Source organism: Cupriavidus sp. 8B, from assembly GCF_054589115.1.
In genome coordinates this window covers 66,398-119,081 of record NZ_BAAILO010000266.1, presented here as the reverse complement: position 1 = coordinate 119,081, position 52,684 = coordinate 66,398, and the positions used below count along the sequence as shown (strand labels likewise).

Sequence of the window (52,684 nt, the reverse complement as noted above, 5' to 3'; positions counted from 1 at the left end):
CGATCAGCTGCGAGGCGTTGAAGGTCGAGTCGATCTTGACCGCGCTGAACACGGGCAGGAAGGGCACGAAGCCGCCGCGCACGGCGCGCATGGCGCCGGCGTCGAGTTCTTCGGTGACGGACAGGTCCTTGATGGTGAGGGTGGTAGTCATGGCAGTTCTCCTTGGGAGAGATTGGGACTTGGGTTCGGTTGGTTTGAGCATTGTTTCTGCGCTCGGGAGGTACAAACGCATGGAGTGTGCCAAGGCGGGCCGTGTCATCGCGAATCGCCCGCAAACCTAGGCGGGGCTTGGGAGAGATTTCCTTCGAGTGCGAAAAATGGCGTCAAAACCAAGCGCGCGCCGTCCTGGATCTGGCGGGCGTAAACCAACACAACAACACCGAGTGTTTGCTATTACGCGACAAGCTGGGCCCATATATCGGAGAGCGGGGCGCCGAGATCAAGACGGTCATTCGAGACGACAAAATGCACTATTATAAGCATCAAACGATGCTATAATCGGTGCCTGTCCTGACGGAGGTTCCCATGCGTACGACAATTGCGCTTGATGACGACTTGATCGCCAAGGCCCAAGCCTATACGGGGCTGGAGGAGAAAACGGCACTCGTGCGCGAAGCGCTAAAGGCCTTGATCCAGCGTGAAGCCGCGAAACGACTCGCGAATCTTGGCGGTAGCCAACCGGGCATCAAGGGGGCACCGCGTCGCCGGCAGGACGTCGAATGAAGGACGTCGAATGATTCTTGTCGACACGTCGGTCTGGATTGACCACATCAACGCTTCTGATCCTATGCTGATTAGCCTGCTAGCCGAGGGGCGTGTACTGGCTCATCCATATGTGATAGGCGAGATTTCGCTCGGTAGTCTGCGTGACCGTGATGTCGTGCTTGGCGCGTTGCTTGATCTGCCGCGCGCGCCAGTTGCAACGCCGGAGGAGACGTTCTATTTGATCGAGCGCGAAGGTTTGTTCAATCGTGGAATTGGATATGTCGACACGTCACTGTTGGCGTCCGCGCGTCTACAACCAGGCATCACTATCTGGACGCGCGACAAGCGATTGAAGAAAGTTGCCGATGAACTCAATCTCGGGGCGGTCCTCGCGCACTAGATAACAGAAAAGCGATGACAACGTGGAGATCGCAACGCCAACGGAAGGGCTTGCCCCGATAGTCGATGCGAATTGCACGCACCTGATTCTTGGCACCATCCCCGGAGACGAATCACTCCGGCTTCAGCGTTACTACGCGCATGGCGCCAATCAGTTGTGGCAGATTCTGGGGAAGGTCTACTCGGAGGAAGTCCAGGACGAATATGAAGATCGAGTCGCCTTCCTTCTGCGTCACGGTATCGCGGTCTGGGATGTGCTGCGCAGCGCGGATCGAAAAGGGAGCTTGGACTCAGCGATCAAGAATGAGATCGCGAGCGATTTTGCGGGTCTGTTTGGGCAATTTCCGCAATTGAGGGCCGTTGGATTCAACGGGACAATGGCGCGGACGTTGTTCGGGCGCCATGTTGCTTCCCAGCCTGGGGTACCAATGGAAGAGCTTAGATGTATCGTTCTTCCGTCGACAAGCTGGACTCCCGGCCGGCACGTTAAGTCGCCGGCGGAGAAACAGGCCATTGCAGAACTGACTGCACAGCTGCCCGGAGTGGATCAAGTCAGCGCCAAACGGGAAGCGTTGCGCTACGGGGCAGAGAAGGAACAAATTCGGCAAAAGGCGGAGGCGCAAGAGCGAGCGGCCAAGGACGCGGACGAGGCAAGTGAGAAGGCCGTGCACCATCACCATCGCTGGGCGCAGGCCGTGGTTGCAGTTCAGGTTTCAATTGCACTGGCGGCAATTACGCTGCTCACACGGCGCCGATGGCTGCAGGTGGCTTCGTATGGGGTTGGCGCGATTGGTGGCACTCTGGCGGCCGTGCTTTCAATGCTCCACATCTAGGAAAAGAGGTTCACGAGGAACAAGAAAACGGAACCGGGAAAGGAGACCGCGCTAAATCGGGGATGACGACGATGTTCGCTACCTAGAGGCTAATGAGCCACCTACAATGCGCGCATGGCTTCCGATCCTGGGCCGGCAACCTCCGTCCTTCAACTTGGGGTCATGGTACTTTGAGGTCCCTTTGATTTCACTGCAATTTACCGGGATAGGCACCCCTAGCATGCATGCGGGTTCCCGCGCAGCGCCACAAATGCGTGCACTGTGGCAGGCGGCCGTCGCTAGGCTCGCTCGCGCCAGCTGGTGACTGTCGTCTTCCCCTAGTTGACCCAGTGCTTCACCAATTGGCACGGTAACTCCAAGCCGTGCGGCCAGGCCACGTGCATCGCCTCGCATAGTGCCGCCTGTACCAACCAACTGGCCGGCATCTTGGCCGTGTGCTTCGTGAATGTTGTCATCCATGGGCTCCCTATCCGTTGGTCCATTGGAGCAGGGTGCTGTCACGACTTCCTCTTGTGGGATTTCCGCAGGTGCTGTCCTTCGCAGACCGTCGGCACCGCATCGCCGACTCCGTGGACCAGGCAATGCCGACCGGGCGGCCGATCTGGCTGAGCTCCAGCAGGCCAATGCCGACTTGGCCCGCGAGAGCGAGCGCCAGGCGGTGAGCCTGGAACTACGGCTTGATGCGGCGCACGAAAACACTATGCTTGGGATAGAGAACCTCGGTGGTGACACCGCCCGCGGCGACCCGACGCTCGCTCCTTCCTACCCGCACCGCCACGACCAGGCGGTGGACGCCGCGCTCCCGCCATGCTGTTGTCTCAGGAGAAGCCCATGAAACAAGTTGCCCGCCGTTTCGCACTGCTCGCCGCCCTAGCCAGCGCCGTCGGCCTGGCGTGGCTGTCGGCCACGCCTGCCCACGCCTGCCCGAGCCAGGATGGCGGCGGCCGCCACGCGTCGCTACCCCACGACCCAACCCCGGATGGCGGCGGTAGGTAGCGGCACCCCTAGGGACGGATGGGTTAGGAGCAAACCATGACCAACTGGATGCGCAGGTTCGCGCGGCTCGCGGCCTTGGTGAGCGCGCTCGGCCTGACGTGGCTGTCGGCCACCCCGGCCCACGCCACGCCGTGCAGCGACTGCAAGTCGTCGGACGGCGGCGCTGGCGGCGCCCCCTGACAGTCTGGGCCGACTGGCTTGGCGAGGCCGCCATTACTCTTGATAAAAAGTGTTGAACCAAACCGCTGACGCGGTAGGGGTGGTCGGCCGGCGCCGGCAGCTCCGACATCACGCTGGAGACCGGTTTCCCCCTCTTTGTGCCGAGTCCTCGAAGTCGCCGCCGTCAAAGCCCGGCACGACGCACTCAATGTCGCCATGTTCACCACGGATGCGATCGAGAACCGCTATGACGTCGCTAATCGTCATGCACTTATCTGTGAATACTTCTGCGACCTGGTCTTCCCGCCTCATGCGTGCTTCCTCTTCTTTCGGTGCGTTGTCGTTTGCTACGACTTCCGCAATTTCCAGTTATCGGCGTGATGGCGAGTGACAAAAATGCCGCCACATGGGCGGCTGCTTACCTACTGTTGCCTTACCGGGGTGACCGCGGCAATGGCATTGGCGACGTCATCAAATGGCGAGCCGTTCGGCCCTACCGTGCTGAATCCATAGTTAGGGTCACCACGGAAGTCGCCTAATCCGGGCGGACCTGCTGGCAGTGCGCCCAAGCTCGTACGCTGGCGATCCCATGTGTTGACGCCTCCGGCCGCATTGGCTCAACCATGGAATATACCGTCCACCTCGGCGCCGTCTCTTTGCCAATGGACCCCTTCGGTCACCAGGCCATTGCACATCCGGAAAAGATACTGCGCGCCCAGTTCGGGTGGCTTGCTTCTTTAAAATGCAGTTGATAGTCCATCTACTTGGTGTGGATGTATCGGTGAGAGGGACTTTTCCAGTCTTCCTCCGCGTTGTCAAACTGGCTGGCCTTGAGGGCGGATTCTCCTAAGGCTGGCCCCTTTCCGCACGAAATACTGTCTGGACAGTCCCGACGAGCGTGTGATGCTGCACCAGCACAAAGCCCTGGTGCCGCGCGAATGCCGGCGTTACGTGTCCTGACTAAGTTGAAGCGAAAAGCGGGCATGCGCTTGCGGCAGTTTAGAATTTGTGACGGATGCCAACGACCGCGCCGAACTGGTTCTCCGAGCCGCTAACCGTGCCGAAGCCGCTGCCTTGGATCGCGCCGGAACCGCCCGCGGTCAGACCCAGGTTCGAACCATCCTTGTTCTTCGCGTAACCCACGTTCAGGTAGGCATCGGTGCGCTTGGATAGGATGTAATCAACCGAAGCCACGAAGCTCCACGGATCAGCCTTGGTACCGCGGAAGTCTTGGTAGTAGGCAACGCCGGTCAGCGAGAGTGCCGGAATTAGCTGATAGCCCAGGCCCAGCCAGTACAGGTTCGAGACGTTGTTGGCACCGAGGTTGCCCGGCAGCGTGGCGCCGTCCAGAGCCTTAGCCCAACGATAACCAGCGTACACCTTGGCCGGGCCGAAGGCATACGTACCAGCCAGGGTGGCGCGACGGATCTTGGCACCCGTCAGGGCGCCGGTCGCGGCCAGGCCGAGGTTGGTTTCGTCGTAGACACCTCCGATGGCTAACGGGCCGGCTGCGTAGGTCAGGCCAGCGCTGTACTCTTGGCCAATCTTGGGGCTGCCCGGGACTTCACCAAACGAGCCGGCACCGGTGTTCGAGCCGAAGCTGTACAGGGCCCTGGCAGTCAGGCTGTGGAAGGTGCCGACGTACTTGACCGAGTTGTCAGCTCGGCTGGTGAAGCCTGCGTCCTGGCCGATGATCGAGTAGTTCGTGGCGATGGCCATCGGGTCGAACTGCAAACCGAAGTCATAGAGCGGGGTCTGTTGACGACCCAGGGTCAGGGCGCCCCACTGGCTTTGCAAACCGACGTAAGCGTTACGCCCGAACAGACGGCCGCCTTGGGCCGAGGTGCCGGTGTCGAGGTTGAAACCGCTTTCAAGCACGAAGATGCCCTTCAGGCCACCGCCCAGATCTTCCACGCCACGCAGGCCCCAACGGCTGCCCGACAGGTTGCCCGAGGTCAGGCGGGTCACGCTGTGGCCGCCCCCAGGTTGGTTGTTTTGATATTCGATGCCGGCGTCAACGATCCCGTACAGAGTCACGCTCGACTGGGCATACGCACCACCAGCGGCTAGTGCAGCGACGGTGGCAATCCATGTCATCTTCATAGCACTTTCCTTGTTAGCTGATGATTGGAAACTCTGGGCTATCGCGACTGCTTGGCCGACGCTCTCCGTTCACGTCTATTTTGTATTATGTGCCAGCGTTCGGTTAACGATACTTGGGAACAGTTTTTTTTGTTGTGATGAAACAACCAAGAGGGCGGAAAGCAACCAAAATCGTTCCGTGCTGGAGTAACGAACATTCGTGCTTTTTTTGGGTTGGGCTCCTTGTGCCGGGTGAGTGATGCACTAATACCATTCCAGCCTAAAGAAATGAAGAAAAGACGAAGAGAAGAAGAGGCACATGACTGCCTTGATGGACGAAGGTATCAAGCGCTGGCCAGCCAAGCGCAATGCGACCCTGGTGATGAAAATCATCCAGGGGAAGACGACTTTGCGCAGTGCAAAGGAAGAGCAGATCATGTGCTGGCTTGCGGTGGATGATCATCCGAACCTGGCGATTGCGGCCGGAAAAGAATTGCGCCTCATCCCACGGCTACGCCGTGGCAGCATTGCCCCACTCAGAGGCCGGCACGCTCTGTCCGGCCCGATCGTGCAAAGCCGAAGCGGCCTTCTCCATCAGGCATAGCATGCGTTGCAGTTCTCGATGCCTGAGCGCCCCCTCTAGGACATGAGTGCCTCGGCAATGAGCCTTACTGCGTCCAGTCCAGACGGATTGCGCGTAGCGTGCGCCCGAGGGGGATAGCCTCGGCCCCGTGCGCGGCGTGGTCCAGATTGCGCATGGTATGGGTGAGCATATCGGGCGGTATGTCGGCGTGATCGAAGCTCTGGTATCTGCCGGCTTCGAGGGCGCGGTGAGGCTGTATCCGCGGTGATCGTTTCCGTAGACTATGACTTGCTGGTGGACATGATTCGAAGGCGGATGCGGCGGACCGGTCGAGCGGCCCGGGCGTGCCATAGTCACGAATGCTCGTCATTACGGCCGCATGCAAGCCGCTTATGCCGGCCATTAGCCATTGCGCCTGTCGCACGCCCCCCCGCACATTGTCTAATGCTTCCACATACAGGCACGGCACGCCGTTCAACGCCGCAGCCGAAAACGATGATGGAGACAATGTCCTATGAAGCGTCCCGCCTTGCTGCTGGTGTCCGCCTGCGCGCTGCTCGCGTGCGGCGCGGCGCTTGGCACCCCGCCCGATACCGGGCGCTTTCCCACCCATGCGATCCGGCTCGTGGTGCCGTTCACCAGCGGCGGGATCGCCGATGTGATGAGCCGCGTCCTGGCCGAAAAACTCAAGGATTCGCTCGGCCAGGCGGTGGTGGTGGAGAACCGGCCGGGTGCCGGCACCATGCTTGCCTCCGAGTACGTGGCGCGCGCCGATGCCGATGGCTACACGCTGCTGATGGCGGCGGCGTCCCTCACCATTGCGCCCGCGGTCTATCCCAAGGGCCGGGTCAAGTACGATCCCGTGCGCGATTTCGCGCCAGTCACGCTGGTGGCGGAGGTGCCACAGGTGCTGGTGGCATCGCCTGGCCTGCCGGTGAAGAGTGTCGGCGAGCTGATCGCCTATGCGCGGCGCCATCCCGACCAGGTCAACTACGCTTCGTCCGGGGCCGGCACCTCCAACCACCTGGGGGCTGAGCACTTCAACCAGATGGCGCATATCCACATGAAGCACGTGCCCTATAAAGGCACCATGCAGGGATTGAACGATGTGGTGGCCGGGCATGCCCAGGTCATGTTCGCCGACCTGGCTGCCGCGGACGCGTTTATCAAGGCGGGCAAGCTGACCGCGCTGGGACTGACCAGCGCCAGGCCTTCGCCGTCTCGCCCGCAACTGCAAACCATCGCGCAGGCGGGCCTGCCGGGCTACGCCAGCACGTCTTGGCTTGGCCTGCTGGCGCCGGCCAATACACCGCCCCAGGTCATCGGCCGGTTGAACGAGGCGGTGCTCAAGGCCTTGCGATCCAGCGAGGTCAAGGCGCGCTTCGCAGCGCTCAACGTCGACCTGGCGCCGACCAGCCCCGAGGAATTCAAGCGCTTTATCGCCAGCGATACGGCCAGGTGGTCGGACATCGCACACTCGACAGGAGCCTCGGTGGAGTGAGGCTCGCGCGCAAGCAGTGACGTCCTGGCCTGCTTCCTGATCCTCTGGCGCGGTCCGGCCCGCCGCTAACCCGTCATTCACGACAAATCGGATTGCCGCCAAGGGGCAGCGTTTGCCTGTGCTCTCTGCCGTCCAATGACGGCGCGTGACCGGTTGCGCGCTGCCTTTCGTTGTCGCGTTCGCGTTCGAGTTGCATCACCACAACAGCAAAGACTGGAGGAGAACTATGAGAACCACCGGGCTCACGGCAGCCGCCCTGATGGCGTTGCCAGGCCTCGCCGCCGCGCAAGCGGTCACCCTGTACGGCGTGGTCGATACAGGCGTGGAGTACGTTAACCATATCGGCGCCGCGCGCGACAGTGTGACGCGCATGCCGGGCCTGACGGGCACCGTGCCGTCGCGTTGGGGCCTGCGCGGCAGCGAGGACCTCGGGCAAGGCATGAAGGCGGTGTTCGTGCTGGAGTCAGGCTTCGGCACCGACAATGGCGCTTCGAACCAGGGCGGCCGCTTGTTCGGCCGCCAAGCGTATGTCGGCCTGGCAGGCAAGTGGGGCCAGATCGGGCTGGGCCGCCAGTACGCCATGACCTTCTGGGCCAACCTGGAAGCCGACATGCTAGGCCCTAACACCTTCGGCTCAGCCTCGCTGGACAGCTATATGGCGAACTCCCGCGCCGATAACGCCATTGCATACAAGGGCACCTTTGGCGGCTTTACGCTGGGCGCCACCTACAGCTTCGGCCGCGACGGTACCAATGCCGGTCCCAGCCCGGCCGGCACCAACTGCGCCGGCGAGAACCCGGCCGACGCGCGAGCCTGCCGTGAATGGTCGGCGCTGCTCCAGTACGACGCCAAGCGCTGGGCGGTGAACGCCGCCTATGACTCGCTGCGCGGAGGGCCGGGTGCGTTCGCCGGGCTGACCAGCAGCGGCCTGCGCGACGACCGGCTCTCGCTCAATGGCTATGCGCTGGTGGGCAACGCCAAGATTGGCCTTGGCCTGGTGCGGCGCGACAACCGGGGCAGCCCCACGCCGCGCAGCGACCTCTGGTATGGCGGCGTGTCCTACGCAGTGACGCCGGCCTTCAGTGTGGACGCTGAAGTCTTCAACCTGCGCTATCACGACAGCAGGAACAAGGCCTGGTTGTACGCGGCGCGGGCCACCTATGCCTTCTCCAAACGCAGCTCGGTGTACGCCACTGCCGGCTTTATCGACAACGGCGGCCAGCTCGGCTTGTCGGTCAGCAATGGCCAGGCCGGCGCGAACCCGGCACCGCGAGCGAACCAGTTCGGCGCGATGGTGGGTATCAAGCACGTCTTCTGATGCCATGCGGCACGACCGCGCCGGCGAGATCGGGATCCCACCGGCGCGCTGTCGTTCGCACCGCAAGCTGCACCGGGTTCAGTGCGGCTCGACGCCCGCGAACGCGTTTTCCAGCAAGCGCAGGATGCCATCGCGCGTCAGCGGCGCCGGATTGGGGGGGGCGCTCGCAGGGCCTGGTCGGCCACGCGTGCCAGGTCGCCATGCCGCACGCCCAGTTGCTCCAGCGCAAGAGGTACTTGCAGCCGGCGTGCCAGTCACGCGCCGTACAGGCACGCACTGCGCGCGGCCATGTCGTGCGGGTGCGCCACCACATCGGGCAGCCCGCTGGCCAGGGCGCGAATGCCATCCTCGGCAATCAGCGTGGTGACGGGATTGGCGTCGGCGGCATACATCGCTTCGACGCAATAGGCCATGGCGTTCAGGCCGCTGGTGGCGCTGATCGCCGGCGGCAGGGTAAGCGTCAGCTCGGGATCGTAGACCACGCTGCGCGGCAGCACCTGCGCCGAGCGGCCGGTTTTCTTCTCGCCGTTCTCAGTGATGCGTGCCGCCGCTTGCGTCCGGCGCCGGCTGGTAGCGCGCCGCGCCTCAGGCGATGGCGTCGGCGCGGCGGATTGAAGCAATCATCGAGCTGTCGAGCAAAAACTCGCGCGATCTGTCAGGATCGAGCGAGATGGCGTGCATCGCCTGCTGGTTCCGGCGGCGTACTTGCGGGTCGCATTCTTCCATGGCTTTCTTGTTGCGGATGCTGTTCTTCTGCACCACCTCCACGGCAACGGTGCGGCGCTGGCGCGAGTACAGGTCGAGCAGTTCGGCGCCGGCGCGGCCGTGCCAGACTTCGGCCAGCTTGGTGCCGAGGTTGAACGCATCGTGCACGCCGCCGTTCAGGCCGAAGCCGCCGATCGGGTTGTTGATATGGGCCGCGTCGCCTGCCAGCAGGATGCGGCCCCTGACGAAGGTGTCCGCCACGCGCTGGTGCACCCTGTAGGTGCCCGAGTAGGCGAGCGGGAATGCCATGTCCACGCCCAGCGTCTCGCGCAGACGGGCTTGTACGTTGGCCGGCGCCAACAGCACCGCGTCGTCGACATCGGGATCTGCCGGCATGGCAACGCGCCAGAGGTCGGGGCGGGCATCGTCGTACAGCTTGAGCACCACGGCCCAATGTTCGGGGTCGGAAACATAGGCGGTGCCTGTGTAGCCCAGCGCTTCCATCGGCATGGCGACATTGGTGACCAGGAACTTCTCGCGCCAGGTAAAGCCCTCGAAGCCGAAGCCGCCGCTCTTGCGCACCGTGCTGCGGGCGCCGTCCGCGCCCACCACCCAGGGCACCTTCACCTCGCGCGGGCCTTGTGCGGTGCGCAGGTTCAATGTAGCGCTCGCGCCGTCGGTGGAAACCGAGTCCAGGCTTTCGCCAAAGCGAAGTTCGACATGCGGTAACGTGCGTAGCACCTCGATCAGCAGGCTGGAGAGATAGTGCTGCGGCAAGTGGAAGCGGAACGGGAAGTCGGTTAGCGTCGATAGAGTGCCAAGATCGAATTCGGCATAGACGCCCTCGCTACGGTCGCGCATCTGCCAGACCGGAATACGGATGCCCATCTTCGTCAGGGCCGCCTCGATACCCAGCTTGCGGAAGATCTCCAGCGTAGGCGGGTGAAACGCGGCGCCGCGCTGCTCGCGGGCGATTTCATCGGCGCTCTCAAACACGACGCAGGGCACGCCCTGGCGCGCGAGCGTCAGCGCGGTGGTCAAACCAACGGGGCCGGCCCCGACGATCGCGATTCTTTCATCGTATGACATGTTCGGTTCCTTGTATGGGATGGGCATCGCGCTTTGCGATTGCCGTGCGGCTATCGAGGTCGCTAGAATCCTGTGCGCAAGGTACCGGCCAGTCATACGGGTGTCGATACGCTGAATCGCATCGGTGCCATTCGGAAGTTGAATGCGCGCGGCAAACACGGTGCGCGCGGATCGGGTACAAAGGATCTTGCTGCAGCGCCCGCCGCCCGACCGCTGCCGGCGGTGCGCCACAGTCCACACGGGAATCCAGTCATGGCAAAGAATGCCGGTTTCGCCGCCTCGCTCGACCTGCGGCTGCTGATCGTCTTCGACGCGGTACTGCGCAAGCGCAGCCTGACCCAGGCCGGCGACAGCCTCGGCCTCAGCCAGCCGCTGATGAGCCAGTCGCTCAGCAAGTTGCGCCAGTACTTCGGCGACCCGCTGTTCGTGCGCACCACGGCCGGGATGTCGCCCACACCGCGCGCGCGCGAACTGGCGCCGCGCATCGCGAGCGTGATCCAGCTGATGCAGGAGGCCATCGAGAGTCCCGACCAGTTCGATCCTGCCGTCTCGCGCCGCAGCTTCAGCTTTGTCGCCACGGATTTCGGCGCGGCCTTCCTGCTGCCCAGGCTGCTGCGCCACCTGGCGGAGCATGCGCCCGGCATCCGGGTGCGGGCCATTGCCGCACCGCGGCATGGCGTGGAAGAGATGCTCGAAGAAGGCGAGGCGGACCTGGCCATGGGCAGCTTCGCCATTACGCGCTCGCCGTTTTACCAGCGCCGCCTCTACGCGTCGGACTATGTCTGCCTGGCACGGGCCGGCCATCCGTTGGCGCAGGGCGTGCTGAGCGAGGAGGCTTACCTGAACGCCGCGCATGCACTGGTGGCGCCGCTGCCGATCGGCTACGAGGCGCTGGAGCGCTTCCTGCTGGAGAGTATTCCCGCCGAGCGCTTTGTCGTCACGCTGCCCAATTTCCTCACGGTGCTGACCACGCTGCCCAGTTCCGATGCGCTGTTTACCGTGTCCAGGCGTGCCGGGGTGGAGGTGGCGCGGCTGGTCGGCGCCAATGTGATGGAGTTGCCCGTACGGATTCCCGGCTTTGTCGTGCGCCAGTTCTGGCATGAGCGCTTTCACAAGGACCCGGCCAACAAATGGTTCCGCGACCTGATCCACGCCCTGCTGGCCGACCAGGGCGAGGGCGGCGACGAAGCTTGCGCTGCCTGACCCCGCGCATGCCGAATGCCGAATCGGCATTCGGTGTATTCCTTTCCGGCTATGGCCGCGCACCGGCCCGGCTTCCATACTCCAGCCAAGCCCGCCAGCGCCACCGCATCCGGCGCGGCCGGGCGGACAGCCTAAGCTAGTTAAGGAGACGATATGGAAGGCAACCTCATTCGCGGTCTGCATCACATCACGCTGTGCACCAGCACGGCCCAGGGCGACGTGGATTTCTTCGTCAAGGTGATGGGGCAGCGCTTTATCAAGCGCACTCTGTTTTACGATGGCCGCATTCCCATCTATCACCTGTATTTCAGCGATGCGGACGGTACGCCCGGCACGGTGATGACCACCTTCCCGATGCGCCGCACGGAGTTGAGCGGACGCAAGGGCTCCGGCCAGTTCACCGCCATCGCCTACTCGGTGCCGGCAGGCTCGCTGGATTTCTGGCGCGAGCACTTCGGCCGGCACGGCATTGCCATCGTCCAGGAGTCGGAGCGCTTCGGCGAGAAGTACCTGCGCGTGGTGCATGCCGGCATCGATTTCGAGGTGGTGGAGGATCCCACCGATTTGCGCAGGCCCTGGCGCTCCGAGTATGTGCCCGAGCAATACGCCGTGCGCGGCTTCCACAACTGGACCGTGACCGTGCGTGAGCTGGAGGACATGGACACGTTCATGCAGAGCGCCTGGTATTTCCGCAAGACGCTGGAAGACGGCAAGTTCACCCGTTACGAAGCGGGCGAGGGCGGCGCGGGACGCCGCATCGACGTGCGCTACGAGCCGGACCTGCGCCAGGGTACCTGGACGCTGGCCGAGGGCATCGTGCACCACGGCGCCTTCGACGTGGCAGACTACGATACCCAGGCCCGCGTGAAGTTCGATACCGAGGGCATGGGCTTTACCGATTTCTCGGACCGCAAGAACCGTGGCTACTTCGAATCGGTCTACGTGCGCACGCCGGGGGGCGTGATGTTCGAAGCCACCAAATCGCTCGGCTTCAAGATGGATGAGGAGGAAGCCCTGCTCGGCACCGAACTGAAGATCTCTCCGCAGTTCAATGTGTCGCACGACGACCTGCGCAAGCATATGCAGAAGGAGGATCCGATCCATGTCTGATTCGCGGTCCTTCCCGATGATGCGGTCCCTGGCCGCGGAGGTAGCAGCATGATGTCTTTCAAGCTGGTGGGCACGGGCCCACGCAAGGTGATGCTGTTCCCGGGGTTGCTTGGCACGCGCGACGCGTTCGACGACCTGATGCGCTGGGCTGATCTGGATGCGTTCCAGTATGTTGCGGTCGAGTATCGCGGCTATGGCCAGGCGCGCAAGGAGCGCGGCCTGATGACGCTGCGCGAGGTGGTGATCGACGCCACCCGGCTTGCGGACTACCTGGGCTGGAGCCGCTTCGCGGTGGCCGGCCATTCGCTGGGCGCGCTGGCCGCGCAGATGCTGGCGTTGGCGCTGCCGCAGCGCGTGGATGCGATTGTGTCCATCGCCGGCCTCGACGCGTGCGGTGGCAGCAGCGATCCGCAGCGCGTTCGGATGCTGCAGGAGGCCGCGGTGTCGCGGCAACGGCGTGAAGAACTGGTGGCGGCCGGCACTGCGCACCGCTATTCGTCCGCCTTTGCGCGGACGGTGGTTGATAGCAGCTGGGACAACATCGACGGCACCGCTTTCGCCAGCTATGCGCTCGATGCGAGCCGTACCGATATCAGCCAGCAGGTGGAAGGCACGGACAAGCCGATCCTGGTGCTGGTCGGCCAGCATGACGGCAGCAATACGGACGAGGCCGTGCGCGCCACCACGCTCAGGTGGTATCGCAACGCGACGTTGCAGGTGCTGGCGGGGGCCGGTCATTACCCGGTGCTGGAAGCCCCGGCAGCCGCCAGTGCTGCGCTCGAAGCCTTCCTGCTGCGCAACCCGGGCGATGGCGAAGCCGCCGCCAGGCCAGCCTAGCTCGGCGGCAAGCCCGTCGCCCGCGGCTCGATCCATATCTGCAGGCAATGTCCCGCTGTCAGGCGGAGCCCTCCCGGCATCCGTCTGGCTGAAGATCCGGATCGAGTATGGAAAAATATTGGCACTACGCTGCAACGCGGCTCAGGTGCCGCCCCCGCCAGCCCCCTCGGCAGCCCCACTTGGCGACAACGAGGCGGCGGGTGCCGGCGATGCGCACCAAGTTCAGGCCCGGGCCAGCCTGAGGTGTGGCCGGTATAATGTGCGCACAGTGCCATGTGCACAAATCGTTGTATTTGAACTAGAGCAAACTGGAGCGTTTGTGGAGAAACCGAGTCGTGCGATGAATGTCCATCTGGGCGCGGACCTAACGGCTCGCTGGACGGAATACTGCGTGGCCCTTGGTAAATTGCCCGACGCGGCTTCATTGCCGATCTCCACGTGCCACGGCTAGCCTTGCAGGGTGCAATGCCAGCTTGAATGGGCACACGCACATGACCGCATTTCCTACAGTATCTCGACCGGTCACCGGCCACGGTCAATCCGGCATCTCTACGGCTGACCAATGCTAAACCTGGACCTGCGCTCCATGTCGGCGATGACGGGGATGATCAATATCGCCCTGGGCATCATCCTGCTGGCCTTTCGCCGCGCCTATCCTGCCTCCATCAAAGGGTTGCTGCCCTGGGCGCTGGCACCGCTGCTTTGCGCGCTTTCCACCGCCTTCTATGCGATGGACGGGCAGTGGCCGGCCGTGTTCGTCGCGCTTGGCGGTAACGTGCTGCTGCTTTCGGGCTGTGCACTGTTCTACTTCGGCAGCCAGCGCTTCTACGGGGTGCCCTGCACCTGGAAATTCTGGCTCACCCTAGGCATTGGCTGCCTGGCTGGCATCACCTGGTTCCTGCTGGTCCATCCCGACTACCGGATCCGCGTGTTGCTGCTTACCACGGTGCTGGCGGCAATATGCCTGACCCATGCGCGGATGACCTGGCAGCACGGCCGGGGTTTTGCGCCGCGCTTCATGGCAGTTGTCCTCGCTTTCCAGGGGCTGGTCCTGCTGATGCGGGCAGCGACGACGCTTTTCCAGGATGCCGTCAATACTCCGCGGTTTTCCCCCTCGGCTATTCAGACCACGTACATTGCGGCGTATTGCTTCGCGTCGCTGTTCGTCTGCCTTGGCCTGCTGCTGACCGTGAGCGAGCGGTTGCGCGCGCAGTTCGAGTACCTGGCGCAGCGCGATGACCTGACAGGGGTACTGAACCGCCGGGCTGTGATGCACGCAGGTAGTAGTGAACTGAAGAACCGGCGCGGCAGCGGCCAACCACTGTCGTTGCTGCTGATGGATATCGACCACTTCAAGCGCATCAATGACCAGCACGGACACTTGGTGGGTGACCGCGTGCTGGCTCATTTCGCACAAACCGTGGGCCAGGCGCTGCGCTACACGGATTATCTCGGCCGTTTTGGCGGCGAAGAGTTTGTCGTGCTGCTGCCGAATACCGGCATGGAGGCCGCGCTTGCCATGGCCGAGCGCGTGCGGCAGGCAGTGGAGCAGCAATCTGCCATCGCGGGGCAGCCCACCTGCACGGCAAGCCTGGGGTTGGCCAGCATCGAGGCCGGGGAAGCGACCCTTGACGAATTGCTGGCGCGCGCCGATTTGGCGCTGTATCGCGCCAAGGCTGATGGGCGCAACCGTGTTGAGGCAGGCTGAGCCGGGGCTCCCGCATTTCAGTAGGCGCCGGTCACTTGCCCGTGGTTGCCAGCACGCCGAAGTGAGCTTTTTTGGGGGCTTCGCCGATTTACGGGGAAAGGGGTTGTTGCTGGTCTGCTTGGGCGGTGGTGCTGGCGGATGGTATTGGCTATTGAAGTGAAGCGCACAAAATTAATCGGTACGGCCTTGTGACACCGGGGTGTCAGCGCGAATCACACAGCGTTTCGGCACGCTAGCGCGGCTGCATCAGCGATAACGAGAAGGGAAATCCCGGGAGGCCTCGCCAATATTGGCTTGCAGCCCGTTGCGTTTATTTGACATAACCTTTATGCGGCTGTAGCCGCTAAGCCGCCAGATCTTGCGGCGGCGGCGGTATCAACAGGATTGCGCCGCCAGCTTGGCGAATCGCCACCAGGGGCAACTGGCGAACAACCGGAGACTGTGCCGGGCCTTGCGGCGCGGGCGCTCGGCCTGATGCGGGACAACCATGTGGAATTTGGCTCGATCCCAGCCTGCGAGAAGCTGCGAGCTCCATTGCGTCGGGCTGGCCGAGGAGACGGTACGTAGGCTTGATGCAGCGCGAACGCGGCCTTTGATCGCACAGCCCGACGCAGAAAACCGGATCACGCACAGCATGCTCATCTCGCCGAACGCATCGAACGAAACCAGGAAGCGGCCGGGCACGGTCTGGGTCACCGGGCTATCGGGAGCGGGCAAAACCACCGTCAGCCTCGCGCTGCACAAGCGCATGCTGACCGCAGGGCACCCGGTACTGCTGCTCGATGGGGATGAAATGCGCGCCGGCCTCAATCGCGATCTCGGGTTTTCGCCGGAGGACCGCACGGAGAACATCCGCCGTGCCGCCGAAGTAGCCCGGCTCGCCAATCGCAGCGGCCTGTGGGCGGTGGCGGCATTCATCTCGCCGCTGCGCAGCCAGCGCCAGCAGGCGCGAGAGATTATCGGCGGGGACGCGTTCCTTGAAGTGTTTCTCAGCGCCAGCTTCGCGGTGTGCTCGCAGCGTGATGCCAAGGGGCTCTATGCCAAGGCCTCGGCCGGGCAGATCAGCCAGTTCACCGGCCTGAGCGCCCCGTACGAAGCACCGCTTGCGCCTGACGTGGAGATCGATACCGAAGTCGTTGGACCGGAGTTGGCGGCCGATTGGATATGCGAGGCGTTGGCGCTGCGGGCATCGCCGGCGTGAGCTGAAAGCGGCCGTTGATCATCTGCACAAGGCGTTGCAGAAGGCAGCTTGCGGGCTGTCGCGGTGCCTTAAATTGGTGAGCGACGGTATCCCTCCATCGCCAGAGCAGAAAACCAACGCATTGCCGCTTAGTCAGCCCCCGCTTTGGCGCGGTCTCCTAATTTGGGACGCTATGCTTTTCTCCTATATATGTCTAGTTGAGGATTGCTTTTTCTTTTACTTATAGCTGCCTTCTGGCGGCCTCCCGCATCGAGCGGGCTTTTTAACACCCCCGCCGGCGGCGCCCGGGTGGATGGCTCTCGCATGATGCTATCCCCTCAGAGCGACGAGGATGCAGAGCAGGCCGGCAAAGTAGATCCGTTGTTCTATGGCGGGGCGGTCCTCAGTGGTGCAGCGCGCCCGATGTGCGAAAAATGGACTCGACTGTTGGGAGGGGGCGAAACGTACCCCACGGCTTGGAGAACCGTCCGACCCTCAGTTGTCCGTCGGCGAGCGGTTGGTGGGAACCGGTGCAAAGTCGAAATGGGCGGCGGCATACACGGCATTGCACGCCGATACCTCTTCCCGTCCTTATAGAAGGTGACCCATTTCCCGTCGCTGACGCATTGGGCGCCGGGAACAACCTCCTCATGGCCGTTTGGACCGTCCGGCGGGAAGGGCGCGTGTGGCGTGGCCCAGTAGTGGCCCGTGGCAACTAGCTGTCGCGGCCGCGCACGGCCGCAGTTCACCCTTTTTCCTGCGGCCTACGCCTTGCCAGGCTCGCGCCCCTCGGCCCCAGCGACGCGACACTCGCGGCCAACCCGCGCGTCACCGCGGCCATGCGACCATAGTCAAGCGTCGCGGGGACATCGTGCGCGGTGTGATAGTGCGGATTGCGCAGGTAGGCGGTGTCCGTCACCATGACGGCCGGATAGCCGAGGCGCCAGAAGGAAGAGTGATCGCTCAACGCGACTCCGGGTACCCACCACGGCAGCGCCGCTGCTTCGAGCGGAAAACTGGACGAGGCCTGGAACGCGTCGACGATCCATCGCAGCCGGCGCGCCGAGCGAAGATTGGAAACGAAGGCGATAAAGTTGCCGCGCGCCGGATAGAAGTAACGTAGTAGAGGTGGATACCTTTGGGTGCCAGGTTCGTCCTGGTAGTAGCCCAGCATCTCGAGCGAAAGCATCAGGCGAATGCGATCCCCGCGCAGCCGCGCGGCTCTCGCGTACCTCAGGCTGCCCATGTCCCCGCGGAAGAAAAACGGCGCTTCCTCGTTCACGAACGCAACGCAGCGCACGGTGTACCGGGGCGAGAGAGCTTGAAGCATGCCCACGATCTCGAGCAGCGCGGCGACGCCGCTGGCGTTGTCATCGGCCCCGGGGCTGTTGCGCACGGTGTCGTAATGCGCGCCCAGTACAATGAATTCGTCGGCCTGAACGCAACCTGCGAGCGCAACCTCGATATTGGCGCAGGCGACGCCTCGCACCTGATAGTCCTGACGCGTCACTGCACAGCCACGCCTGGTCCATTGCTGCACGATATAGTCGGCTGCCGCGTGCAGCGAGTCCGGCCGGAACACGTTGCGTTCGCCGATGTCTCGGGCAAGAACTTTCACATGGCGCTCCAACGCCGCAGCCAGGTCGGGGACGTGCGCAGTCAGCATGCAATTCGCTCCCGAGACCGGCCATGCACCGTGATCAACACATCAGCAGGATCGTTGCCAACTCGCCGGGCGTCGCCGTTTCTACTGCGCGGCGAGCCGGGTTGGCGCAAAAAAAAACATCCACCCCCGCAGAGACACGAGCCCGACAAATCCGGCCGCAACGGGAACATTATGCACTTCGGCAACGGTGCCAGCCACGGGAGAGACATTGCCGCGGTACTGAATGCGATACATGCAGGATACAAGTTGACGGACAAGTCGAAAGCGTCTCACGACCCCTTTTTCCGAGTTCTCCGACAGCGCATTTCGCCGCGCCGGTCCCCACGCGAGTTCAGGCGCAGGACCGATTCATCAGCCTTGGTGTGACGCAAAGTCCAGAGGCCGTTGCCGCGGCCGGTTGCCGAAGCCCCGCCGCAGTGCTAGGCTGATAGCGTCATCCTCCCGACCGGGCGGAGGCAAGCAAATGGTCGAAGCTTCCGGACTGAAGGCGGGCATGGTCATCATGCTCGACGGCGAACTCCACAGCGTCGCCAGCGCCGAGCACCACGCCGGCGGCGGGCAGCAGGGTGGCGCGGTGTTCGCCAAGGTCAAGAACCTGAAAACCAATCATGCCAAGGCATTGCGGTTACACCCGAGCGACAAGCTCGAGGACATCGCGCTCGAACATAAGGAGATGGAATATCTATACACCGACGGCGTCGCCTTCTACTTCATGAATCCCGACACCTTCGACCAGATCAGTCTGCCCACGGTAACCATCGGCGCATACGAGAGGTTTCTCCAGCCCAATATGCGGATCCCGGTGCAGCTTCACGAGGGCGAGCCGGTCACTATCGCATTTCCCCCCGCTGTCGACTTGACAGTCGTCGCCACGCCGCCCGGGTTGCGCGAGCATGAAACCTCTACCTTCAAGACGGCCACGCTCGAGAACGGCATGGAAGTTCTCGTTCCCCAGTTCATCAAGGAGGGCGACACCGTGCGGATCGACGCCGCATCAGGGAAATACCTTGAGCGCGTCAGACGTGAGGCACGAAAGCCCTGACCGCTACGGCCTCTATCCAGGCTCTGTACGACATTAATCGAACGACCGCTCTCGAAGAGACCGAGCTGCGGGTGAAACGACCGCTGCACGAGGGCACAGCGCCAAATTGGTCCGTAGCGTGTTGAACACGGAAAACTGTCGGTTTGGCTACCCGCCCAGCGCCGCCATGTTCAACCGATGCGAGTGGCCGATCCACATGGCGGCGTCGCGATGATCGCGCAATGCGTCGCCCGTGTTCGGATGGAGAAATATATCCAGCATGCCGTGGTTCAGCGTCAGCCATTCGACAATGCTAGCGATGCGGAAGATCAGTTCGTTCTCAGGCATCCAGTGCATCCACTCGTGGCGGTCGAGCAACGCGACAGGCCTGTTCTTCTTCTCATCGAGGACGTAGAAGCGTTCCCACCCGGGCAAGACGGAGCAGGATTTCATATTTTAATGGGAGGCGGCGAGCAGGACGCCGATCGCGCAAACTGCCGCACGTCAAGCGGAAGCAATGCCGTACGTCTTGACGGCGGCGAAGTGAAAATAGCCCCGGCGGGTTGGACCGGGGCTGTCGGGTAGGTCAGTGCAGTTGACGCTTCAGGTCAGAAAGTTCAGAATGCATCGAACTGACTGCATCCTTGATCCTGGCGTCGAGACCGCCGGCCTGTTGGCAAGCGCGCTCTGCACGATCACCGATCCGTTCAAGATCATCGACGCACTGCCGGATCCGATCCTCATCCTTGGACGACATGACCTTCTTTGCCGATTGACATTCCTTATCGAGCTCATCCACCCAGTTCATCAAGTCTTTTGGAATCGCCGTGTCGGCGTGGCAGGTCCGTGAGGCCTCGCTGATGGTTTGCTGCAGATGAGTAAAACGCCTTTGGATTTCACTGGCTTGCAACATGATGCCCCCTTCTTGAACATCAGTTCCAGATGAATTCAGGCAGCAGATGACGGTGTGTTGCCCGTGCCATCGTCATTCGCCCGCTTCAATCGACTGCCGGCGACGTTGCATTGCGTCAAAGCGGCACGTGAGCACGCGAAAGACGTTCTTTTAGTGTAGGTCATAATCGCTCGCCTGCTTCGATGTGTCCCCGAGGCGCTAGCCATCAGGTTTCGGATGTGACGCGACGAAGCGGTCACTCGCCGTGACGGCTACCGGGAAAGTGCAAATGACCGCAAAGGCTGATGATGACCGGCCGAACGCTTATGCCCCACTCCAGGCTGACTTCTGCTGGAGGTACTTCAGCAGCCTGCCAGGTTTCACGCTGCTATCCGTTCTCAATCGCCGCGGAATTGGCGGCTGGCGAATTGATAGCGATTCCCGTTGAAAACCCTTTACTCCAGAATCAGCGCCGGCACCGGGCCGATCAGGTGGCGTGCGTCTTCGGGATTCGCGGTTACAGGATGGAGATTTCATTATCCTCTTGAGGGTGAACTGATCTTAACCCCACTTTGGCGCGCTCTCCCTTTTGAGGGTGGTCGACGGTGAACCATGTCACCGTGGCCATTCATGAAATTACGCGCAGCAAATTATTGCCCGCCGCGGGTCTCCGCAAGTGCGATCGTCAAGTGCTGCACCTTCTTTTTCAGCTGATCCCGCTCTTCTGTGAGCTCTGTAACCAATAGCGTCAGGCGGTGAATTGCAAGTTGATCGGGTGTGGCGTCGCTGGGTGGGGGCGCCGGTTCAGGCTTGACTGGCAGTCGGGCCTCGCGCACCTGTCTCGCCACCTGGCGCAGTTCCTTCTTGCCTCCAGCAACAGCCGCTACCTGCTTCTCGCCAGGCAAGGAGGCTACGGCAGCCGCAGCATTAATAGAAATCACGCCCGCCTTTACTGCGCTGACCAGCTCGGGCGCAGCCGTCTTCTGGATTCTCTCGATCTGACCAAGCGTCGCACTGCTCACCCGCGCCGTGCGCGCAACCGCCTCGCGAGTCCACGCTGGATCGGCCCCGGATTGCGTGGCGACATCAGCCCCGGCAGGCTTTGCAGAGCATTGCTGGGCTCGCGCATGTGCCAGACGCGCGGATACGATTTCCTTCTTCCGCAGAGCGAGCACGCCTCGTTGGAAATCCGATACGCTGCGCCGCCCGAGGTGATTGTCGATCATCCACAGGTGCACATCGTCCATGGACTGGAACGTCTGGTTCTGTACCGTATTGAAAGGGATGCCGTGCTTCTGGCAGATGCTGTGGCGGTTATGTCCGTCCACAAGAAGATTGCCCCACAACACCAGTGCATCCCGGCACCCTTCGGAGAGTAAGCTGCGTTCTAGTGCCGCGTATTCGTCTTCTGTCAGTGGATCGATATAGGCACGGAGGTCTTCGTTGATAGTGATCGTCATGGGCCAAACAAAAAAACGGTAGCACAGTAGTTTACACGCTGCTGCCTTCTTCAAGCCGTGTGGCAATCCTGCATTCTTCGGAAGCCGCGCCAGAATACCGTACGTTGCTTTGCGCGCCATACTTCAATGTATGCTTTGGGACTCGAAGCGCTTGCTGCACATGGGGCGGAATCCGGCCATGGGCGGCCTCTCATTCCCTAGAAGAGTCGATCGGTCTTCCGTCCGCTCCCCGCCGCATGCGCCAGTGCGGTTTGCGCGGCGCCATGCGCGGCAAGGCGGTGCGCACGAAGATTGGCGACAAGATGGCTGCATGCCCGCTGGATCGGGTCAACCGGCAGTTCCAGGCACAGTGGCCAAACCAGCTGTGGCGGTTCACTCGCAAGCCAGCCACCAGCGGCCATGGCCATCAAAGCGCCGCGTTGCACCTTCTCTGAGATCCGATTTCACCGGTCAGCCAACTCCACTGACCACTGAAAAGGGGATTGATTCACGACCCCGTCAATCGCGCGAAACAGGTCGGGCTGCCCGAGGAGACTTCGTCCGTTCGAGCGAGACCCCAGTACCTCGGATGCTCGCAGAGTCGGGCGACCGAGGTGCGGCTGCGACTCCTGGCGGAGTTGGCCGGCACACCGGGCGGCGTGCGCTAAATGTGTCCGGCGAGCACATTGGCAGGGTATTCAGCCGTTGCTATCTACCCAATGCTTAGCCCATCCATGAGCTGCTGCCTTAGCCTCCTCCGGCGTGGGATAGGTGGTGCCTACAGCGCCGGCCTCCAGGACAACGGCACCGTCCTCCCAAATATCGCAGGATGCTTTGTACAGACCGCCAGTGACCACGTGACAAAAAATGTGGATCACGTGGCCCTTGAACTCAAAGATGTCGGTTGCCAGGGCATCAGATCGTTTGCCGGCGCTACTCGCTTCGTCAGCCTGCCGAATGCTGGCGTCGTCATGCGCCCCACCAGTGATCTGCTTCTGGCTCTGGCGCGCGAGTGCAAAGCATGCCCCCGCGAGCGCAGCACCAAGTACTACGCCAGCGCCGAACCAACTGATCCGAGCCTCGAACCGTGGCATGTCGGTCTCCAGAGAAGGACGCCGCAGGTACGTCTTTAGTGAATCCTAGCATCACCGAAGTAGCACAACGAACCATCGAATTGACCTGCAGAACTCGAGAGGCGAAATGACCACAATCTTCATTCTATTGGCGCAGTATGGGGCAACCGCCGTGGTGCCCATCGACATGGTGGCGCGGGACTACTTCTCGCACCTGAGCGCCGAGAAGCTATTGCGCAAAGTCAGCCAGGGAGAAATTCGCCTTCCGGTCGTACGAATTGAGGCGTCGAACAAGAGCGCCAAGGGCGTCCACGTCCAAGATCTAGCGAAGTACATCGATGAGCGCCGGGCTGCAGCGCAGAAGGAATGCGAACAACTTTGTGGCTAACGAGCGGGGCGCGCTGTAGGCGAATCCACCTAACATCCGGCTCACGGCGGGGCGCCCCGCCGGGTGGATCCATTACGCAGCAAGGGAGCGCGGGCAGTTCTGTGGCCCCAGCCCGCCACCGCTGCATCGAGCGGCGCAGTGCCAGATTGGCCCATCCGCCATCGACAGCCGGGCGACACATTCATTAAGTTCACGACCTCAGTCCCCCTCAACCCGCCCGCAATTCCGCCCGCACCGAATGCGCCCGCCGATGCGCGCCCGGCGTCTGGCCCGTATGGCGGCGCACCAGGTTGCGGAAGGCGGACATGTCCTGGTAGCCGCATTGTTCGGCAATGGCGGTCAGGCTGAGCGTGGAGACTTCCAGCAGATGGCAGGCGCGCTCAGCCCGCAACCTGTGCAGGAACTGCAGCGGCGACATGCCCACTGTCTTCATGAAATGCCGCAGCAGTGTGCGTTCGCTGGTGGACGCCACCGCTGCCAGCCGGGACAGGTCATAGGGCTCGGCCAGATGTTGCTGCAGGTAGCGGCGCGCGCGCAGCACCACGCTGAGGCGCGGGGCATCGCCCGTCTTCAGCCAGATGTTGACTGCCTCGCCGCGCTCGGGCTGGTCCAGTAGGGCATTGCCCAGCGTACGGGCCAGAGGGTTGCCGGCGATATGCGCCACCGCCTGCAGCAACAGCGCATGCATGCGATCCAGCGCGCGGGAACTGAGCAGGTTGCCGCTCTTGACCACTGGCTGGTCGGCCTGCAACCGTCGCGCGGGTTCGCTCAGCCGCATCCAGTTGGCAATCAGCCACGGCACCGCCAGCTTGCGCTGCGCCGGCAAATCCATGGCTACCAGAAGTGCCACTGCCGTGAACGGCGCCACCACCAGCGCGCCCCGCGTAGCAGCTGCCGCAATGGCGGCTCGTTCGCGGTCCAGTAGCGACAGCACATGTTCGAGCCCGGCGATGTGGTCAAACAACGGTGGCGCGATCACCACCATGGCGTCCTTGCCTGCGCCGGCCAGTTCTTCCAGCGGCACGCACGGGCAGCGCAGCACGCTGGCCAGCGCCTGCCAGCGTTGCGGCTCGGCTACCGCCAGCCGCCAGCGAAAAGGCGCCGCCGTGCCGCGCCGCCGGCTTTGCATAGAGGCCAGCGTGTTGGCAATGTCCAGCATGTCGACCGCGGTGGAAAGGGCGGAGACAATGGCCGAGGGGTAGCACAGCAGATAGGCGTCCGACATGGCGCGGCGGGTTGTGGTTGGGAAGGTGCCTGCCCGATGGCGGGAACGCCACCAATTGTGGCGGAATCCGCTCTACCTGTCACGGCCCCGATGCCCGACCATGTCAGTGGCACCCTGGCGCGTCGCCTCTTGGCGCGCAACGTTCCACGGGCCCAAAGAGACAAGAACGAGGAGACAACACAATGAAGCAATGCATCATGCGCGGCGCGACCGCACTTGGCGGCGCCGTGCTGGCGGCCGCCACCCTGGGCGGCTGCGCCACCGCAGGCAGCGACAGCGCCAACTGGAGCGAAAGTGGCCTCAACGCCGAGATCCGCCGCACCGCCTACGGCATTCCCCATATCAAGGCCAACGACTACGCCAGCCTGGCCTTTGGCATGGGCTACGCATACGCGCAGGACAACGTCTGCCTGATGGCCGACCAGGTCGTCACGGTCAGCGGCGATCGCTCGCGCGTGTTCGGCCCCGACGAAACTACCGAGGTGTCATTCAAACGCATCAAGAACAGCGAATCCGACGCATTCTTCCGCGCCATCATCGACGACGACGCCCTGCGCGCCGGCTACGCGCAGGCCTCGCCAGAGGCGCGCGAACTGCTGCGCGGCTATATCGCTGGCTACAACCGCTACCTGCGCGATACCCCGCCCGCCCAACGCCCGTCAGGCTGCCGCAACGCTGACTGGGTGCGGCCCGTTACCGCCATCGACATGTTCCGCCTGGCCGAGGAGAAGAGCATCCAAGCCAGCGCCGGCGCGCTGGCAGCGGGTATTGTCGCCGCTGAGCCGCCCAAGGCCGTGGGCAGTGCCAAGACCGCGCAGCAGGCGGGGGCGGTGGACATAGCCAGCATCGACATCGAAGCCGTCAACAACGACCTGCAGCTGCTGGATCCGCCCATCGGCAGCAACGGCTGGGCCTTTGGCAAGGACGCCACCACTAACGGGCGCGGCCTGCTGCTGGGAAATCCGCATTTTCCGTGGACCACCACCAATCGCTTTTTTGAAGCGCACCTGACCGTACCAGGCAAGCTGGACGTCATGGGCGCGTCCATTGCATCGTTCCCCATCATCAGCATCGGCTTCAACAAGGACGTGGCCTGGACGCACACCGTGTCCACCGCCCGCCGCTTCACGCTGTATGAACTGAAACTGGCCGAAGGCGACCCCACCACCTACCTGGTGGACGGCGCGCCGCGCAAGATGACCCCGCGCACCGTCAGCTATGCGGCAAAACTGCCCGACGGCCGTACCGAGCAGCGCTCGCACACCTTCTACATGACCGAATACGGCCCGGTGCTGTCCATGCCAGCGGCCGGCCTGCCGTGGTCCGCGCAAAAGGCCTACACGCTGCGCGACGCCAACCGCAACAACACGCGTTCGGTCGACACCTGGCTTGATATCGGCCGCGCGCGCGACGTGGCTGGCATCCGCACCGCCATTGGCCGCCTGGGCATTCCGTGGGTCAACACCATTGCCACCGACCGCGAAGGCCGCGCCATGTTTGCCGATGTATCGGTCGCGCCCAACGTATCGGCCGCCATGCTCAAGCAATGCGCGCCGGCCGGCGACAGCGCCGTGCTGGCCACCAAGCTGATGCAGGGCACCGGCATGGTCCTGCTGGACGGCACGCGGGCTAGCTGCAACTGGACGGTGGACGCGGCATCGCCAGTACCGGGGCTGGTGGCCCCCAACGCCATGCCCATGCTGGTACGCGATGACTTTGTCGCCAACAGCAATGACAGCTCGTGGCTGTCTAACCCCAGCCAGAAGCTGACTGGCTTCTCACCAGTGCTTGGTCCCACCGAAGTTGCGCAACGCCTGCGCACGCGCGTTGGCCTGATGGAAATCGGCCGCCGCCTCTCGGGCGAGGACGGCCTGCCCGGTAACCGCTTTGACGTGCCTGGCTTGCAGGCCGTGCTGTTCCGCGACCGCAACCTCTCAGGCGAACTCGTGCTGGATGACCTGCTCAATGCCTGCCTCGGCACCAAAGACGCGGACCTGAGCGACGGCTGCGCGGCGCTGCGCAAGTGGAACCGCCACAGCAACCTCGACAGCCGCGCCGCGCCGCTGTTCCGCGAATTCTGGATGCGCGCCAGCAAGATCCCCAAGGTCTACGCCATCGAGTTCAACTCCACCGATCCGGTCAACACCCCGCGCGGACTGCGTATGCGCGATGAGTCTGTTCGCACAGAGGTCTTCAAGGCACTGAAGGACGCCGTGCAAGCCATGCGCGCCGCCGGCTTTGCGCTGGATGCGCCGCTGGGCCAAGTGCAGGCCGCCACGGCGCCGGCTGGCCGCATCGCCCTGCACGGCGGTGAGGAATATGAAGGCGTGCTCAACAAGCTGCAAAGCCGCCCGGTGTCGGACAAGGGTCTGCAGGTCTACTTTGGGACCAGCTACGTGCAGACCGTAGGCTTTGACGAGCAAGGGCCGGTCGCCGAGGCGCTGCTGGTGTACGGCCAGTCTGTAGATCAGCAGTCGCCGCACGCTTTTGATCAGATGGCGGAGTACTCCGCCAAGCGGTGGGTGCGGCTGCCGTTCAGCGAGCAGACAATTGCGGCGGACCCGCAGTTGAAGGTAACGCGGCTGAGCCAGTAAGCCGGCGGCGTTGGGAGCGGGCCGGCCGGCCCCGCGCCGCCATCGATAGGCGATGTCCGCCCGCCGTCTGTTGACGTAAGACGGCGATGCCTGTCCTGCCCGCTGGCAGGACAGGCCGGCTGAGCGGCCAGAGACGTAGAACAAACTGACGAATGCCGACTGCCGAGCAAGCCGCGACCCTTACCTGTCAGGGGAGACCCCTCGATGAACCTTTGTTGTTGGTATTAAAAATGAATATTTTATGCTTAAAGAGTATTGGCAAATTCGCGTAACCGTCGGACGACGGTGAGCGTATTTCTTGTCAGGCGATTGCCTCAGAAATTCAGGGATCTGGGGAGATGGCGCGAAGTGACGTTGTTCAAGGCGATACCAATCCGATCGTCTTTTGAGGTCTTATTCTTATTCTTAGCCAATCTAAAATATATTCGGATTTCGTATCTACTGACCATCACCGCTTTTACGAAATGCTGGAGAAAAATCAAGAAAAACGATTGACCCCCGTAGTGAGAAACGGCGTCTGCCAGGTGCCACTGGCTTTCCTAGTCTCGACGCCTCTGGGTGTCGCTCGGCAGTTCATTGAAGCGCGCCGCGTAGTAGGCCGCGAAGCGACCTAGATGCCCGAACCCATACGCCAGCGCGGTCTCGGTGATGCTGGCGCCGGGATCAAGTAGCAAGCGCGTGCGCACGGCGTCCAGGCGCGCGTTGCGCAACAGTTCCATCGGTGCGATGCCGGTATAGCGATGGCATAGGGTATTCAGCGTGCGGCAACTCACTCTGGCAACGCTGGCCAGATCCTCAAGCGAGACCGGCGCGCAGAGGTGGGACTCGATATATGCGATGACGGCGTCCATCTGGCGCGTACCGCGGCTCGCGTGGGCATCGTCAGTCTCGCTTGGCAGCATGGTGTGGTCACGAGAGGCGGTCAGCGGCGCAACTTCCGCCGGCTGGTGCAGTAGCAGGAACAACGCCAGGTGACGTTCAAAGTGGTCTACCCACTTGGCATGCGCGGCTGCGTCAGCGGCGGGCGGGAGCAGGTTCAGCATCGAATGCGCGAGCAGTTCCCAGTGCGTTTCGAGCGCTCGCGGCAGCAGGAAGCCCGGCACCAGGTCAATGCGTTCGTCTTCTTCGCATGCCATGGCCTCGCGCAGCAGGCTGTGCGGAACCCGCACGATCATCTGCTGGTTGCCAGGGCTCCAACGCAGGCGAATGCGTTCCTTCGGTGCGAGCACGGCAGTGCGTCCTTCCGCAACCCAGAGGCGATGCCCATCGCATTCGATCTCGGCGCCGCCGTGCAGGGAGGTATGGACCAGTACAAAATCATCGAACGGGCGTGCCGAGACTTCGACTTCGGCGCCATAGCGTAGCGCGTAGGTTTTCAAGCGGTAGAGTTCGCCCTTGAACATCGCGGCATCCGGCGCGCCAGGTTTCCACCGCAGGACATGGTCGGCGAGTTCGCGGGCGACCTGCTCGTGCGCCTCGACGTGCACATCCGAGTGGAAGAGCGGATTCCTGTACAAGGCCGACAGGGCGGGGGTCCGCGGCGAGAGTGGCATCTTTTGTCCCCATTCTGACTTTACGGCAGATTCCATGCGACGCATAAGACGCTAGCGCCGCAGCGCTGCCTGGTCGCATTCACTGTATCGCCAAGTAGCGTACGCGAGGACCGGATCGCCTTTCATCCTGGAACCGCTACATAAGACCCAGATTCATTGACTAGGGGTCGGTCGCCCCTCTTATGCGCCTTATCTTGCCACAGCGCCCGCGGCAGAAGTAGTGCCCGTGCGAGGCTGTAACGCAGCTTTGCCGGAATCGGATAGACGCCGGCAGCATCGCTGCCGTTATCGGATAGCCCCGCCGCGAATCGCAAGAAGCGGACTTGCCCGCGCCACAAGTTCACCATTTCCGGATAGTCCGCGGCACGGCGGATTTCTACACTGTCTCCATTCGATAACACACATAACTTCACGGAGACAGCGATGTCAGATTCTCCACAGATCGCGGAGAGCGCCGCCAGCCGGCAGGTGTTCTTCCCCCAGACGGACGGCTCTTGCGTCCCCTACAGCGTCTTCAACTCACAGGAGGTCTACGACCGGGAGCAGGAGCGCATCTATCGCGGGCCGTACTGGAGCTTCGTGGCTCTGGCCTGCGAGATTCCCGCCCTCAATGACTTCAAGAGTACCTTTGTCGGCGATACACCGGTGGTGGTAACGCGCACCGCCAACGGATTCGCTTGCTGGGTCAATCGCTGCGCGCATCGCGGCGCCATGGTCTGTCGCGAGAAATATGGGAATGCGGAATCGCATACCTGTGTCTATCACCAGTGGAACTATTCGTGCGAGGGCGACCTGCAAGGGGTGCCGTTCCGCCGCGGCCAGAAGCAAGGCGCGGTCACGCTCGTCGGCATGGCAAAGGCCTTCGACCCCAAGGCACACGGCCTGCAGAAGCTGCGCGTCGAAGAGTACAAGGGCCTGCTCTTCGCCACCTTCAGCGACGAGACACCGCCACTGCCCGAATACCTGGGCGCCGAGATGCGTCCCTGGGTGGATCGCGTATTCCACAAGCCCATCGTATACCTGGGTTGTACGCGCCAGTATTCAAAGTCGAACTGGAAGCTCTATCTGGAGAACGTGAAGGATCCGTATCACGCGAGCCTGCTGCATCTCTTCCACACCACGTTCAACATTTTCCGTGTCGGCATGAGCGCGCGTTCCATTCCGGATGCGACGCACGGCCTGCACAGCCTGATCACGGTGACCAAGCCGAAGGTCGACACCAATACCGCGGCGGCATACACCGACCAGAAGATCCGCTCCATGCAGGACGGCTTCGCGCTCGAGGATCCTTACGTGTTGGGGCAGATCTCCGAGTTCGAAGAAGACTGCACCAACCATATCCAGCCGCTCTTCCCGCAACTGGTCATCCAGCAGATCCACAACACGTTGGTTGCCCGCCAGTTGTTGCCGAAGGGGCCGAGCAACTTCGAGCTGGTGTTTCACTTCTTCGGCTACGAGGACGACACCCCGGAGCTGCGCGAGCTGCGGCTTCTGCAAGCCAACCTCGTCGGGCCGGCGGGCTTTATCTCGATGGAGGATACCGAGGCCACCGAACTGGTGCAGCGTGGCACCGTCCGGGATGGCGACAAGACTTCCTATATGGGCATGGGCCTGGATGCGCCCGAGCAGACCAACAGCAATATCACCGAAAACCTGATTCGCCGCTTCTGGGCGGGATATCAGCGGGCGATGGGGTACTGAGATGGAAAAGAACCTGCAGATCTGGTGGGAGCTGAGCGAGCTGCAAAGCCGCTATGTTCACGCGATCGACAACAACCTGCTCGAGGCTTGGCCGGGCTTCTTCACGGAGGATGGCACATACACGATCATCTCGCGCGAGAACGCCGACCGCGGCCTGCCGGCGCCGGTGATCCACTGCCGCAACCAGATGATGATGCGCGACCGCATCGTCGCGCTGCGCCACGCGAACATCTTTGAAGCACATGCCTATCGCCATGCACTAGGCGGCCTGGTGATCGAGTCGATGAGCGAAGAGGAAGTGCGCACGCTGTCGAGCTATATCGTCGTCAATACGGGCGCGGCCGGCGAGAGCGTCGTGTACCAGGCGGGCTGCTATCGCGACACCGTCGTCAAGCAGGACGGCGAGTGGCGCTACAAGGAAAAACGGGTCATCTATGACACCTCGCGTGTCCAGACCCTTCTCGCTACGCCGATCTAGGAGCGGTTCCCATGAGTACATGGCATGACGTCGGCGCGGCCGACGAATTCATCGAGGACGAGCCGCGCGCGGTCGAGGCGGCAGGCTTGCCGGTCGCGGTGTTCCGAGTGGGCGAGGAGCTCTTCGCGCTGCACGACCTGTGCACGCACGAGCGCGTGCCATTGTCGGAAGGCTTTGTCGAAGACGGCTGCGTCGAGTGCCCGCTTCATCAGGGCTTGTTCGACCTCCGTACCGGCGAAGCGCGCAAGGCGCCGTGCGTGAAGCCGGTCCAGACCTTTCCTTTGCGTGTGGCGGACGGCCGGGTGCAGATCCAGGTCCTGCCGCAAGTCGTAGCGGCCACCTGAACGCCTGGAGTGCCATGACTATGAACCTCACCACAATCGTCGTCATCGGTGCCGGCCAGGCCGGAAGCTGGGCGGCGCGCACACTGCGCGACGAGGGCTTCATGGGCAGGATCGTGCTGATCGGTGACGAGGCGCATCCCCCCTATGAACGCCCGCCGCTGTCCAAGGCGATACTTTCGGGCGACGCAACGCCGGAAAGCGTGCATCTGCTGAGCGCCGAGATGATGGCCACGCTATCGATCGAGTGGATGGGGAGCACACGCGTCGCCCGGCTGGACCGCGCGGCAAAGCGGGTTACGCTCACTGACGGGCAGACTATTGGCTACAGCAGACTTGTGCTGTGTACCGGCGGCCATGCCCGCGCGCTCGATGTTCCCGGCGCGAGCCTGCCGGGCGTGCATGTGTTGCGCACGATTGACGATGCCCTGCGCCTGGCGCCCGCGCTGCGCCCCGGCACCCGCGTTGCCGTCGTTGGCGGTGGCTGGATCGGCTTGGAGGTGGCCGCTACCGCGCGTCAGCGCGGCGCGCAAGCGACTGTGATCGAGGCGATGCGCCGGCTATGCGAGCGTAGCGTACCGTCCGCGCTGTCGGAGCGGCTGCTTGACCTGCACATGGCACACGGCACCAACGTGCTGCTGGAGGCCAATGTCGCCAGCTTCGCGCGCATGGCGGACGGCGCCCTCATGGTCAAGTTGACCGATGGCCGCGAGATCGTCTGCGACGTCGCGGTGGTGGGCATCGGCCTGGTTCCCAACGACGAACTGGCCCGCGCGGCTGGACTGCATTGCGACGGCGGCGTGTTGGTCGACGCACAGTGCCGGACCAGCGATCCCGACGTGTTCGCTGCCGGAGACCTCGCGGTCGCGCGCAACGGCTGGGCCGGGCGCAACATGCGGCTCGAGTCGTGGCAGAACGCGCAGGAGCAGGGGATCGCGGCGGCAAAGTCGGTGCTCGGCGTTGCCGTGCACTATGACCCCTTGCCGTGGTTCTGGTCCGACCAATACGGCGTGAACCTGCAGATCTACGGCGTGCCGTCGCCATCCCATCAAGTGGTCGTACGCGACCTGTCAGCGGCGGGTGCCTTCATCTTCTTCTACCTGGAAGGCGAACGGGTGGTGGCCGCGCTGGGCGGCAACGCCGCCCGCGACCTGCGTTTTGCGCGCCGCCTGATCGAGAGACGCACTCCTGTCAGTCCGGATAGCCTGGCTGATGAAAGCGTGCCACTGGCCAAGCTTTGACAGCCATCGAGAGATAGAAAGAAAGAAAGACAGAAAAACAGAGAGGAGACTATGCGGCAAATCGATATACAAAAACTGGCTAGCGACGCCAGGCTCAATGCCTTCCATTACAGCGTGCTGATCTGGTGCGCATTGATCATCGTTTTCGACGGCTATGATCTGGCCGTGGTCGGCATCGCTTTGCCGTCGATCATGAAGCAGATGGCGATCGATCCCACGCAGGCCGGCCTGCTGGTCAGCTCGGCGCTGTTCGGCATGATGTTCGGCAACATCTTCCTCGGCACCATCGCCGACAAGATCGGCAGGCGTTGGGCGATCACGATCTGCATCGCGCTGTTCAGCGTCTTCACCGCCGTCTCGGGGCTATGTACAGACCCACTCTCGTTCGGCGCGGCGCGCTTCCTGGCCGGTCTTGGCATCGGCGGCGTCATGCCAAACGTGATCGCGCAGATGACTGAGTATGCACCGCAGCGCGTGCGCAGCACGATGGTGACGTTGATGTTCAGCGGCTACTCGATCGGGGGCATGCTCGCGGCCCTGCTAGGCAAGGGTCTGATCGAGACCTACGGATGGCAATCCGTGTTCATCGCCGCGGGACTCCCCGTGCTGCTGATCCCGCTGATCCTCAAGTCGATGCCGGAATCGGTGGCGTTCCTGATCCGGCGCGGGCGCAGTGACGAGTTGAGGCGGCTGGCCGGGCGAATCGACCCTGGCTACGCCCCGCGGACAGACGACCGCTTCGTGATTACCGGCACGGACGCAGCTGCAGGCGCGCCTATCCGCCAACTCTTCAGGGAGGGACGCGCCTTGAGCACGCTGATGTTCTGGCTGTCGTGCTTCATGTGCCTGTTCATGGTCTACGCGCTCAGTTCGTGGCTGGCCAAGCTGATGGCGAGCGCAGGCTACAGCCTTGGTTCCGCCTTGACGTTCGTGCTGGTGCTCAACCTCGGCGGCATGATCGGCGCGATTGGCGGCGGATGGCTGGCCGACAGGTTCCACATCAAGTACGTCCTGATAGGCATGTACCTGTTGGCCGCCGTATCGATCACCATGCTGGGCCACCAGGTACCGGTCGGCTTGCTCTACGTACTCGTCGGACTTGCAGGCGCGTCGACCATTGGTACACAGATCGTCGGCTGCGCCTATGCGGGGCAGTTCTATCCCATTGCCATCCGTGCCACGGGAATTGGCTGGACCCTGGGCGTCGGCCGTGGCGGCGCCATCCTGGCGCCGATCGTGATTGGCATGCTGGTCGGCTTCGGGCTGCCGCTGGAGCAGAACTTCATGTCCATCGCGGTGCCCGGCGTCGTCGCGGCAGCCGCCGTGCTGATCATCAACCACGCACGGTCGGCGTCGGCGGCCACGGAGCAAGGCAACGCCGCCGGCACTGACGCGATTCTCAATATTTCTCACCCCCCCCACAAACTCTAAAATCTAAGGAGACCATGCATCATGGCCGAGTACACCACCTCCCAACTTCTGGCGCTGGTCAATGGCAGCCAGGTCAGCGCTGGCGACGAGCGCGTCCGTGCTGTCACCGCGCGTATCGTCACCGATCTGTTCCATACCATTGAGGAATTCAAGGTCACCCCCAACGAATTCTGGTCGGCCATGAAATGGCTGAACCGCCTTGGCGAAGCCAATATGGTCGGACTGATCACCGCGGGCCTGGGTTTCGACCGCCTGCTGGATATCCTGGCAGAAGAAGCAGACCGGGCCGAAGCGCGTGAGAAGGGCACGCCGCGCGCCATCGAAGGGCCGCTGTACGTGGCCGGCGCGCCGCTGGCCATGCGCGAGGTCCGCCTGGATGAAGGCAATGAAGGAGAAGGCGAAGTGCTGGTAATGGAAGGCCGCGTGCTGGGCCTCGACGGCAAGCCGGTGCCGCACGCCAGTGTCGACGTGTGGCACTGCAACGAACTCGGACGCTACTCGCATTTCGATCCTGACCAGCCCGCCTACAACCTGCGCCGCCGGATCGAGACCGACGCCGAGGGCAATTATCGCTTCCGCAGCTTCCTGCCGCCAGGCTACGCGATTCCGCCGGGTAGCCCGGTTTCCGAGTTATTCGACCTGCTTGGACGGCACGGCAACCGGCCGGCCCACATTCACTTCCTGGTCTCGGGTGGCGGCAAGCGCGCGCTGACCACGCAGGTCAACATCCCGGGAGACACCTTCCTGGATGACGACTTCGCCTTCGCCACCCGCGACGGCCTGGTGGTGGCGCTCACGAAGGTGGAAAGCTCGACGGAGTTTGCGTCGCTTGGCGTAACAGGCCCGTTTACGCACGTGCGTTTCGACTTTGTGCTCCAGGACGCGCTGTGCGAAGACGAAATGATTGCCGCGAGCCGATACGATACGGCAGCGCTCTGATCGCGCGGATCGCCGAAGTAGGGCAGCGTCATCATGATGCCGGTTGGCGCAGCCGGCTCCACTCCTACGAGCGGATGCGGAACAAGCCGTGCAAGAACGAACGGAGGCACCGGGTGACGCCGCCGCCCCGGCGGGCTGTCGGTCAAAAGTGCGCAAGCGCGCCATTGGGGTGATTAGCATTGTCCGACCAAAACGACGCATGAGGCGCCGCTGAACCCAGCAGGGCGCCCCGGTTGGGCTGATATCGGGCGCTCTCGAACGGCGTGCGTGCCAGGGAAAGGAATTTGCCTGCCTTTGATGACAGGTTGACGGGCTAAGCGCTCATGCCTTCCGCCTCTCTCTGCTGAAATATGCTGCTCCAGGCACTATGCAGCGCAAGTTGAGTTCTTCGCTGAGGGCAGGCGATGCCATCCGGGTTCTGGAAAGGCTGGATTCCCTCGATAAATCAATGGGTTGCCAAGGATGTGGCGGATTTTCCGCGAATCCTGGCCGACCCTCGACCAGGCGCGCGCCGCGGTGGTGGTGGTGGTGGCCGAGCAGGAGACCGCCGCCGTGCAGGCCGAGCTCGACGCCGTCCAGCGAGCGGCGCGCGCTGCGCGAGATCGATCAGGAGCGCACGTTGCGCCAGAAGGCCGAGCAGGCGCTCGCGAAAATTGCGCGCTGAGCTGGCAGTCGTGCAGGCGCGGGCGCAAGAGGCCGCCGTGGCTGCCGCGGAGGCGCGGGCGCGGCTGCAGGCCGAGCGCGATACGCTCAGCCGGCAACTGGCGGAGACAGAGCAGGCGCTCGGGCGAGGGCAGGCGGCCCAAGACGAGCTGCGGGCGCAACTGGAAACGGCAGTACGGCGCGCCGCGCGGGCCGATGCGCAAGCCACCGCCACGCGCCGCCTGGTAGGTGCCAAGCGCCGGGTGCCGGTGAGGCGCACCAAGTTCAAGCCCGGGCCGGCCTGAGGGAGCGCCCGAGGGCGGGGATTTGTCCACCGCACGAGGGGACAAGCCTGTGGACAAGCCGCGCGGGAGCCGAGTGCCGACGGCGTCAGCAGATTTGACTAAAATTTAAGCAACGAGGGCGGTCACGTCTTCTCTACCGCAACGCACAGGGGCAGGGCTGGGACGGCCGCGGCGCCATGCCGGATTGGCTGCAGCGGGCGATCCACGCCGGGCAGACGGTGGAACATTTCCAGGTTGTAGCCACGACATAGTGTGAAAACGCATGCCACGGCCGCCAAGGCCGTGCAGCATACCGGGCGGAGAACGGCGCCATGGCAAAGGCCCAACATCAACCATGCAGGAGGCAGCATGCAGGAAGAGTTCGGGTACAAGGATGCGGCCGGTCGATGGGTCGCAGGGTTTGGCTCCCGTCGCGATGCCATCTCGGCGGCAGCGCAGGTGGGCATGACGCAGGTGGTTACCGCGGGCTTTAGCCCCGAGCCTCCGTCCTACTTCGCGCGGTTCGAGGCGACGAGGATTCTCGAGCGGATGCTCGCTGGCATGGCCTTGGGCGAGCAGGAGGGCAAATTGATTGGCAGCGATCAAGCCCAGGATGTGCTCGCCCCCATTCTCGCGGCAACCATCGGTGATGGCTTTCCCGACCGCGAGTCCCCAGAACCATGGAAGCTTCAACGGGATCTCATGAATCGGCTGCAAACCGCGGTCGCCGCGTGGATGGAAGAGAACCACCTTGAGTTCGCGCCGCCTAAAGTCGTGGTGTACGGATCGGAGCAACTCCACGTTGGCGGCATGAATCTGGACGTGCCGCTTCTGCGGTCCTTTTGGGGGTAGCTTTGATTTCGGCGCGATTTGCGACGGTTCGCAAGCCCAGCAGCGATGCGAGGTTGAAAACGACGGCAATCGAAAACATGAAAGGCTAGCACCCCTAGTAGTCGCCGCGGCGGCCGAAAAGGGCAATAATGACGATTCAGGCCATTCCTCAGCTTGATCATGAAAATCCTGTTTCTTGTGCGGCATGCCAAATCCAGTCGCGACAATCCGTCCTTGCCCGATCAGCAGCGACCGCTAGAAGATCGCGGCCGCAATGATGCGTCCAAGATGGGCAAGCGCCTGACTGATCGCGGGGTCGATCCCGATCTACTCGTGTCGAGCCCGGCCTTGCGTGCGCTGACCACGGCGCAACTCATCGCCGATGAGATCGGCTACAAGCGCAAGGACATCGTCGTCGATGAACGCCTCTACGCCAGCAGCCCGGACAACTTGCTCGCCGTAATCTGCGCACTCGACGACAGGCTAGACCGCGTGATGCTCTTCGGCCACAATCCCGAATTCACCGACCTCGCGCACCGGCTATCGAGCACGATCATAGACATGCCCACATGCGCCATTGCGGAGTTCTGCTTCGACGCAAAGGCGTGGGCGGATGTCGCGGAGATCGGCCCGGCGAAGGTGAGGATGGACGCGCCGAAGAAATAATGCAGAGTTCGCGGCGAACGCGAAACGCATTCTGTTGAGATGCCTGGTTGCCGCCGCCGTGGCCATTGCCGCCCCGTTTGCGATCTCAGCCACCGACGACCAGAAGACCGCTAGCGACATGCCGCCACAGGGCAGCGTCAGCAAGGACGATGGCCCGAAGGCATGGCAGCGCATCCAGGCCGTTGTCACCCATCCGCGCTGTGCCAATTGCCACGTCGGCGCAGACAATGTTCCGAGGTGGAATGTTGTCGGGGAGAGCAGGACCCGACTGCACCGTATGAACATCAATGCTGGTTTCGGTCGCGCGGGTATCCCGGGACAAACGTGCACAACTTGCCCCATGTGACTTCGACCGCGCTGAACGATGTACCGCATGCGCCACCACATGTCGGCATTGCCTGGCAATTGGCCCCTGTGCAATTCCAGTGGTTCGGTAAGAGCGGCGCGGAGATCTGTCAGCAGTTGCGCGACCCCAAGCGCAATCGTGGTCGGGACGCAGCGGGTTTGGCAGAGCATCTGCGTCACGATGCCTGTATGCATGGCTTTATCCCCTGGAGCTGGAATCCGGGTGGGGGGCGCAGCACACCGCCCGGCACATTCGAGTCGCATGTGAAGGATGTGGCGATGTGGGGTGCCGCGGGTCAGCCTTGTCCTGAATGAGATCAGCTTACAAAACACACTTGGCGCGTAAAGTACAAATTGGGGCGGCACAGGTCAAGTTCCCACAGGTGACTTGCGATTGAATAGGGACTGGAGATTGCGCACGGTTCGCGCTGCGCACGCCCAGCCCTCAACTCAATCGGAGACGTTCCATGAACACAGAAGCTACGCAAGTCCTCAACGATGTTTCCGCGATCGACACGGTCCATATCGGCGCAAGCGCCACGCCGTGGATTCCCTTCGCCCCTATTAACGACAAAATTCTACTCAAATACTTCAAAATCAACCCGGTCACGGGCGAAGTGGTATTGGTCATGAAGGCTGCCAAAGGCGAAGGCGCGCATATTCATCGCCATACGGGCACGGTGATGGTCTACACACTCAGCGGTCGATGGAAATACGACCAGCACGATTGGATCGCGCAAGCCGGCGATTTCGTTTTTGAGCCGTCGGAGTCGTCACACTCGTTTACGAATCTCTCCGACGACGACAATGGTATGGCGCTCGTGGTGTCGACCGGTGAGCTGCACTTCCTCGACGAAAACGGCACGGTCACGTTCGTCGAGACGTGGCGGACGGCTTTGAGCCGCTACCAGGACTACTGCAAAGCCAATGAGTTGCCCGAGATCGACCTGATCGGCTGCCAGGGCGGACGCTAAGCGACGGCAACGGACGTGAGCCAGGCATCTGGCTCACGGAGGTCACGCCGATGACCCACCTTGCACCCTGCGCACCGCTTCCATCCCTGGATCCGATATACGCTACGCACCGCACCCGTCACTCATGCCTTCTCATTCCCTAAACGACAATCAGCCGATCGCACGCGTCATGGTGGCCGGCACCGGCGTGCTGGGCGCGCAGATCGCCTTTCAGTGCGCGTTTTCCGGTATCGACGTCGTAGCCTACGACGTCGATACCGCCTGCCTGGACCGCGCGAACGCCCGTTTTGATGCGCTAGGGCGCGTCTACGCTGCAGACTTGGGCGCCCCTCGCGAGCAGATCGAAGCCACGCTGGCACGCATCGAGGGCAATACCGACCTCGGTTCGGCCGTTGCGGACATGGACCTCGTCATCGAAGCCATCCCTGAGGATCTGGCAATCAAGCAGTCATTCTACCGTTCACTGTCAGCGGTAGCGCCGGCCGGCACCATCTTTGCGAGCAACTCGTCGACGCTGGTGCCAAGCCAGTTTGCCATGTGCACTGACCGGCCCGAGCGCGTGCTGAGCCTGCATTTCGCGCACGAAGTGTGGAAGCACAACATCGCCGAAATCATGGGCCATCCGGGCACCGACCCCGCCGTATTCGCGCGCATAGTTCAGTTCGCACACCGTATTGGCATGGTGCCTTTACCACTGCGCAAGGAGCAGCCCGGCTACCTGCTCAATACCATGCTCGTCCCGATGCTGATCGCCGCGCTGGGTCTGCTGGTCAACGACGTCGCCGACGTGCAAACGATCGACAAGGCGTGGATGATTGCGAAGGCGGATCGGATTGGCCCATTCGGCATTCTCGACGGAATCGGCATGACGACCGTCTATAACGTCACGCGCGCTCTTGCGGAACGTACGGGCGATTCGACGCATCGGCGCATTGCAGAATACATGAAAGCGCATTTCATCGATACCGGGTGTATCGGCGAGTCAGTGGGACGCGGCTTCTATCAATATCCTGATCCGGAGTTCCTGAATCCCACGTTCGTCGCCACGTGAAACCCAAGGCAGGCTATTGCTACCTGGCAGGACGTCCGGGGTCGTCCCCGTGACGCATGGCTCGATATTGCCGGGGCGTGACGCTCCGCAGTCGCTTGAACGCACGGCTAAACGCGCTTTGCTGCGAATAGCCGAGCAGTTCAGAGATCTCGGCGAGACGCAGATTTGACTGCTGCACATACTTCAGGGCGAGATCTTCACGAACTTGTTCCCGCAGTTCTTCGAACGTCGTGCGGGCCTCAGCGAGGCGACGTTGCAAGGACCGCGGGGACGTTGCGAGCGCTCGCGCTATGGCGTTGAGCGAACTGTCAGTGAACGGCAAGAGCGTGCGAATCATCGTTTGCGTGCGTACCGTCCATAGCGCCTCCACCTGAGCCCTTTCTCGCCGCAAGTGTGCTTCGAGCACACGATGCGCGTTACGGCGAAGTTGCGTTACCGGACGCGTCACCGTATCGCGATCGAGGACAATCGCATTTCTGTCCTGATCGAAGTTGAGGGACGGTCCGAATGTGCGCCTGTGCATTGTGCAGTCCGCAGGCGCCGAATGACGGAATTGCACAACGGCCGGCTGCCAGGTGGAACCACAGATGGTACGCAAGTACTGCATACCGTTGGCGAGACCCAGTTCAACTGCCTGAACTTCTCCGGGACCGGAAGCGTTTTCAATGTCGTAAGTCAAGACCATCCCCTGTTCGTCCCGCACTGCACGTACAGAAGACATCGAGGTATGTAGCACGTAGAACTCGGCAAGCGTATCCATTGCCTCCCCGAGGGTACGCGCGCCATGCATCATCACAAGGATCGGCCCCAGGACCGCCAGGCCCTGATATTCGGCGAGTCTTAGTCCAAAGTTCCGGCATTGCGTAACTTCAGCAGCCAGCGAAAGGAATCGAAGCACTTGCGCACCCCGGATCGGCACGTCGGCGGAACGGAGCGCAAGCTCCGGCAGCTCGGCTCCGGTCGCAACCAACTCGGGTTGAACGCCGAGTACCTCGAGCAGAGGCGCAGCTCCGGTCAACACAACACTGGGTAGGTATCCTTGCATTCTATGTACTTCACTGCGGGAGGTAGTGCACATGCGGGCCCCGAAGCGCGTCGCAGGCAGCAAGCAAATCTTCGTCAGCGCGAAGATCTCGCTATTCTGCGCAAACACGACGCGCGGGGGAGTCTACCCGATGGTATCGCGTTGGCGAATGAAAAAGTACGCACGTTCCGACGCGGTGTCTCATTCGCGATGGGCGGGTGCTTCGTACGCTTCGAGTTGAAGGCGGACTACTCATTCGCCGTAGACGTGGCGGGCAGAGTGTTTGTGACTGCAGACGCTTTGGCAGAGCCGAGCCACAAGAGCAGCAGCGCGACGAGTTCGCAAGTCGCGCCTACCCAGCCAAGGTCCGCGAACGATGCGTGATTGAGCGTGAAAGCACCGAGTGCGGCTCCGAGCGAGAAGCCCGCGAACATGAACGATGCGTTCAGAGACAGCACGACTGGGGCGACAGGAAGGCCGGCGATACCGATGAGCCGGGCTTGTTGCGCAGGGAAGAACGCCCACGCCGACAATCCCCACACAACCACAGCGACGATCACTGGCACTACAGACAGCGAGTGGCCCGGCGAGAGCGCGATCAAGGACAAGCTGCCGAAGGCAAACGCCAGGGCGGCGAGCGCCGGCTTGATCACCTGTTCTGCCCCGAGCTTGTCCGTGAGATTTCCCCCCAGGAAGACGCCGGCTGCCGCAGACAGGCCCCAGACGAAGAGAATCACGCTGAGACCTGCGCCGACGATGCCGGTCGCTCCGGCGATGTAGCTCGCGACGTAGGTGTAGACCGTATAGGCTCCCATGGCCCACAACGTCGTCACCATCAGCGCCCGCAGAACCTGCGGGTTTCGTGCCACTGCGTACCGCGCCTTGAGGGATGCCACAGGAATGCCGGCGCCGAATGCTCTCGGTAGCCCCAGTTGGAGCGCGATGGTGGCGATGACAGCCAAGACTGCGACGCCCGCGAAGGTCATCCGCCATCCGGCTGCATGCCCGACGATGGCTCCCAACGGGACGCCGAGTGCGATTGCGAGGCTCGTGCCACCATTGACAATGGACAACGCGCGTCCTCGACGCTCGGGCGAGACGAGCGCTGTGGCTACCGCATTCGCGCTCGGCACATACAAGCCCGCGGAGAACGCGAGCAATAGGCGCGCACCTAACAGTTGCCAGTAGCCCGACGAACTGAAGGCGATGACGTTCGCAACGGCGAACGCGCCCAAGCACAGTATCAGAAGCCGTCGCCTGTTTGCTGACCCAGTCAGGACGGTTAGAATCGGCGAGCTGAGTGCATAGGCCAACGCAAATGCGGTGACCAACTGACCGGCCATAGAGACGCTCACGCCCAAGTCTGCTGCAATACTGGGCAGCAGCGGTGCGATCATGAAGCCTTCGGTGCCGATGGCAAAGGCGCCTAGCGCCAACCAGTACAGTGGCTTCGGGACTGTTGCGGACGCGATTGCGGTATTCATACCGGCGTGCTCCTACACGGCGATGCGCCATATGCGTCTGCCGTCTTGAGGTTGGTTGGTGGCACGTCTCTTGACGTGCTGGCTTAACGCAGGATCTTCTCGAACACGAGGGTCTCGAAGCGTTCGAAGGCGCGTGAGCTCTTCTCCACTCTTGAGCGGAGAATCGCGCCTTCGTAGGCGTCCAGCAGGAATGCGGCGAGGTCGGCGGCCGAGGTCTGCGTCGGTACCTCGCCGCGCTGCTGCGCCTCGGAAATCGCCTCTTCCATCTCGCTAGTCCAACGTGCAAACAGCACCGCGAGGCGCTCGCGAATCTCAGGGCTGGACTCGGAGACCTCGGCGCTGAAATTTCCCAGTAGGCAGCCTTTGGAGAAGTTCGCCGCCCTGTACATCTCGGTCAGCCCCGTGAAGTGGGCGCGTAGCCTTTCCAGGGGGGGGCGAGACCTGTCCTTCAGCGCCGCTCGCCGCTCGCCTCCCTCTGCGTAGAGGTCGACGATTTCAGCGCCCAGGGCTTCCTTGCTTTCGAAGTGGTTGTAGAACGACCCCTTTGGGACGCCGGCCTCGTCGGTGATGTCCTGGACGCTGCTCGCGGTGAAGCCGCCACGCAGGAAGACGCGCAGACCTGCATCGACGATGAGGGGACGAACGCTCGGTCTGCCCATGGCTCTGTCCTTTAAATTGGTTCAGGGACGCGATCGTCCCGATGGGCTCAGCCAGCGACGAAGATGTCGTTGAACTGCAGTGAGAACGCGCCATTGTCGGGTCCGACCGCTGCGCGGAGTTGCTTGGCATTCTCGACCAGCACTTCGTTGGCGTCCGTCGCGAGCACCTGCATCGTCTCCGCGATGAACGGCGCAAGCGGCATGGCGCGCGGCTCGTCGTTGCTGTTCAGTAGGTCGGTCTGAACCCAGGGCGGTGCGATTTCGCGGACCTTCACCGAAGTGTTCTTCAGGCGCCAGCGAAGTGACTCCGAGTACGAGTGAATGGCGGCCTTGGTCGACGAGTAAACCGCGGTGACGGCGAGCGGAACGAAGCCGAGGACCGACGACACGTTGATGATGGTCGCTTCGGGCTGCTTCTTCAGATGCTCGATGAGCGCCCCTGTGAGGCGGATGGGGCCGAGCAGGTTGGTCGCCACGGTCGACACGAGCAGTTCCTCGTCGACCGGGCCGCTCGCATCGTCGATCTGCATGATGCCCGCGTTGTTGATGAGGATGTTGAGTTTCGGGAAGTCGTTCGTCAGTTGTCTGGCGACCGCGGCAATATTGGCCGGATCAGTGACGTCGAGCTCGATCGACGCCATCCCGGGGTTCGCTCGGACTGTCGCCTCCAAGTGGCTCTTGCGCCGCCCGGAAATGATGACTTGATTGCCTTGCTTGTGAAGGGCTTCTGCCAGGCCGCGCCCGATTCCGGAACCGCCGCCCGTGATGAAGATGGTGTTGCCGCTAAGTTGCATGATGTGCTCCATGACACCGAAATTCGGTTTGGTGGAAGTAGTATATGACCGGTCATCTTAATTTGCAAAAAAAAATTATGACGCGTTGGTGGTCTTTCGGATCTGCGTGACCGACCCTCCAATTCTCGACGGAGCTGGAGAGCAACCCGCGAGCAGGTCGCAGTGGCGCAGGAGCGGGCCAGCGCCACCGAGCGCCGCGCGCTGCGCGAGATCGACCAGGAGCACACGCTGTGCCAGAAGGGCGGACCTGCGCACCGAGCTGGCGGCCGTGCAGGCGAGGGCGCAAGACGCCGCTGCGGCCGGCGCCGAGGAACGGGCGCGGCTGCAGACGGAGCGCGACACGCTCAACCGGCCACTGGCAACTGGCTGATTGTCGTTTTCATCTTTTCCTAGATGTGGAGCATTGAAAGGACAGCCAGAACACCGCCAATCGCGCCTACCCCGTACGATGCCACCTGCAACCATCGGCGCCGCGTGAGCAGCGTGATTGCCGCCAAGGCGATAGAAACCTGAACAGCTACGACGGCTTGTGCCCAGCGGTGATGATGGTGGACGGCATTCTCACTGGCCTCGTCAGCGTCCCTGGCCGCCTGCTCTTGCGCCTCTGCCTTCTGCCGGATTTGCTCCTTCTCCGACCCGTAGCGCAGCGCTTCCCGTTTGGCGGCGGCTTGATCCACTCCGGGCAGCTGTGCCGTCAGTTCAGCAATCGCTTGCTTCTGTCCCTTCGCTTGGTAGTAGGCCCATTGGTTGGCTGCTTCGGTCTTGTGAATAGCGGCTTCATTCTTCAGAAGCAGCGCTTCGTTTTGGGTCGCCCCGCCCTGATATCCGAAAACCGCGCCAGCCGTCGACAAGATCGCTGTCATCACCGCAATGCGGCCCGAAAAGCTGTCGGCATGACCGATTTCCGCCGCGTGCTCAAGCGCGTGGTCGTGGGCACCGTGTACGTGAAATCCCTCTGACATTGCTACTCCGCTTCAAAAGAGCCGCTTGACGGCCCAAACGCCCAAGATGAGCACGATGGCGATGACAATGACGCCTATCAAACCGTGACCACGCATCAGAGCGCCGACCGTGTGGTTGGTCGCGCTGCGTACCACGGCGCCGGCTACCTGGTCCACGATAGACGTATGGCTATGCGCAAGAATTTTCATGCTCTTCCTACATGAGATCGATGTTCAGCTGGAATCCAATTTTTCCAACCTCAGGCCCAAATGCCGGCTTGGCATGCCTGTTGAGACTGGGAGCGAACATCACCCCATTCTCAGTACGCAGCGCTACCGCGCCGTGATCTTACGCGACCGCGCCGGTAACGTGACAGAGCCGGCTAAAGGAATGTTGCCATTCTGCCGATAGAGAGCCTGTCCTCCTGCCTAGCGCGAGAGCGACAACCCGACAATTTCGAGAATAGGAATAGGACGTCCTGATCGGCGATGCGCACGCGTGAATATTCGCAAGAAGCGCGACGCGAAGCGCCGGAGTGGGGTCTTCGTCCAATATCGCCTACAAAACAACCAGCGTTCCGTCATGACTTTTCCGTTGTCAGCCATTCGGCGCGCCTGCATGGCTGCGGCAGGGCTGCTATTTGCGTCGCCGCTCTCGCAGGCGGCGCCCAATGCGCACGACACGCTTCCACCTGTACCCGCAACGCAAAGCGTGGCGGCACCTGCGATGCCCCTCAAGGCGCAGACCCTGGCACTCCGCCAGCTGGGCGAATACGGTCCGATCGCGCTTCGCGGCGTCAATGCCAGCCGGACGCTGAACGTCGGGGTACGCCTCGACGAGATTGTCACAGCGGCGAAGCTGACGTTGAACTTCACTTACTCACCCTCGCTGATCCATTCTCTTTCGCATATCAAGATCACATTGAACGACGAAGTGGTCGCCACACTGCCGCTGGACAAGGAGCACGCAGGGCAGCCGGTGACGCGGGAACTCGATCTCGACCCGCGCTTCTTCACCGATTTCAACCGCATTGGCGTCCAGCTCATTGCCCACTATACGGTGGATCAGTGTGAGGATCCCACCCATTCCAGCCTGTGGGCCGATATCAGTCCGACGACTACCCTGACGTTATCCAAGGCCAGCGTCAGTCTCCCGAATAGCCTTTCGCTGATACCCGCGCCGTTCTTCGATCGCCGCGACAACGGCCGCGTCACGCTGCCTTTTGTGCTACCGAATACCGCCAGCAGCAGTACGCTGCGCGCGGCAGGCGTGGTCGCTTCGTGGCTGGGGGCGCTCGCGAGCTACCGCGAGGCGCGCTTTCCAGTGACCGACACGCCGCCAGCGGACAGGCACGCCATTGTCTTCGCGACACCAGCGGAGATGCCCGCTGGCCTGGATATACCGGCGATCGGGGGCGCATCCATCAGCGTCATCGACAACCCCGCCACGCCTGGCCGCAAGCTGCTTCTGATTGCCGGGCGCAACGCGCAGGAACTGCAGACCGCCGCCAACGCGCTGGTGCTGGGCAAGGCGGCGATGGCCGGCGCAGCCACACTAGTGCAGTCGGTAGATCCGGGCCAGCCGCGCCAGCCGTACGATGCACCAAACTGGGCGCCGGTGGATCGCCCGGTATGGTTCAAGGAACTTGTCAAGGAGCCGCAGCAACTGCAGGTGGCAGGCAATAGTCCGGAGCCGATTCGCATCAACCTGCGCGTGCCCGCCGATCTGTATGGCTGGAATCAACGCAGCGTCCCGCTCAATGTAAAGTACCGCTACACGGCGCCGTCCGCGTACAACGATTCGGTGCTGGGCGTGGACATCAACGATCAACTGGTCAAATCATACCGGCTAAAGCCGCTAAGCAGCCAGAGCGACGAGAGCGCCGTAAGCGTGCCACTGTTGTCGGGCAGCAATGCCATCGTGACCAACGAGATCCAGATTCCAGCCTTCCGCGTCGGCAGCAACAATCAGCTTCAGTTCCGCTTCCATATCGACTCGCAGAAGACCGGGCTTTGCGCGGCGACGGGGGGCGACGTGGCGCGTGCCGCCATTGACCCGGACTCGACCATCGACTTCAGCGGTTTCCATCACTACGCAGCCTTGCCCAATCTGGCATTCTTTGCCAATAGCGGCTATCCGTTCACACGGCTTGCCGATCTTGCGGATACGGCGGTCGTGATTCCGGACGCGCCCACTGCCCGCGATAAGGAAACGCTTCTGACCCTGCTCGGCCACATGGGAAAATGGACCGGGTTGCCGGCACTGCGTGTGACAGTGACGCCCGTAAAGGCCATCGACACTGTCACAGACCACAACCTGCTGGTCATTGGCACAGGCTCGGCCGCACAATGGCTCGCGCAATGGGGCAAGTCCCTGCCTTTGCTGATCGAGCGAGGCAGGACCGAGATAGCACTGCGTGACCAGCGCTCCAGCGCCTGGCCGGACTGGTGGAACGGCCTCGAAGGGGATGCTGTAGCGCCTGCCGGCAGGGCCATCCTGACTGCCGGCGGCCCCATCGTCGCGCTCATCGGCTTCGAGTCGCCCTACGCCAAGAGCAAGAGTGTGGTAGCGATTACCGCGGCCGATCCCGGCCGGGTCGGCGATGTGCTGGACGCTCTGGAGGACCCTGGCAAGGTAAGCCAGGTACGGGGCGACCTGACCATCATCCGCCAGCAAGAGATCGAATCTCTGCGAATCGGCGAGCGCTATTACGTTGGCGAATTCCCCTGGTATGCACGTATCTGGGTCAAGGTCTCCGCGTATCCGGCCTTGATGGCGGTCGCCGGGATCCTGGCCGGCCTGGTCTTCGCGCTCGCCGCCTTTCTGGCGCTGAGCCGCATCGCAGCCCGTCGTGCGGGAGGCTGACATGGCGCGGATGCGGGCTCGCCTTGCTCGCTGGCTCCTGGCCGGCATGATGGCCACCGCCACCGCCACCGCCACCGCCACCGCCACCGCCACCGTTGCCGGTGGCGCGGCGACCTGTCCCTGGCCGGATTGGGAAGACTTCAGGCGCAATACGATCAGCGTAGAGGGGCGCGTCGTCGATGCGAGCAGCGAGCAGAGCGTTACTGTGTCGGAAGGCCAGGCCTATGGCTTGTTCTTTGCGCTGGTTGCCAACGACCGCCCCATGTTCGACAAGCTGCTCGGCTGGACCGAAGACAACCTCGCGCGCGGCGACCTGACCGCGCATCTTCCCGCATGGATCTGGGGCAAACGCGCAGACGGCGGCGACGGTGGAACATGGGGCACGATCGATGCCAACCCAGCCAGCGACGCCGACCTCTGGATCGCCTACACGCTTTTGGAGGCCGGCCGCCTTTGGCAGGAGCGTCGTTTCACGGCGCTGGGCTCCGTCTTGGCCGGCCGCATCCTGCAAGAGGAAACCGCGCAGTTGCCGGCCCTCGGCCGCACGCTTCTTCCCGGCCCCGTCGGATTCCAGCTCAAGCCCGATGTGTGGCGGCTGAATCCAAGCTATGTGCCGCTGCAACTCATGCGCCGTCTCGCTACGGCATTGCCTGAGCAAACGGCATGGACGCACCTCGTCGAGACGTCGGCCAGGCAGGTGATGGCCACTGCGCCGCTCGGCTTTTCCCCCGACTGGGTCGAGTATCACGCTGTCCGCGGCTTCCAGCCGGATACGAAAACCCAGGCCGAGAGCGCATATAACGCGATCCGGGTGTACCTCTGGGCCGGCATGCTCGCGCCGCAGGAGCCGCTGCGCCCGGCCATGCTACGTAAGTTCGAGCCGCTTGCCGATTTTGTGGCCACCAACGGTTATCCGCCAGAACGCTTGAACACACAGACGGGCATGCCCGGACGCAACGCTGGCAATGCCGGCTTCTCCGCTGCCGTCGTACCGCTTCTCATAGCGCTGGGCAAGCCCGGCCTGGCCCATGCACAGGCGCAACGCACACGCGCTCTGGCTGCTCAGGCGCCACTGGGATACTACAGCCAGGTGCTTGCCCTTTTCGGTCTCGGCTACCTGGACCGGATGTATCGTTTTGATGCCGACGGCGCCCTCGTCCCTGCCTGGAAAACCACATGCCCTGCCGCCGCGCGCTAGTCTCAGCCTTGGCGCTGCTCCTGGCCAACACGGCAAGCGCACCAGCCCAAGCCCAGAGCACCGCGGTCGCGCCCGGTCCGGCGCTCTCGGCTGAAATGGCGCAACTGCTGGCCGCGGCCCGGATGTGGGAAGCGAAAGGCCGCGCCGACCTCGCGCGTGAGGTGCTGGAAAAGGCCTTGCTGCTCGATCCCCGGCAGCCAGAGGCGCTGCAGTTGCTCGGCCTGATCGAAATTCGCTCCAATCGCCCAGCCCAGGCCGAGCTGATCCTGCGCCAGATGCGCCAGGGCAATCCGGACAACCCGGCGACACGGGGGCTGGAGGACAGCTATCGGATTGCAACCCGTGACAAGCCGGAAATGGCCCGCATCCGCCTGCTGGCGCGCAGCGGGAAGTCCGATGAGGCGTCGGCCCGGTTGCAGGCGCTATTTCCCCGCGGAGCGCCAAGCGGCGAGCTGGCGGGCGAATACTATCGCATCCTGGCAGGCACCTCCGCCGGACGCCTGCAAGCCATCGCGGCGTTGCGGCTTGCCACCCGGCAAGACCCGGGCGACACCCGGCTGGCACGTGTACTCGGTAGCCTGCTCACCGAGCGTGAGGCCACTCGCCAAGAGGGACTGGGCATCCTCCATGGTGTCGCGCAGCGGCCCGACGCGGATCGCAAGACGGCGCTGGAAGCGTGGCGCCGTGCACTGAACAATGTTCGCGACGACCCCGCCTACTATCGCGCGTTCGAGCTCTATCTGAAGGAAGTACCGGACGACCAGGTCGCGCAGGCAACGCTGGCCACGCTTGCCGAAAAGCTCGATGCCCACCGGCGCATGCTCGCCGACCCCGGCTACCAGGCTCGCCAGCGCGGCCTTGCACAGCTTGAACGTGGCAACCTGATTGAGGCCGAGAACGCACTGCAAGACGCCTACCGTACCCGTGCGGGCGATGCCGTGCTGATCGGAGCACTGGGACTGGTCCGCATGCGCCAGGGCCGACACGATGAAGCGCGCGAGCTATTTGCACGCGCTTTGCGGCTCGATCCCGAGCAAGGGGGGAAATGGCGCGGCTTGCTCGCCACCGCTGCCTTCTGGGGTTCCGTGGCACGGGCGCGCGACGCCAACGCGCAAGGCAGGCCGGCCGAGGCGGAGGCGATTGTCCGGCGGGCGCTGGCGCAACAGCCGGAGAATCCTAGCGCTCAACTGGTCCTCGCCGACGCGCTGATGGCGCAGCAGAAATTGCCGGAAGCCGAAGCGTTGTTGCGTCACCAGCTCTCTGCTCGCGAGCCGGATCTCGGCGCGCTGCGCCGGCTAGCGACACTCCTGCGCGACAACCAGCGCAACGAAGAGATTGCTCCCTTGATCGCTGGCACGGAGAAGCGCCTGACGGGGGCCCAGGCCGAGTTGAACGCGCTGCGCGCCGACGTGCTGGCGACGCAAGCGGACCAGTTGCTTGCGCAACGCAAGAACAGCCCGGCGATGGCCCGGCTCGAAGAAGCCATCCGCCTGAAGCCGGATTCGCCCTGGAGCCGCTTTACCCTGGCCCGCATCTACCGCGACCTCGGCCTGCCCGCGCTTGGGCGCTCCGTGCTGGACGACGGACTCTTGGTATCGCAGGCGCCGGAAATGCGTTACGCCAATGCGCTCTTTCGCAATTCACTGGAGGACATCGACGGTGCGAGCGAAGTCCTCGCACCCATACCGCAGGGCGAACGCAGCGAAGGTATGCTCAGGCTCGCTGGCAGTCTGGCCGCCCAGCAGCGGTTGCGTGATGCGCGCCAGCTGATTGCCCGCGGATACGAGCCACAGGCGCGCGTGTTATTGCAGCGGGCGACGCTTGCGGCCGCCGCCGATCCGCAGATGCTCGCCACGATCGGGCGCGAATGGATCGGCCTGCGCGAGCCGGACGTTGGGCTGCGGCTCGTGCAGGACTGGCTCGCCGCCCATCCCGAAGATCCCGCCATTGGGGTACGCCTGCGCTACGGCGAGCTGCTCGCCGCGGCCCAACGCGACCGCGAACTGGCAGCATGGCTGGACGATGCGGGCACGCGCCCCGGTCTCTCGCAAGATGATCGCGCCGCGTTCGAAGGGCAACGCCTGCGGCTTGCCCTGCGCGAAACGGATCGCCTGATCGCGCAGGGCGAGCTGGGGCGCGCCGAGCAGACTTTGCTTGCCGTGCCGGCCAGGCAGCAGGAGGACCGCCGCTGGCTGCTGACCCTGGCGGACCTGCGAGACGCGCAGGGCGACTATGCGTCTGCCGCCAAGGCCGCAAGCATGGTGCTTGCCTCGCAACCGCAAGACGCAGGCGCACGCCTTACCTTAGCCCGCATGCTTGAACGCGAAGGCAAGCTTGATGCCGCCACCGACCTGGTGCGCGCGGTGCTGGCCGACGCCCCGGAAGAGGATATCGATACGCGGCTCTCCGTCGCCCGACGTCTCACCGCGCTGAGGCGAGAGGATGAAGCCGCGGCCGTGGCCGACTTGCTACGGCGCAGGTATCCGGAGCGTTCCGATATCACCGTCCAGCAGGGACGCATCGCCCAGGCGCGCGGCGCCTACGACGAGGCGGCGGCGCTGTATCGCGAATCACAGGCCCAGGAGCAGCGCGCGAGCGTTCTGCCCGGGCCGGACGGCACGCCGGCCGAGCACGCCCTGCGCGCGCTCGAGGCGCGCCGGCAAGGACAGTTCGCCACCGCCACCCTGGCGTCGCAAAAGGCCGGTGACCCCGGCATATCGAAACTGGACGCCATCGAGATTCCGCTGTACTTGCGCATGCCGCACGGCTACAGCGGCCACGCCTTCCTCCAGGCCGATACCGTCCTGCTCGATGCCGGCACGCTGCCGGCCGACCGCTTTGCCGACGTCACCACCTTCGGCCAGATTGCCGCGCGCGGCAATGCGAACCTCTTGCCGGCTGCCCAGCATGAGCGCGGCATGGCGCTGGCAGCCGGTTATGAGTCGGACCGCGCCTACGACAGCTGGCGCGCTGATATTGGTACCACGCCGCTCGGCTTCGTCAGGCAAAGCGTCGCCGCCGGCTTGCGCTATCGCGCGGAACTTGGCAATGCCTCGGCATCCGTCGACGTGTCGCGGCGCGCCGTTACCAGCAGCCTGATTTCCTACGCCGGCGCGACCGATCCGGCAACCGGCCAGACGTGGGGCGGTGTGCTGCGCAACGGCATCAATCTGCACTACGCCCAGGGCGTGGGTCGCGGCAGCGTGTTCGCAGATCTGGGCGCAGGCTTGCTGACCGGGCACAACGTGATGACCAATCGCGAGTTGACGCTGCGAACGGGCATCGACTGGCCGCTGTTCGAGCAAAGCGGCCAGCGCGTGAAGAGCGGCCTGGTGGCCAATTACTGGCACTATGCCGAAAATCTACGCTTCTACAGTTTTGGCCACGGCGGCTATTACAGCCCGCAGCGCTATCTTTCGCTTGGCGTCCCGCTCGACTGGGCCGGACGGCGCGGGCCGTGGTCATGGCAGTTGCAGGGATTGCTCGGCTGGTCGAATACCTACGAGAAGGATATGCCGTACTACCCGACCCGGCCGGACCTCCAAGCATCGGCCGTAGCCCGTCTGGCAAGCAATCAGCTCGCGCCCCCCGTGTATGCGGGCGGATCGGGCGGGGGCATCAGCTACGCTTTGGGTGGCGCGGTCGAGTACGACATTTCGCCATACCTGGTGGCTGGCCTGCGTTTCCAGATCGACCGTTCGCGCAACTATGCGCCGAACCGCGCGATGGCGTATCTGCGCTATTACTTCAGCAGACAGGAAGGCCGGGCTTTTCCGCCCACCCCTGTGCGGCCTTACTCCGCCTACTGAGGGCTGCAATGAACGATACCGAAGGCATGCGCGCACCAGAAACACGCCGCCCCCGCTTCGCGCGCTCGCGGCATCGCGTGACACTGGCCATCGACGGCCTGCCGCCGGCGCTCGCGGCGCTCGCCCCAGATTGCGTGCACGCGATCTACGCCGAGCCATCGCCGGCGCGCGATGCGCTGCTCTGGCAGACCGCGGTCCCCGCGCTGCGCGGCCCCGCGACCGTCCTGTCCACGCGCGATGCACCGGACATCGCGGCGGGGCTGCGCCAGCATGGCCTGGACATTGACGCCCCGGGATCGCTGCACCGCAAGGCCAATCTCTGCTCGCTGCGCACCCTGCCTGGGCGGCCGGGCATCGACGTCCTGCTCGAAGCGCTCCAGTCGCTGTCCGATCGATGCGCCGCGCACGGCAGCCAGTTCCTCGTAGACGGCGCGGAAGCCTTCTTCTCGTGGCACGATGGCAATGCGCTGCAGCAGGAAGGCGCTCGTCTTTCCGCCTGGTGCGCGCGGCGACACCACGGCGTGCTGCTGATATTGGCGCCGCCGGCGACAGAGGACAATCGCGCTGCTACCGATCTGCATGCCTTCCACGGCCGCTTTGCTGGCGTCGTGCGGCTCACTCTGCGCCACGGTCAACGCGCGTGGGAAGTCGCGTTCTGGCGCGATCGCGACGCCGTCGTGGCAAGCGAGACGCTTGCGCTGCGCTTTTCGCCGCGCGACCATCGCC

Annotated in this window: 49 protein-coding genes and 3 pseudogenes (1 of these 52 only partly in view); 35 read left to right on the top strand and 17 right to left on the bottom strand. The window is 63.2% G+C overall.

Annotated features, from left to right (window positions below; all coding sequences use genetic code 11):
- Window positions 1-525 precede the first annotated feature (525 nt).
- The 5 genes from ACYP5B_RS26700 to ACYP5B_RS26680 all read left to right on the top strand — a co-directional run bounded on the left by ACYP5B_RS26700 (window position 526) and on the right by ACYP5B_RS26680 (window position 3,113).
- On the top strand, window positions 526-723 hold the full coding sequence (locus ACYP5B_RS26700) for a type II toxin-antitoxin system VapB family antitoxin (RefSeq protein WP_006159576.1): 198 nt from the start codon (window positions 526-528) through the stop codon (window positions 721-723).
- Window positions 724-733: 10 nt separating this feature from the next.
- On the top strand, window positions 734-1,105 hold the full coding sequence (locus ACYP5B_RS26695; RefSeq protein ID WP_400103731.1) for a type II toxin-antitoxin system VapC family toxin: 372 nt from the start codon (window positions 734-736) through the stop codon (window positions 1,103-1,105).
- A gap of 22 nt (window positions 1,106-1,127) precedes the next feature.
- Window positions 1,128-1,937: a DNA-deoxyinosine glycosylase gene (locus ACYP5B_RS26690; protein ID WP_459571698.1), complete on the top strand. Its 810-nt coding sequence runs from the start codon at window positions 1,128-1,130 to the stop codon at window positions 1,935-1,937.
- An 831-nt stretch (window positions 1,938-2,768) separates the two neighbouring features.
- Window positions 2,769-2,933 carry a hypothetical protein gene (locus ACYP5B_RS26685; RefSeq protein WP_400102520.1) on the top strand — a complete coding sequence of 55 codons (165 nt, stop codon included), beginning with the start codon at window positions 2,769-2,771 and terminating at the stop codon, window positions 2,931-2,933.
- Between the two features lie 36 nt (window positions 2,934-2,969).
- Window positions 2,970-3,113 (top strand): hypothetical protein, encoded by a 144-nt coding sequence (locus ACYP5B_RS26680; RefSeq protein ID WP_400102519.1) that lies wholly within the window; start codon window positions 2,970-2,972, stop codon window positions 3,111-3,113.
- Window positions 3,114-4,091: 978 nt separating this feature from the next.
- Here ACYP5B_RS26680 and ACYP5B_RS26675 read toward each other — a convergent pair.
- Window positions 4,092-5,195 carry a porin gene (locus ACYP5B_RS26675; RefSeq protein WP_400102518.1) on the bottom strand — a complete coding sequence of 368 codons (1,104 nt, stop codon included), beginning with the start codon at window positions 5,193-5,195 and terminating at the stop codon, window positions 4,092-4,094.
- A gap of 298 nt (window positions 5,196-5,493) precedes the next feature.
- On the opposite strand from ACYP5B_RS26675, the gene ACYP5B_RS26670 reads away from it, so the two are divergent.
- The 4 genes from ACYP5B_RS26670 (at window position 5,494) to ACYP5B_RS26655 (ending at window position 8,576) form a co-directional block, all read left to right on the top strand.
- Complete coding sequence (locus ACYP5B_RS26670) at window positions 5,494-5,778, top strand: hypothetical protein (protein WP_459571697.1); 285 nt, start codon at window positions 5,494-5,496, stop codon at window positions 5,776-5,778.
- A 127-nt stretch (window positions 5,779-5,905) separates the two neighbouring features.
- The gene (locus ACYP5B_RS26665; RefSeq protein WP_400102516.1) at window positions 5,906-6,025 is read left to right on the top strand and encodes a serine aminopeptidase domain-containing protein; all 120 of its coding nucleotides are present in this window, start codon (window positions 5,906-5,908) and stop codon (window positions 6,023-6,025) included.
- Between the two features lie 246 nt (window positions 6,026-6,271).
- Window positions 6,272-7,258, top strand: coding sequence for a tripartite tricarboxylate transporter substrate binding protein (locus ACYP5B_RS26660; RefSeq protein WP_459571696.1), 987 nt, complete (start codon window positions 6,272-6,274; stop codon window positions 7,256-7,258).
- A gap of 226 nt (window positions 7,259-7,484) precedes the next feature.
- Window positions 7,485-8,576: a porin gene (locus ACYP5B_RS26655; RefSeq protein ID WP_459571695.1), complete on the top strand. Its 1,092-nt coding sequence runs from the start codon at window positions 7,485-7,487 to the stop codon at window positions 8,574-8,576.
- Window positions 8,577-8,833: 257 nt separating this feature from the next.
- On the opposite strand, the pseudogene ACYP5B_RS26650 reads toward ACYP5B_RS26655, so the two are convergent.
- Together ACYP5B_RS26650 and ACYP5B_RS26645 are read right to left on the bottom strand one after the other, a co-directional pair.
- Window positions 8,834-9,115: pseudogene (locus ACYP5B_RS26650) on the bottom strand (maleylacetate reductase); the annotation flags it as partial.
- Window positions 9,116-9,161: 46 nt separating this feature from the next.
- Window positions 9,162-10,370: an FAD-dependent oxidoreductase gene (locus ACYP5B_RS26645; protein ID WP_459571694.1), complete on the bottom strand. Its 1,209-nt coding sequence runs from the start codon at window positions 10,368-10,370 to the stop codon at window positions 9,162-9,164.
- A gap of 252 nt (window positions 10,371-10,622) precedes the next feature.
- On the opposite strand from ACYP5B_RS26645, the gene ACYP5B_RS26640 reads away from it, so the two are divergent.
- The 4 genes from ACYP5B_RS26640 to ACYP5B_RS26625 all read left to right on the top strand — a co-directional run bounded on the left by ACYP5B_RS26640 (window position 10,623) and on the right by ACYP5B_RS26625 (window position 15,228).
- On the top strand, window positions 10,623-11,573 hold the full coding sequence (locus ACYP5B_RS26640) for a LysR family transcriptional regulator (RefSeq protein ID WP_459571692.1): 951 nt from the start codon (window positions 10,623-10,625) through the stop codon (window positions 11,571-11,573).
- Between the two features lie 153 nt (window positions 11,574-11,726).
- On the top strand, window positions 11,727-12,683 hold the full coding sequence (locus ACYP5B_RS26635; protein WP_400102511.1) for a VOC family protein: 957 nt from the start codon (window positions 11,727-11,729) through the stop codon (window positions 12,681-12,683).
- Window positions 12,684-12,731: 48 nt separating this feature from the next.
- Window positions 12,732-13,520 carry an alpha/beta fold hydrolase gene (locus ACYP5B_RS26630; protein WP_459571691.1) on the top strand — a complete coding sequence of 263 codons (789 nt, stop codon included), beginning with the start codon at window positions 12,732-12,734 and terminating at the stop codon, window positions 13,518-13,520.
- 673 nt (window positions 13,521-14,193) lie between these two features.
- The gene (locus ACYP5B_RS26625; RefSeq protein ID WP_459571690.1) at window positions 14,194-15,228 is read left to right on the top strand and encodes a GGDEF domain-containing protein; all 1,035 of its coding nucleotides are present in this window, start codon (window positions 14,194-14,196) and stop codon (window positions 15,226-15,228) included.
- A 375-nt stretch (window positions 15,229-15,603) separates the two neighbouring features.
- On the opposite strand, the gene ACYP5B_RS26620 is transcribed toward ACYP5B_RS26625, so the two are convergent.
- Complete coding sequence (locus ACYP5B_RS26620; protein ID WP_459571741.1) at window positions 15,604-15,924, bottom strand: hypothetical protein; 321 nt, start codon at window positions 15,922-15,924, stop codon at window positions 15,604-15,606.
- Here ACYP5B_RS26620 and cysC point away from each other — a divergent pair.
- Window positions 15,863-16,429 (top strand): adenylyl-sulfate kinase, encoded by a 567-nt coding sequence (cysC, locus tag ACYP5B_RS26615; RefSeq protein WP_459571689.1) that lies wholly within the window; start codon window positions 15,863-15,865, stop codon window positions 16,427-16,429. The genes ACYP5B_RS26620 and cysC overlap by 62 nt on opposite strands.
- A gap of 724 nt (window positions 16,430-17,153) precedes the next feature.
- Here cysC and ACYP5B_RS26610 read toward each other — a convergent pair.
- Complete coding sequence (locus ACYP5B_RS26610; RefSeq protein WP_459571688.1) at window positions 17,154-18,074, bottom strand: M28 family peptidase; 921 nt, start codon at window positions 18,072-18,074, stop codon at window positions 17,154-17,156.
- A 463-nt stretch (window positions 18,075-18,537) separates the two neighbouring features.
- On the opposite strand from ACYP5B_RS26610, the gene ACYP5B_RS26605 reads away from it, so the two are divergent.
- Window positions 18,538-19,116 carry an elongation factor P gene (locus ACYP5B_RS26605; RefSeq protein WP_400094252.1) on the top strand — a complete coding sequence of 193 codons (579 nt, stop codon included), beginning with the start codon at window positions 18,538-18,540 and terminating at the stop codon, window positions 19,114-19,116.
- A gap of 147 nt (window positions 19,117-19,263) precedes the next feature.
- Here the strand turns inward: ACYP5B_RS26605 and ACYP5B_RS26600 are convergent, their stop codons facing one another.
- The 3 genes from ACYP5B_RS26600 to ACYP5B_RS26590 form a co-directional block, all read right to left on the bottom strand.
- A complete protein-coding gene (locus ACYP5B_RS26600) occupies window positions 19,264-19,548 on the bottom strand; it encodes a DOPA 4,5-dioxygenase family protein (RefSeq protein WP_459571687.1) in 285 nt (94 codons plus the stop codon).
- Window positions 19,549-19,681: 133 nt separating this feature from the next.
- Window positions 19,682-20,008, bottom strand: coding sequence for a hypothetical protein (locus ACYP5B_RS26595; RefSeq protein WP_400094244.1), 327 nt, complete (start codon window positions 20,006-20,008; stop codon window positions 19,682-19,684).
- A 629-nt stretch (window positions 20,009-20,637) separates the two neighbouring features.
- Window positions 20,638-21,447, bottom strand: a complete 810-nt coding sequence (locus ACYP5B_RS26590; RefSeq protein WP_400094240.1) for a hypothetical protein — start codon at window positions 21,445-21,447, stop codon at window positions 20,638-20,640.
- 230 nt (window positions 21,448-21,677) lie between these two features.
- Between ACYP5B_RS26590 and ACYP5B_RS26585 the strand changes: the two are divergent.
- Window positions 21,678-21,815, top strand: a pseudogene (locus ACYP5B_RS26585) (IS3 family transposase); the annotation flags it as partial.
- A 309-nt stretch (window positions 21,816-22,124) separates the two neighbouring features.
- On the opposite strand, the gene ACYP5B_RS26580 reads toward ACYP5B_RS26585, so the two are convergent.
- Window positions 22,125-22,520: a hypothetical protein gene (locus ACYP5B_RS26580; RefSeq protein ID WP_459571686.1), complete on the bottom strand. Its 396-nt coding sequence runs from the start codon at window positions 22,518-22,520 to the stop codon at window positions 22,125-22,127.
- Window positions 22,521-22,626: 106 nt separating this feature from the next.
- Between ACYP5B_RS26580 and ACYP5B_RS26575 the strand changes: the two genes are divergently transcribed.
- On the top strand, window positions 22,627-22,887 hold the full coding sequence (locus ACYP5B_RS26575) for a pyocin activator PrtN family protein (RefSeq protein ID WP_400094236.1): 261 nt from the start codon (window positions 22,627-22,629) through the stop codon (window positions 22,885-22,887).
- A 208-nt stretch (window positions 22,888-23,095) separates the two neighbouring features.
- Here the strand turns inward: ACYP5B_RS26575 and ACYP5B_RS26570 are convergent, their stop codons facing one another.
- Window positions 23,096-24,112, bottom strand: a complete 1,017-nt coding sequence (locus ACYP5B_RS26570) for a helix-turn-helix domain-containing protein (protein ID WP_400094235.1) — start codon at window positions 24,110-24,112, stop codon at window positions 23,096-23,098.
- Window positions 24,113-24,294: 182 nt separating this feature from the next.
- Here ACYP5B_RS26570 and ACYP5B_RS26565 point away from each other — a divergent pair, with 182 nt between their 5' ends.
- The gene (locus tag ACYP5B_RS26565; protein WP_459571685.1) at window positions 24,295-26,706 is read left to right on the top strand and encodes an acylase; all 2,412 of its coding nucleotides are present in this window, start codon (window positions 24,295-24,297) and stop codon (window positions 26,704-26,706) included.
- A gap of 539 nt (window positions 26,707-27,245) precedes the next feature.
- Here ACYP5B_RS26565 and ACYP5B_RS26560 read toward each other — a convergent pair.
- The gene (locus tag ACYP5B_RS26560) at window positions 27,246-28,259 is read right to left on the bottom strand and encodes an AraC family transcriptional regulator (RefSeq protein WP_400094232.1); all 1,014 of its coding nucleotides are present in this window, start codon (window positions 28,257-28,259) and stop codon (window positions 27,246-27,248) included.
- Between the two features lie 423 nt (window positions 28,260-28,682).
- On the opposite strand from ACYP5B_RS26560, the gene andAc reads away from it, so the two are divergent.
- From andAc to ACYP5B_RS26495, 13 genes and pseudogenes are all read left to right on the top strand, one after another.
- Entirely contained in the window at window positions 28,683-29,960 is a 1,278-nt protein-coding gene (gene andAc / locus ACYP5B_RS26555; protein WP_400094231.1) for an anthranilate 1,2-dioxygenase large subunit AndAc, read from the top strand.
- Window position 29,961: 1 nt separating this feature from the next.
- Entirely contained in the window at window positions 29,962-30,438 is a 477-nt protein-coding gene (gene andAd, locus ACYP5B_RS26550; RefSeq protein WP_459571684.1) for an anthranilate 1,2-dioxygenase small subunit AndAd, read from the top strand.
- Between the two features lie 11 nt (window positions 30,439-30,449).
- Window positions 30,450-30,782: an anthranilate 1,2-dioxygenase ferredoxin subunit AndAb gene (gene andAb, locus ACYP5B_RS26545; RefSeq protein WP_459371052.1), complete on the top strand. Its 333-nt coding sequence runs from the start codon at window positions 30,450-30,452 to the stop codon at window positions 30,780-30,782.
- Window positions 30,783-30,796: 14 nt separating this feature from the next.
- On the top strand, window positions 30,797-32,020 hold the full coding sequence (locus ACYP5B_RS26540) for an NAD(P)/FAD-dependent oxidoreductase (protein ID WP_459571683.1): 1,224 nt from the start codon (window positions 30,797-30,799) through the stop codon (window positions 32,018-32,020).
- Window positions 32,021-32,071: 51 nt separating this feature from the next.
- Complete coding sequence (locus ACYP5B_RS26535; RefSeq protein WP_459571682.1) at window positions 32,072-33,451, top strand: MFS transporter; 1,380 nt, start codon at window positions 32,072-32,074, stop codon at window positions 33,449-33,451.
- A gap of 21 nt (window positions 33,452-33,472) precedes the next feature.
- Window positions 33,473-34,390, top strand: a complete 918-nt coding sequence (locus tag ACYP5B_RS26530) for a dioxygenase family protein (RefSeq protein WP_459571681.1) — start codon at window positions 33,473-33,475, stop codon at window positions 34,388-34,390.
- Between the two features lie 653 nt (window positions 34,391-35,043).
- Window positions 35,044-35,337 (top strand): hypothetical protein, encoded by a 294-nt coding sequence (locus tag ACYP5B_RS26525; RefSeq protein ID WP_459571680.1) that lies wholly within the window; start codon window positions 35,044-35,046, stop codon window positions 35,335-35,337.
- A gap of 146 nt (window positions 35,338-35,483) precedes the next feature.
- Window positions 35,484-35,588: pseudogene (locus ACYP5B_RS26520) on the top strand (H-NS family nucleoid-associated regulatory protein); the annotation flags it as partial.
- Window positions 35,589-35,685: 97 nt separating this feature from the next.
- Window positions 35,686-36,168 carry a hypothetical protein gene (locus tag ACYP5B_RS26515; protein ID WP_459571679.1) on the top strand — a complete coding sequence of 161 codons (483 nt, stop codon included), beginning with the start codon at window positions 35,686-35,688 and terminating at the stop codon, window positions 36,166-36,168.
- A 159-nt stretch (window positions 36,169-36,327) separates the two neighbouring features.
- Entirely contained in the window at window positions 36,328-36,813 is a 486-nt protein-coding gene (locus tag ACYP5B_RS26510) for a SixA phosphatase family protein (RefSeq protein WP_459571678.1), read from the top strand.
- Window positions 36,814-37,137: 324 nt separating this feature from the next.
- Window positions 37,138-37,473, top strand: a complete 336-nt coding sequence (locus ACYP5B_RS26505; RefSeq protein WP_400094216.1) for a hypothetical protein — start codon at window positions 37,138-37,140, stop codon at window positions 37,471-37,473.
- Window positions 37,474-37,625: 152 nt separating this feature from the next.
- Entirely contained in the window at window positions 37,626-38,132 is a 507-nt protein-coding gene (locus ACYP5B_RS26500) for a 2,4'-dihydroxyacetophenone dioxygenase family protein (RefSeq protein WP_459571677.1), read from the top strand.
- 169 nt (window positions 38,133-38,301) lie between these two features.
- Complete coding sequence (locus ACYP5B_RS26495; protein ID WP_459571676.1) at window positions 38,302-39,183, top strand: 3-hydroxyacyl-CoA dehydrogenase; 882 nt, start codon at window positions 38,302-38,304, stop codon at window positions 39,181-39,183.
- Between the two features lie 19 nt (window positions 39,184-39,202).
- Here the strand turns inward: ACYP5B_RS26495 and ACYP5B_RS26490 are convergent, their stop codons facing one another.
- The 6 genes from ACYP5B_RS26490 to ACYP5B_RS26465 all read right to left on the bottom strand — a co-directional run bounded on the left by ACYP5B_RS26490 (window position 39,203) and on the right by ACYP5B_RS26465 (window position 44,295).
- Entirely contained in the window at window positions 39,203-40,228 is a 1,026-nt protein-coding gene (locus tag ACYP5B_RS26490; protein ID WP_400094211.1) for an AraC family transcriptional regulator, read from the bottom strand.
- Window positions 40,229-40,455: 227 nt separating this feature from the next.
- Window positions 40,456-41,691: an MFS transporter gene (locus tag ACYP5B_RS26485; protein WP_459571675.1), complete on the bottom strand. Its 1,236-nt coding sequence runs from the start codon at window positions 41,689-41,691 to the stop codon at window positions 40,456-40,458.
- A gap of 83 nt (window positions 41,692-41,774) precedes the next feature.
- Window positions 41,775-42,350, bottom strand: coding sequence for a TetR/AcrR family transcriptional regulator (locus ACYP5B_RS26480; protein WP_400094209.1), 576 nt, complete (start codon window positions 42,348-42,350; stop codon window positions 41,775-41,777).
- A 47-nt stretch (window positions 42,351-42,397) separates the two neighbouring features.
- Entirely contained in the window at window positions 42,398-43,144 is a 747-nt protein-coding gene (locus ACYP5B_RS26475; protein WP_459571674.1) for an SDR family oxidoreductase, read from the bottom strand.
- 389 nt (window positions 43,145-43,533) lie between these two features.
- Entirely contained in the window at window positions 43,534-44,106 is a 573-nt protein-coding gene (locus ACYP5B_RS26470; protein ID WP_400094206.1) for a DUF4337 domain-containing protein, read from the bottom strand.
- Between the two features lie 12 nt (window positions 44,107-44,118).
- Entirely contained in the window at window positions 44,119-44,295 is a 177-nt protein-coding gene (locus tag ACYP5B_RS26465) for a hypothetical protein (RefSeq protein ID WP_459571673.1), read from the bottom strand.
- 409 nt (window positions 44,296-44,704) lie between these two features.
- Between ACYP5B_RS26465 and bcsB the strand changes: the two genes are divergently transcribed.
- The 4 genes in view from bcsB to bcsE are tightly spaced (at most 10 nt apart) and all read left to right on the top strand, a layout consistent with a single transcriptional unit that may run on beyond the window.
- Complete coding sequence (gene bcsB / locus ACYP5B_RS26460) at window positions 44,705-46,951, top strand: cellulose biosynthesis cyclic di-GMP-binding regulatory protein BcsB (protein WP_459571672.1); 2,247 nt, start codon at window positions 44,705-44,707, stop codon at window positions 46,949-46,951.
- A gap of 10 nt (window positions 46,952-46,961) precedes the next feature.
- Window positions 46,962-48,149, top strand: coding sequence for a cellulose synthase complex periplasmic endoglucanase BcsZ (gene bcsZ / locus ACYP5B_RS26455; RefSeq protein WP_459571739.1), 1,188 nt, complete (start codon window positions 46,962-46,964; stop codon window positions 48,147-48,149).
- Entirely contained in the window at window positions 48,128-51,958 is a 3,831-nt protein-coding gene (locus tag ACYP5B_RS26450) for a cellulose synthase subunit BcsC-related outer membrane protein (RefSeq protein WP_459571671.1), read from the top strand. The genes bcsZ and ACYP5B_RS26450 overlap by 22 nt, the downstream gene beginning before the upstream one ends.
- A gap of 8 nt (window positions 51,959-51,966) precedes the next feature.
- A protein-coding gene (gene bcsE / locus ACYP5B_RS26445; protein WP_459571670.1) for a cellulose biosynthesis protein BcsE crosses the window boundary here: on the top strand, window positions 51,967-52,684 show its start. 1,034 nt of this gene lie beyond the right edge of the window; the window shows 718 of its 1,752 coding nt (coding positions 1-718); its start codon is at window positions 51,967-51,969; its stop codon lies beyond the right edge, outside the window.

Excerpts from the sequence above, each read along its gene's own strand:
- ACYP5B_RS26700 (WP_006159576.1), top strand. The coding sequence starts at position 526 with ATGCGTACGACAATTGCGCTTGATGACGACTTGATCGCCAAGGCCCAA.
- ACYP5B_RS26695 (WP_400103731.1), top strand. The coding sequence starts at position 734 with ATGATTCTTGTCGACACGTCGGTCTGGATTGACCACATCAACGCTTCT.
- ACYP5B_RS26685 (WP_400102520.1), top strand. The coding sequence starts at position 2,769 with ATGAAACAAGTTGCCCGCCGTTTCGCACTGCTCGCCGCCCTAGCCAGC.
- ACYP5B_RS26680 (WP_400102519.1), top strand. The coding sequence starts at position 2,970 with ATGACCAACTGGATGCGCAGGTTCGCGCGGCTCGCGGCCTTGGTGAGC.
- ACYP5B_RS26675 (WP_400102518.1), bottom strand. The coding sequence starts at position 5,195 with ATGAAGATGACATGGATTGCCACCGTCGCTGCACTAGCCGCTGGTGGT.
- ACYP5B_RS26670 (WP_459571697.1), top strand. The coding sequence starts at position 5,494 with ATGACTGCCTTGATGGACGAAGGTATCAAGCGCTGGCCAGCCAAGCGC.
- ACYP5B_RS26660 (WP_459571696.1), top strand. The coding sequence starts at position 6,272 with ATGAAGCGTCCCGCCTTGCTGCTGGTGTCCGCCTGCGCGCTGCTCGCG.
- ACYP5B_RS26655 (WP_459571695.1), top strand. The coding sequence starts at position 7,485 with ATGAGAACCACCGGGCTCACGGCAGCCGCCCTGATGGCGTTGCCAGGC.
- ACYP5B_RS26645 (WP_459571694.1), bottom strand. The coding sequence starts at position 10,370 with ATGTCATACGATGAAAGAATCGCGATCGTCGGGGCCGGCCCCGTTGGT.
- ACYP5B_RS26640 (WP_459571692.1), top strand. The coding sequence starts at position 10,623 with ATGGCAAAGAATGCCGGTTTCGCCGCCTCGCTCGACCTGCGGCTGCTG.
- ACYP5B_RS26635 (WP_400102511.1), top strand. The coding sequence starts at position 11,727 with ATGGAAGGCAACCTCATTCGCGGTCTGCATCACATCACGCTGTGCACC.
- ACYP5B_RS26630 (WP_459571691.1), top strand. The coding sequence starts at position 12,732 with ATGATGTCTTTCAAGCTGGTGGGCACGGGCCCACGCAAGGTGATGCTG.
- cysC (WP_459571689.1), top strand. The coding sequence starts at position 15,863 with ATGCTCATCTCGCCGAACGCATCGAACGAAACCAGGAAGCGGCCGGGC.
- ACYP5B_RS26610 (WP_459571688.1), bottom strand. The coding sequence starts at position 18,074 with ATGCTGACTGCGCACGTCCCCGACCTGGCTGCGGCGTTGGAGCGCCAT.
- ACYP5B_RS26605 (WP_400094252.1), top strand. The coding sequence starts at position 18,538 with ATGGTCGAAGCTTCCGGACTGAAGGCGGGCATGGTCATCATGCTCGAC.
- ACYP5B_RS26600 (WP_459571687.1), bottom strand. The coding sequence starts at position 19,548 with ATGAAATCCTGCTCCGTCTTGCCCGGGTGGGAACGCTTCTACGTCCTC.
- ACYP5B_RS26595 (WP_400094244.1), bottom strand. The coding sequence starts at position 20,008 with ATGTTGCAAGCCAGTGAAATCCAAAGGCGTTTTACTCATCTGCAGCAA.
- ACYP5B_RS26590 (WP_400094240.1), bottom strand. The coding sequence starts at position 21,447 with ATGACGATCACTATCAACGAAGACCTCCGTGCCTATATCGATCCACTG.
- ACYP5B_RS26580 (WP_459571686.1), bottom strand. The coding sequence starts at position 22,520 with ATGCCACGGTTCGAGGCTCGGATCAGTTGGTTCGGCGCTGGCGTAGTA.
- ACYP5B_RS26575 (WP_400094236.1), top strand. The coding sequence starts at position 22,627 with ATGACCACAATCTTCATTCTATTGGCGCAGTATGGGGCAACCGCCGTG.
- ACYP5B_RS26570 (WP_400094235.1), bottom strand. The coding sequence starts at position 24,112 with ATGTCGGACGCCTATCTGCTGTGCTACCCCTCGGCCATTGTCTCCGCC.
- ACYP5B_RS26565 (WP_459571685.1), top strand. The coding sequence starts at position 24,295 with ATGAAGCAATGCATCATGCGCGGCGCGACCGCACTTGGCGGCGCCGTG.
- ACYP5B_RS26560 (WP_400094232.1), bottom strand. The coding sequence starts at position 28,259 with ATGCCACTCTCGCCGCGGACCCCCGCCCTGTCGGCCTTGTACAGGAAT.
- andAc (WP_400094231.1), top strand. The coding sequence starts at position 28,683 with ATGTCAGATTCTCCACAGATCGCGGAGAGCGCCGCCAGCCGGCAGGTG.
- andAd (WP_459571684.1), top strand. The coding sequence starts at position 29,962 with ATGGAAAAGAACCTGCAGATCTGGTGGGAGCTGAGCGAGCTGCAAAGC.
- andAb (WP_459371052.1), top strand. The coding sequence starts at position 30,450 with ATGAGTACATGGCATGACGTCGGCGCGGCCGACGAATTCATCGAGGAC.
- ACYP5B_RS26540 (WP_459571683.1), top strand. The coding sequence starts at position 30,797 with ATGACTATGAACCTCACCACAATCGTCGTCATCGGTGCCGGCCAGGCC.
- ACYP5B_RS26535 (WP_459571682.1), top strand. The coding sequence starts at position 32,072 with ATGCGGCAAATCGATATACAAAAACTGGCTAGCGACGCCAGGCTCAAT.
- ACYP5B_RS26530 (WP_459571681.1), top strand. The coding sequence starts at position 33,473 with ATGGCCGAGTACACCACCTCCCAACTTCTGGCGCTGGTCAATGGCAGC.
- ACYP5B_RS26515 (WP_459571679.1), top strand. The coding sequence starts at position 35,686 with ATGCAGGAAGAGTTCGGGTACAAGGATGCGGCCGGTCGATGGGTCGCA.
- ACYP5B_RS26510 (WP_459571678.1), top strand. The coding sequence starts at position 36,328 with ATGAAAATCCTGTTTCTTGTGCGGCATGCCAAATCCAGTCGCGACAAT.
- ACYP5B_RS26500 (WP_459571677.1), top strand. The coding sequence starts at position 37,626 with ATGAACACAGAAGCTACGCAAGTCCTCAACGATGTTTCCGCGATCGAC.
- ACYP5B_RS26495 (WP_459571676.1), top strand. The coding sequence starts at position 38,302 with ATGGTGGCCGGCACCGGCGTGCTGGGCGCGCAGATCGCCTTTCAGTGC.
- ACYP5B_RS26490 (WP_400094211.1), bottom strand. The coding sequence starts at position 40,228 with ATGCAAGGATACCTACCCAGTGTTGTGTTGACCGGAGCTGCGCCTCTG.
- ACYP5B_RS26485 (WP_459571675.1), bottom strand. The coding sequence starts at position 41,691 with ATGAATACCGCAATCGCGTCCGCAACAGTCCCGAAGCCACTGTACTGG.
- ACYP5B_RS26480 (WP_400094209.1), bottom strand. The coding sequence starts at position 42,350 with ATGGGCAGACCGAGCGTTCGTCCCCTCATCGTCGATGCAGGTCTGCGC.
- ACYP5B_RS26475 (WP_459571674.1), bottom strand. The coding sequence starts at position 43,144 with ATGCAACTTAGCGGCAACACCATCTTCATCACGGGCGGCGGTTCCGGA.
- ACYP5B_RS26470 (WP_400094206.1), bottom strand. The coding sequence starts at position 44,106 with ATGTCAGAGGGATTTCACGTACACGGTGCCCACGACCACGCGCTTGAG.
- ACYP5B_RS26465 (WP_459571673.1), bottom strand. The coding sequence starts at position 44,295 with ATGAAAATTCTTGCGCATAGCCATACGTCTATCGTGGACCAGGTAGCC.
- bcsB (WP_459571672.1), top strand. The coding sequence starts at position 44,705 with ATGGCTGCGGCAGGGCTGCTATTTGCGTCGCCGCTCTCGCAGGCGGCG.
- bcsZ (WP_459571739.1), top strand. The coding sequence starts at position 46,962 with ATGCGGGCTCGCCTTGCTCGCTGGCTCCTGGCCGGCATGATGGCCACC.
- ACYP5B_RS26450 (WP_459571671.1), top strand. The coding sequence starts at position 48,128 with ATGCCCTGCCGCCGCGCGCTAGTCTCAGCCTTGGCGCTGCTCCTGGCC.